The sequence below is a fragment of the Spiroplasma endosymbiont of Virgichneumon dumeticola genome, from assembly GCF_964264745.1.
In the GTDB taxonomy this organism is placed as follows: domain Bacteria; phylum Bacillota_I; class Bacilli_A; order Mycoplasmatales; family VBWQ01; genus Spiroplasma_E.
This window is the reverse complement of sequence record NZ_OZ183478.1, coordinates 173,015-230,685: the sequence shown is the minus strand read 5'-3', so window position 1 is coordinate 230,685 and position 57,671 is coordinate 173,015. Positions and strand designations below refer to the sequence as shown.

Genomic DNA, 57,671 nt, shown 5'->3' with positions numbered 1-57,671 from the left:
AAGAAATTATTGCTGAAGCAGGTGTAAATGGTGCTCCTAAAGATATGCATGGTAGAAAAGGACACAATACTTATGTCAAAGTGCCATTAGGAACACTTGTCAGAGATATTAAAACTCAGAATATTCTTGGTGATATTGTTGAAGACAAGCAAGAAATTATTATTGCTGCTGGTGGTGTTGGTGGTCGTGGTAATGCCCGTTTTGCTTCTGCAACTAACCGTGTTCCAAAAATTTCCGAAAAAGGAACCCTTGGTCAACAATTTGAAATTATTTGCGAATTAAAATTATTAGCTAATGCGGGATTAGTTGGATTACCTAACGCTGGTAAATCAACGCTGTTAGGAGCAATTTCTGCTTCAAAACCTACTGTTGCTGATTATCCCTTCACTACGCTTAATCCTCATCTCGGTGTTGTTAAAGTTAATAAAAACGACAACTTTGTAATGGCTGACTTACCAGGATTAATTGCTGGCGCTAGTTTAGGGAAAGGTTTAGGTTTACAGTTTCTTCGCCACATTGAACGTTGTCAAGTATTAGTTCATATGATTGATATTAGTGATGAAACCCAAGACCATTTTTTAAACTATGAATTAATTATGAATGAACTTGCTACATACAATAAAGATTTAGAAAAAAAACCACAAATCATTATTGCTAATAAAATTGATTTACCAAATTCTCAAACTAACTTAGAAAAACTACAAGTTCAAATTAAGTTACCAATTTTTGCTATTTCTGCTATGAAAAGAACTAATCTAGAGCCACTAATTCAAAACATTTTTGACGCTGTCAAAAAAGAACAAAATTATCAAGATAACCGTGAAGATATTAATGATGAACACATTGTTTATGAATACATTAATAAAGAAGAAACACCAGAAATAATTATTAATCTTAGTGCCACTAACCGTTGAAATATTACTGGTAAAACTATTGAAGCTATTTATCAAAAAAATCCTTTAAACACTTATCAAAACATTTTATTATTTAAAATTAAACTTCAAGACCTTGGTGTTTATGATGAATTGCGAAAACAAGGTATTGAAAAAGACCATCACGTTGTAATTTATGGTTATGAATTTATTTGAGAATAGGATTATAATATTAAACAGAGAGGTGAAAAAATGGTATTAACAGAATATTTAAAAGTAATTATTAAATTTTTACAAATTCAAGTCACAAAAACTAAATCTAAAGGTGTCATTGTTGGCCTAAGTGGAGGTATTGATTCTGCTGTTGTTTCACTTTTAATGAAAGAAGCATTTCCAGATAACCACTTGTGTGTTATTTTACCATGCCAATCAGACCCCATTGATGTTGAATATGCGCAGAAATTAGTTAATACTCACGGTTTAAGAAGTCAAATTGTTGATTTAACACCAACCTTTTATACTTTAAAAACGACTATTAATAGTTCATTAAATTTTGAAAAAACACAATTAGTATTAGGTAATATTAAAGCTAGACTAAGAATGGCAACATTGTATGCACTAGGACAAAATGAAAACTACTTAGTTGTGGGAACTGATAATGCTGATGAATGACATATTGGTTACTTTACTAAATATGGCGATGGTGGTGTTGATTTACTGCCAATTATTCATCTCCTAAAACAAGATGTTATTAATAGTGCTAAATTATTAGGAGTAACACCAGAAATTATTGCTCGAAAACCCACAGCAAGTCTCTTTCCAGGACAAACTGATGAATCAGAAATGCAATTTAAATACGAGCAATTAGATCAATATTTACTTGGTAATAAAATCGCAATTCCTAGTGATGTTATTACTAGAATTGAAATAATGCACAAAAATAGTGAGCACAAACGTATACCATTACCCCAAGCTCCTAAATGAAATCGAAAATAATACAAAGGAATGAAATTATGGCTGGACACTCACAATATGCTAATATTAAACATCGTAAAGATGCCCAAGATAATAAACGTGGTAAAGTATTTCAAAAATTATCACGTGAAATATATGTTGCTGTTAAACTAAGCGGAGAAAAAATTGAAAGTAATCCCCGCTTAAAATTACTTTTAGAAAAAGCACGAAGAATTAATATGCCCAAAGATAATATCAATCGTGCTATTAATAAAGCCACTAACAAAAATGAAACAACCCATTATGATGCTATTACTTATGAAGGATTTGGTCCTAACAATGTAGCCATTATTGTTCACTGTTTAACTGATAATAAAAATCGTACGGCCAGTAACATTCGTAGTTATTTTAATAAAGTGGGTGGTCAGTTCAATGCTGTTCAATATTTATTTCAAACAACAGGAGTTATTGAATTCAATAGTGTTTTAACTACCGATGAAATTTTAGAAATGGTAATTGACTTTGACATTTTTAATATTAAAAAAAATGATGATGTTGTTCTTATTACTTTAAAACCACAACAATTAGCATTAGCAACTAGTACTTTAGAAAAAAATGGCATTAATGAATTTATTACTAATGATATTAGAAATATTCCTAATGATTTTGTTACTATTGAAGATGAACAACAAGTTAAAATATTAATGCATTTATTTGATACGATTGAAGATGACGATGATGTTTTAGATATTGAACATAATTTTCAAAAATAAAAAAAGGTTTTTATTACTTTTAGTTGTAATTATTAGCGAAGACAACTAAGGAGGTAAAAACTAATGGATGAATATATGATTGGTGTTGTTAAAGAAATCTTAACAAATAATATTGTTTTTGAGTGTAATAATCGTGGTTATCTTTTAACAGGGGTTAATTTGCAGACATTACCAGTTAACACTAAAATTAAAATTTATGTTTATTTTTATCAAAAACCAATGTTTGAACAATATTTTGCTTTTTTGTCAAAAGAGATAAAAACATTTTTCATTGATTTGCTTAATGTACGAAGTGTCGGAACTAAAAATGCACTCAAATTATTAAATCAATTACCGATTGCTACTATTAAATTAGCTATTACTAATCAAGATAACAAAGTATTGCAATAATGCAAAGGTATAACCACCAAAATTGCTACTAATGTTATTGCTTATTTTAGTAATCAGCTAACTGTGGTTAGTAATGATGATATTCATTATCAAAAATCAATACTTGTTTTTGATACACTTTTAAAATTAGGTTTTGAAAAAACTAGTATTAATAATTATATTTTACAAAACATTAATTGAGAGTTATCAATTGAAGAAATTATTACGATTGCCATTAGAGATTTAAATAATGGTTACTTTTAATAGTTTTGTTGGTCAAAAAAATGTAATTGAGCGTATTAGTATTTTAATCACAGCTAGCAAAATGCAAAATATTGCTTTAAGTCATATCTTATTAACGGACTTCTCCCCACATGTACTTGTGGAGGAAACAATGAAATTGAATGATTTCAATAATACTTTTCAAACTGAAAAACAATGTCTTGCATATATAGCAAGTTTGAAACAAAGCAAATGTATTAGGTGTTCTAGTTTTAATTTGAATACTTCTAATTTAAGAAAAATGAGATGTTTGAAATGTCATCAAACATTCAGTATTCTCACGGGCACTATATTTTCGAAGTCACAAACACCTTTAATATCTTGGTTTTATCTCATCTTTAGATGAATAAACACCAAACATGGAATTCCATCAACTGATGTTGCAAAAGAATTGGGAGTGACCTTGAAAACAGCTTGAAGAATGGGTCATAAAATCCGAAGTGCCATTGCTAAACAAGAACCTCAATTCATTGTTGAGGGCATAGTGCAAATGGATGAAATGTATCTTTCACATATGGGTTTTAAAAAACAAGGAAGATCCTTGTTGAACAAAACCTTGATTGTTGGTATTTATGAAAAAACAACCAACAATCTGATTGTGAAAGTATTGAAAAACGCAAACAGTAAAAATCTTTTGCAGTTTGCAATAAACCACATTTCTTCAAAGTGTGATGTACATACTGATTCTTGAAAAGGATATCGCGATTTGAAATCGGTTTTAACTAAGCATGAAACAGTTAACCATCAAGATGGCTATGTTTAATTTAAAAATGTGGGGAGAAGTCCGATTAATAATATTAAGCAAATACATAATTATTGTTTAGCCATGAATTTGGAATTAAACGAGAATAATATTTTAAATATCTTATCTTTTTTACAAATTTATCCATTAGGTTTAAATATTACCCAATTAACTTATTTGTCACTCTTTAATAAAACTAATATCAATAAAAGTTTAAGTATTGAAACTATCAGCCAACTTTTAAATGAAGAAGTAAAAAACATTGAAATTCATTATGAACCATTATTAATTCAGCATGGTTTAATTTGTAAAACAACACAAGGTCGTAAAATTACAAAGATAGGTAAAGATTATCTTATTAATAATCAAAAAACATTTAAATAATTATTTTTGTTATTGTTATATAAACAATTGTGTTTTGCTCTTTTTATTGGTATTCTTATATAGTGATTATTAATGTATAATGAATTTTATCTTATACAAAAAAATAAATTAATTTAGGAGTGAAGGAACATATGAACACTTCTTCTAAAGCAAGAAAAACTAAAAACCTTGCCTTTTTTCTAAGAATTTTCAGTTTACTAATTTTTGTTTCAGCGATTACCATATCAGTTATTTTCAGCACTAGTTACATTGAAAATAATAGTAAATTAAGTATTGAATTTGCTGGTGGCTATGAAACACAAGTTCAATATAATGGTAAAGGCACACAAAAAGATGTTGTTAATTTATTAAAAAATCGAGTTGATCCATTAGGAACAAGTAATGTTAATATTGAAAGTATTACTAATGGTAACGGTAAAAATTATAAATTATCTTTAAGTAAAGATGCTGGTGTTTCGGTTTCAGCATTTGTTCATAACGCTGCACGTAGTGGTTATTTTTATCTTATGGACAAAGCAGGCAATGATTTATTAGCAACAAAATATGATGATAAAGCAAAAACATGATCAGCTCGTGATAAAAGATTAAAATTAAGCGATGTTTTTAGCAAGATTATTGTTCAAAATAATCAAGCTTCACATCATCCAGAACTTCATTTTATTGTTAAAGATAAAGAAATTTTAACTGATTTAACAGCTCAAAAAGATTCAACTTTTTATATTTATTCAGATATTGGGCAATTATTAGAATATGTTCGTAATAGTGTTGAAGGTATTAATTTGCTTGCCGGTTTTATAGATAAACTTGATCCAGTAAAAGATGCTAAAGAACGTACTGGTTTAATTTCACTATTAGATTCTAATACACCCGGACTTGGTAATGGCACTAGTGTTTTACAATTAGCAAAGCAAAATAGTCCATTGTTAAGAAATTTACTTGATATTAGTAAAAATGGTGGCTTTGGTGTTGCTTGAAAATATGCTGATATGATTGATAACGCTAATATTCTTTCAGTTGATACTAATGTTGATACTAATACATATGACCCACAAGATCGTTTTGATCCATCAGCTAGTGAAACTAGTAAAAAAATATCACCTATGAATGCATGATTGCCTTATATTCATGATTTAGTACGTCTAGATGACATTTCTAATATTTTAAACCAAGATGTTATTGATTATCGTTATACACCATATTGAGTAGGAGCAATTCAACCAAGTAGTGATTCCTTAATTGCTGCTGGTGATGAAGTTACTGGTCTTAACTTAGAAAGTGCTGAACAGTTTCAAAATGTTCTATCATCAGGATTATCAGAAAATAGTTTTACTTTAATTGGTAATTCACCAGTTGCCCCTTCTTTAGGTGCTGATTCATTAAAAGTTATTATAATCGTTTTAGCATTAGCTGTTATTATTTTAGTGGTGTTAATAATTTTCTATTACCGTTTATTAGGGATTATAGTTTTAATAACGCTTGCTTCATTTTTATTATTTACTATTGTTAGTTTTACTTTCATTAGTGGAATTCTTGCTCCCGAAAGTTTATTGGCTTTAATTATTGGCTTTGCATTATTAGTTGATTCTGTTATTAATTTATTAGAACGTTTTAAAAAAGAACACGCTGAAGGTAAAACTCTAACCACTGCCTTTAAAGCAGCAAATAAAAAAACATTATCATCATCATTAGATAATAGTATTATTATTTTAATTGTTAGTTTAGTTATTTTCTGATTTGGGACAAGAGCCATTAAAGGTTTTGTTATTATGACTTCAATTGCCACTTTTGGGGTTATTGTTTTTGGCATATTATTGTTACGATTAATTTTATGAGGAATGATAAGTAAAAATTGATTAGAAGATAAACCAAAAATTCTAGGAATAAATATTTATCGAAAAAATAATGTTGTTTTAAATGCTAAAGTTAGCGAAGAAGAAATTACTAGTGATAATACTTTAAAAAACGTTACTAATAAAAAATTAAAAAATAAAGATTCTGTACCAACAGATTCAAAATTTAAAAGTTTTATTAATAAATTTAAAATAACTAATTCCAATATTTTTAGTAAATGAAGCAAATGAATACTTTCTGGGTCTACTGTTCTTATCATCGCTTCTGGTGTTACTTATGGTGTTATTGGTGCGAATTTTGCTTCTGGTTTTGATAGTAGAACTGATTTTATTGGACTAGCTACTGTTAGTGGTTCTCCAACAAGTATTGACTATAGCGTTGTTAAAACTGCTGAAGATACTATTAATGAAATTAAACCAGAAATTAAAAAAAGTGTACAATTTGATAAATATTTTAAAAACATTAACTATACATTGTTAGCAGGTGGCATTGGAAATCAATATCAATTTAACGTTAATATTGAAACAAATATAAATATTAATAGTCAGCAAAAAGATGAGTTTATTAATTTTTTAGGACTTATTACTTCTAATTATAAATGAAATAGTAACTCATCAGTCAGTTGATCTAAACCTGACCAAGTTGTATCTAAATCAGGTTCTGACTTATTAATCAATATGGTTGTTGCCATTTCTTTATCATTTGTTATCATCTTGATTTATATTATTATTAGATTCCAATTAACATATGTGTTACCATTAATTTTAGCTATTATCTTCGGTTTAATTATGACACTTGCTATAATTAGTTTAGTTCATATTACTATTTCAACAACAATTGTGGGAATATTATTAGGAGTTATGATGTTAATAGTTATGAGTGTGATGGTTATCTTTGATAACATTCGTGAAATAAAACTTAATAATAATCAAACTAAAGTTTTAACAAAAGAAGAAATTATTGCTATTTCTAATGAAAGTGTGCAAAAATCATTACCAAGAACATTAATAATTAATGGAATTATATTATTATCATCAGTAGTAGTAATGCTCGTTATTCCTAGTTTCTGAATTGTGGCTCTATCAATGTTAGTAGGTTCACTAGTGAGTTTAATTACTTCTTACTTTATTGCTCCGTGAATGTGAAGTTACTTCGAACGATGAAGGGTATCTTGTTATAAAAAACGTTTGAATAAAATTAAAAAACATTTTGTTGGACCAGATGAATATGTTGTTGAAGGTATAAATGAATAGGTGAATTAAATGACAAAAGACCAATTGCAAGATATTATTGTAAATATTCCTGATTTTCCCATTAAGGGGATTCAGTTTAAAGATATTAATCCGATATTAACTAATACAGAAGCATTTCAAATTATAATTGATATTTTTGCCAAGTTTATTAGTGAACAAAAAGCAACTGCTATTGTTGCTCCCGAGGCAAGAGGTTTTATTTTTGGCGCTGGCGTTGCCTATAAATTAGGTATCAAATTGGTATTAGCACGAAAAAAAGGAAAATTACCTGGTAAAACTTATGAAGTAGAATATGATTTAGAATATGGTAGTACGATATTACAAATTCATCAGAACGCCCTTACTAAAAATGATAAAGTAGTAATTATTGATGACCTGATTGCTACGGCAGGAACCATTAACGCTTGTATTGAATTAACTAAAAAAACGCAAGCCCAAGTGGTAGGAATTGCTAGTTTAATTTCATTATCAGAATTTGAAAATAAACATCATTTTAATAATGTTCCACTATTAGAAATACTTAAATTTTAAGAGGAAATTAATGGATAATTTGACTTGTAAAGACTTTAATCAACTGTTAGTGGAAGCTAAAACATTTATTAAAGATGAAAAACAAATTGCAAAAATTACTGTTGCTTATGAATACGCACTTAAAAAACATGAGGGACAATTTCGCAAAAACGGTGACCCCTATGTTTATCATGTATTATCAACAGCATATAATTTAGTTCTCTGACATTTAGATATCGCTTCAATTGAAGCTGGATTTTTACATGATATTTTAGAAGATACACCAACTACATTTGAGGAATTAGTAGAGGATTTTGGACTAGAAGTTGCTGACTTAGTATTAGCAGTAACAAAAGTTAGTCATTTTGCTAAAGAAAAAAGAAAAGAAATTAAAGCTAATTATTTACGTAAATTATATTTAAGTTTAGCCCATGACATTCGTGTTATTATTATTAAAATGGCAGATAGATTACATAATATTAGAACAATTAATTTTTTAAGTAAAGAAAAACAACAAATCATTGCTAAAGAAACATTAGAAGTTTATGCTTCTATTGCCCATCGTTTAGGAATGCGTCAATTACAATCAGAATTAGAAGACCGTTCATTTGCTGTTCTTAATCCTAAAGAATATACAAAGATTGATAATTTAATTAATATTGATCGTGAAAAACGTGAAAATTTAGTTAATACTATTATTCAAGAATTAAGTAAAACTTTATCACAACATAAAAAATTAATTTTTAAAATTTATGGACGTAGTAAAAACTTATATTCTATTTACCGTAAAATGTATTATTTTGGAAAAGATTTTGATGATATTCATGATATTTTAGCCATTAGAGTTATTACTAATACGCTTGATAGTTGTTATGCAATTTTAGGTTATATTCATCAAAGTTTTACTCCTGTCCCAGGAAGATTTAAAGACTATATTGCTACTCCTAAAAATAATATGTATCAATCTTTACATACTTCAGTTGTTTTTGATAATGAAATTTATGAACTACAAATTCGAACTGATAAAATGGAAGATTTTGCCGAAACAGGAGCAGCTTCTCACTGACGATATAAAGATGGTGAAACGAAAAACCCCAAAAAACGACAAGCAGAAATTGATGAAAAATTAAATATTTTCCAAGAAATTTTAAACTTAAATGCCATGAATCAGTTTGTTGATGATAATACCATTGAAGAAGATAATGCAAAATATAGTAATTTAGAAAAAGAAATTAAACAAGACATTTTTAGTGATTTAATTTATGTTTTAACACCCAATGGTAATGTTATAACATTACCATTGGGTGCTACTATTTTAGATTTTGCCTACAAAGTTCATACTGAAATTGGTGATACAACAGTCGGAGCGCGAATTAATGGTACTTATTCATCAATTAATACTGTTTTAAAATCTGGTGATATTGTTGAAATCAAAACTTCAAAAACCGCTCACCCTAATCGTGATTGATTAAGTATTGTTAAAACTAATTTTGCCCAACATAAAATCAAAAAATATTTAAATAAACAAGAAGAATTATTAAATCAAGAAATCAAGCTTAAAGATTTAGAAAATAAAGAAAAAATTAAAAAAGCAAAAGAGAAGATGGAAAACTATATTATTGACAACCATGTTCGCTGAAAAATCGCCAAACGTAGTATCATCATGTCACGAATTAGATCGTTAAAATATAAAACATATGAAGACTTTTGCTTAGATGTTGCTAATGGTGCTTACACCATTGAACAAGCAGTTACTGATATTTTATATACTGATTCATTAACTTTCCAAGAACTAAAAATTAAAAAATACTCAGAAATGAACTTAAACAGCAGCAATGATATCTTAATTGAAAATGCTCCTAACATTAAAACATCATTAGCCCACTGTTGTTTACCAATTCCTGATGAACCAATTGCTGGTTATATTACCAAAGGACAAGGTATTAAAGTACATCGTGTTATTTGTCCTAATGTTAGTTTACCCGAACGAAAAGAACGTGTCATTGAAACAATTTGAAATTTGCTAGTTACTAGCAATAGAACTTATAATTCAAGTATTCTAATTCAATACTTAGATCGTCCAGCACTAATGACTGATATTTTAAATATTTTAGGTTATTTAAAAGCCCAAATTCAAAGTATTGAAGCTAATAATAAATCAATAATTAATCGGACAGGAACATTAAAAATTTTAATTAAAGTTTCTAATATTGAACGATTACAACAAATCATTTCATCAATTAAAAAAATTCCTGATATTATTACAATAAATAGAATAATTATGTAATATTTTAGTATAATATTTTTACGCGTTTAAAAAATGTATTAACAAAACTTTCAGAGACAGTATGGTTGGTGAAAATACTGGTTTATTAATACTAAAGACAATTAAACTGCTTGTTGATTATCATTAACAAACAACTAAAGATTTAAGATAATTGAGAGTATTTTTTGTTTCTACAAAGAGTAAATTAGGATGGCACCGCGTTCACAAAACGTTCCTATAATTTTAGGAATTTTTTATTTTTAAATTAACTTAACTAAGTTATAAAGGAGAGGAAAACAATGACAATCCAAAAACCACGTGGTACACGTGATCTTTATGAACAAGACATAATTGTATATCGCAACATTATTAATATTTTACAAACTTGTGCTGCTAAGTATAATTATCAAGAATTCATTACCCCCACTTTTGAAGATGCTCATTTATTTTTACGAGCAGTCGGTGATACAACCGATATTATCCAAAAAGAAATTTATCAATTTAATGATAAAGGTGATCGAACTTTAGCACTACGTCCAGAAGGAACTGCTGGTTTGGCACGTGCGGTAATTGAAAATAAATTATACAAACCCAAACAAACTTTAAAATATTTTTATTATGGTTCTATGTTTCGTTACGAACGACCACAAAAAGGGCGACAACGTGAATTCAACCAATTTGGAATTGAAACTGTAGGCACTAATCACCCCTTAAGTGATGTTGAAGTAATGATGATGGCTATTAATATGATGAAAGATTTAGAAATTTCTAATTTAAGTTTAAACATTAATTATTTTGGTTCTGATGAAACTAAAAATAAATATCAAACTATTTTAAAAAAACACTTACTAAGTAGGAAATCCCAATTTTGTGAAAACTGTCAAATGCGAACTTTCACAAATCCAATTCGTGTTCTTGATTGCAAAATTTGTCATAAACTATCATTGGATATTCCTAAAATTACTGAAATTTTATCACCAATTGAACAAGTAAATTTTGCTTTAATTACTGAAGCTTTAACAAATCATAATATTAGTTTTAAAGTTGATGAATATTTAGTTCGTGGATTAGATTATTATACTGGTATTATTTTTGAAGTTACAAGCTCTGACCCGCGAATTGGTGAGACTCAAAATACATTAATTGGTGGTGGTCGTTATGATAATCTATTACAACAACTAGGTTCACCATTAGCAATTCCAGCTATTGGATTTGCCATTGGTATTGAACGATTGATGTTATTGTTATCTAATAATAAACAAGTAAATCACAAGCCAATTATGCAATTACAAGTTATTGCTTTAAGTGATAACGCTTTAAATATGATGTCATGATTGTTACAACAACTACGTAATAAAAACTATCAAGTTGATGGTAAATACCATTGTTTTCAAGATAAACATAAATCACAAATTATTAATCGGACAAAAGCATATAACTTATTATTTTTAAAAGATGGAACCACTTCCACAATCTATTCATATGATAAAAAAGTTATGATTCCTATTCAATTCAAAGGTAATAATGATTTATTACAACAAATACTAAACCAATTAAAGGAGCAATAAAATCATGGATAAAACTTTTAGAACCCACACTTGCGGTAATTTATCAATTAAAGACATTAATAAAATAGTTACTATTAGTGGTTGAGCACAATCAATTCGGATTAATAAATTTGGAATTTTTATTGATTTACGTGATATGTATGGTTTAACACAAGTCATCGTTAAAAACGATAATTTTTGCTATGAAATTACTAAAACTTTAAAAACAGAATCAGTAGTAAAAATTATTGGAACAGTAGTAAGTAGAAATAATAAAAATGCTATTTCACCTAATGACATGATTGAAGTAGTAGCAACTGAAGTTGTTAACTTAAGTATGGCTAAAGATTTACCATTCGATATTAAAAATAATGATATTATGGCACGTGAAGAATTACGTTTACAATATCGTTATTTAGATTTACGACGTCCACTAATGAATGCCAAGATAAAATTTAAACATCAAATTATTAATTGTTTACGTACTTTTTTAAACAATAATGATTTCTTAGAAATTGATACACCATGTTTAACTAAAACAACACCCGAAGGTGCTCGTGACTTTTTAGTACCAGCACGAATTCAAAAACAACATTTTTATGCTTTGCCTCAATCACCACAAATTTATAAACAGCTATTAATGATTGCTGGATTTGATAAATACTTCCAAGTTGCTAAATGTTTTCGTGATGAAGATTTTCGGGCTGACCGGCAACCTGAATTTCAACAGTTAGATATTGAAATGGCATTTATTACCAGTAAAGAAGTAATGTTAACAATAGAAAAAATGATAGCTAATCTTTTTAAAACTTTAAAACTAGGAGACATTCCTAATAGTTTTAATAAAGTTAGTTATGAACAAGTTATGGATAAATACGGAAGTGATAAGCCAGATTTACGTTGTACGTGTCAACTATTAAATTTGAACTTAACCAATAGTATTAACAAAAAAAATTTTAAAGGGTTTTTAGTAAAAGATAAAATTAATGAAGTAACAATTAAAAAATTAACGGAAATCAGCACCCAACATGGTGGTAAAACATTAATAATTTATGATTTAACAAAACAAAAAGTATTTCATAATAATAGTAATATTATTTTTAATAATGAAGATTTATCAGCATTAAGTAAGATTAAAAGCAATGATTTTAATACATTAATTTTCGTTTATGAACCAACGAGTATTGCCAATAAAATTATGGGTGCTATTAGAACACATTATATTAATGATGAATTAAAACAAAAACATCATCAAGACTTTTTAACTAATATTAATAATTATGAGTTTGTCTGAGTTGTTAATTGACCAATGTTTGAAGAAGAAAATGGGCAATGACAAGCATGTCATCATCCGTTTACTAGTCCAAAAAATTCCAATGATTTAAAGAATATTAAAAACAATGACTTATCACAATTAAAAGCTGATGCTTATGATTTAGTATTAAATGGTTTTGAGATTGCTGGTGGCAGTATCAGAATTCATGATTATGAATTGCAAAAACAAATATTTGTGTTATTAAAATTAACCAAAGAACAAATTGATAGTAAGTTTGGTTTTTTCTTATCAGCTTTTAATTATGGAACACCACCACATGGCGGAATTGCCTTTGGCATTGATCGATTGGTAATGATTTTAACTAATAGTCAATCAATTCGTGATACAATTGCCTTTCCTAAGAATAATCGCGGTATTTGTTTATTAATGAATAGTCCTAGTGTGATTGATAGTGAACAGTTAGTTGAGTTAAGATTAAGTTTGCAAAAATAATAATTTTACGGACTTCTCCTCACATGTACTTGTGGAGGAAACAATGAAATTTAATGAGTTCAATAATACTTTTCAAACTGAAAAACAATGTCTTGCATATATAGCAAGTTTGAAACAAAGCAAATGTATTAGGTGTTCTAGTTTTAATTTGAATACTTCTAATTTAAGAAAAATGAGATGTTTGAAATGTCATCAAACATTCAGTATTCTCACGGGCACTATATTTTCAAAGTCACAAACACCTTTAATATCTTGGTTTTATCTCATCTTTAGATGAATAAACACCAAACATGGAATTCCATCAACTGATGTTGCAAAAGAATTGGGAGTGACCTTGAAAACAGCTTGAAGAATGGGTCATAAATCCGAAGTGCCATTGCTAAACAAGAACCTCAATTCATTGTTGAGGGCATAGTGCAAATGGATGAAATGTATCTTTCACATATGGGTTTTAAAAAACAAGGAAGATCCTTGTTGCACAAAACCTTGATTGTTGGTATTTATGAAAAAACAACCAACAATCTGATTGTGAAAGTATTGAAAAACGCAAACAGTAAAAATCTTTTGCAGTTTGCAATAAACCACATTTCTTCAAAGTGTGATGTACATACTGATTCTTGAAAAGGATATCGCGATTTGAAATCGGTTTTCACTAAGCATGAAACAGTTAACCATCAAGATGGCTATGTTTCAAAAACTGGTGTAAATACCAACCAAATTGAGTCAGTATGAAAACATATACGAAAAACATTTAAAACACATATCAAAGTTGCAAAACATCATATTCATTTATATGCAAAAGAAGCTGCATATAAATTCAATAACATACCTAGTTTTGAAACTGTAATGCTATGTTTAATTTAAAAATGTGGGGAGAAGTCCGTAGATAGGCTTTTCTCAGCATTTATGTGATAAAATTTAAAAATAGTAAATAAAGGGAGAAAAGCCTAATTTTAATAGTTAAGTATGAGAATGTCAAATAAATAAGAAAAAACAATATCATTTTAATATGTAAAAAGCTATTTAGACTTACTCTGTTAAATAGCTTTATTAATTCTGTTATGTTTTTTGTAATCGGCAAATATTTGCTGGTATAATGGGTCAATTAAAACGGTATTTAAAACCAATTGTTCATAGATTTCATAATGATTATTTCTTTGAACATAATAGGTTTCATAAGCAAATAAATGCATAATCATGTTGCCAATAGTTGGATTAGTTTCTTCAGCATTTTTTCATAATACATCTTTTAATTCAACACCATATTTTTTTAAAAGCATATTCATTGAATATTTAATACGATGAGGTTTGTTAAATATTAATTTTTCAATCTTATTACTAATATTAAGGGCATCAGAGAAAATGTCATCTAAACTGTGAATAAAATTACGAAGATGAATTGGTTCGATATCATCAAAGAATGATTCGTTATCATTTAAAATTTTCTTAATTAATAACATTTTCACATGACTATCATTATGTTCAATATAAATTGGAGTTTTAATAACGTCAGTAAATGTTCTGACAATAGGAAGTAATTCTTGTTTAAATTTATAGCCAAGATGATAATGAACTACAAAGAATAAAAGTAAGAAGTTTTCTGAAATGGTATTTAAATTAACAAAGCTTAATGACGATTGATGTTTAATGAAACTTTTATTAAAAGTTTCATTAAATTGAGTAATTGTATTAATAACTTCTTGAGAAGAAGTTATTAAACAAATATTATTAAAATCAGCAAGTGTAGTTTTTTCGTTATAAATAATATTACCGTTATTAAATTCTCGTAATGCTTTTTTGTAGTAAGGAGTAGTAAAAGCTTCTGCTAATTCTTTTTGTAAATTACTTATTTTATTTTCATCTTGATGTATTACAGAATCTTGATAATTTAAAAATAAAATAATTCAATTGAGACACATCTTTTTTTGTTCAACAGTTAAATTTTTGTCAACGAAACATCGGAATAGAGCACCACCGGTTTCAATAATGCACTCATCAGCAGTTTTGTTAATTAACATTATTTTGGCACCTATCTTTCTAAATATCTAATTTTGGCTTTTTCATTGCATAGTCAATAGTATTTAATCTTATAAAATAAAAATTTAAAGTGTACTAAGGTTAAACAAATAAAATATATTTATTATTCTTACTATAATTATAAATGACTTTTTGCATTTATAGTATAAAATTGCTTTTTAAGTGATTTTTTTAAGAAGTAAAATTAAAAATTCATTATGTTAGTTGTTAAGAAATATTTTTTTTACAACAGATTAAATGATTTTTATTTTTTAAAGTAATTATAATGTTCATCTAGTAGATTAGATTATAGTTAATAACTATTTTATTTTGCTTACACTTTCTTTTGAATGATATAAGAAGCCAATTTTAAAGAAATAGTTGTGAGTAATAGTAACTTTTATAAACTTGTTTAATTATTTTTCTTAGTTTTTAAATACTAACTCTTAAGGTTAAAAGCTAGTTCAATATTTTGTTTAATTTTGGTTGAAAAGTAGCGATGTACTAGTTTTTTCATCACGTTTATATATAGAGTAAATTTAAGTTATTAATTAAATTTTTACTCTCAATTATTAATATAGTAAACATTTTATCTTGTATAACTATTTTTGTTATAAAATGTAAATATTTTGCGAACAAGATATGATAAAAATAAATCTTGTTACATTTATTCTAACACATAATATTTGAAAGTATGGTTTTTCGGAGTTATTATTAGATTAATATAAAGATATATGATATTTAGATTTTAATAATATTATTTTGCTTAATTTTAAAGGCTTTTCTCCCTTTATGTACTATTTTTAAATTTTATCACATAAATGCTGAGAAAAGCCTTATTTAATTATTATAAATAATTGAAATATAGAAATTAATGACCATGACCAAGCAGAAAGTTTATTAATTGGTTGATATTATATAAATAATGAGAATAAATAATGAATAAAATTCAATTAAATGACCCAAATAGATTTAGTAAGAAAATGTTAAAAATATATTACTGAACTTATGATTAAATATAAAGATAAACCTGATTCAATTATAGTTTTACATGAAATATTCTTAATGTTAAATGAACCATCTTTATCTAAAAAAATTAAGGAAGTGAAATAATGCAAAAACAAAAACAAGAAAAAGTATTATTAAAATGTATTGTTAAAGAATGTAATAAAAAAGTATTAATTAAATTACAATCTACAGATTTAGAAAATACTTCTATTCAATTTTTTAAAATGTGTAAAAAACATCAATTAGATTTTAATAATAAAGTAAAAGAAATAAAAGAATATTATGATAATAAAATAAAAAATAAGGAGTAAATAATGACTAAATGAGATTTTGCAAAATGATTAATGGAACAATGATTAGAAGCAAGAAAAAATAATGATAAAGAATATATGCAAGTAATAGAAGATAGTTTTAATGACTTTGATATAACTGATTAAATTATCTATATTTAGTATATAAAATATGATATAATTAATATAAAGATAAGTATTGCTCAATTCTACTTATCTTTTTTATTTTTTTAATTAAGGATTTGATGTACACAGTTTATCACAAACTAAGCATATTTTATATTTATTATTTTTTTCTTTTTTCTTATTGAGATGAATTAAATGATTTATATCTAAAAATAAAGGTTTAACTATTTTATTTTTCAAATCTAAAATAAAAAATAGTTTTCTTTTTTCATAATTATTTATTTTAATTTGAAAAATATTATAACAATCTATAATATTTTGTTGTAATCAATCTTTATCATTATTTTTTTGACTTAAAATGTGTGCAATTTTTTCTCTTTGAATAAATTGAATATCATGAAAATTATTTTCTTCTTTTACTTTATTATCAGTTAATAAATCATCTATAAATTTATTATTTATAGACATTTTAACTATTTTTTTTAAAAAATCAGAAATTATATTTTTATAATCTTTAGAATCGCTTATATATGTAAATTTACATTTTTCATTATTAATATATATGCAATCATAAATAAATAAACTAAAATCTATAAAATATCCCATGTTTTAACAAAGTCTTTCATTTTTTTAAATTCTAATTTATTATGTGATGGTATATCATCTTTTAAACCATTTCTTGCTTTTAAAAATGGTTCCGTATCATGAGACATATTTACCAATTCTTCTGTAGTAAATTTTATTATTTTTTTAATATTATTATCAATAAATTCTTTTTTTGAATCTTTATCAAGATTTTTAATTATTCAAATTTTTTCATTATCATAATATTCAGTAAAATTAAATCCATTTTCTCTTATATAATTAAAAATTTTTGGAATCACAGGACCATAAACTCATGCTTCAAATTCATCATTAAATAACTTTTTACCAGTTTCTTTTAAATATTTTAAATACAAAAAATATAATACTTTTTGTAATTTTACAGAAAACATTATTTTGTATTTTTCAATTAAATATTTAGTTATAGAAAATAATTCATCATTTAATTCTTCTGCTTTAAATTCCATGATTGTTCACCTATCTTTTTACCTTAATATTTACATATTAACATATTTAAAAAATGAATAATATATAATACAAAAATATAACATAAATAGTTACCATTGGGTAACTATTTTAATTAGATTGTGGGGTAATATTATTTTTCTTATTTTTTCTGATATTTTTTTTATCTTTTGCTTTTAAACATATAGGAAGAATTATATAAGCACCTATAAGTACAATACCAATAAAACTTAATAATGCTATTAAAATAATGATACTTCTATCCAAATTTACACTTCCTTTCAATAATATTCAAATTAAATATAACATATCTATAAAATAATTATCTAGAATTTAATATAACTTTTGAAATTGTTAAAGTTATACTTTTTGTACAAATAATTTTTTCTTTACTACTTTTATTAATACCACCAAAATATCCTTCTCCGTTGCCTTGTAGATATATAGGAAATAATTGTATTTGAAAATTTAAATTATTATCTATATTTTTAAAACCTAAATACATTGAACTATTATCTTGTGGAATTTCCAATTCTTCTACTCATCCTCGTGAGTCATGATATTGGTCTCTTTTTACTTTAATACTTACATCCAATAAATTATATAAATTATTTGTATTATTTACTTTTACTCCCACACTTGCTAAACCAGTATAAAGAAAATCATGTATTCTATCAATCATTTTATTATCATTTTTTTTAATTAATTCTTTATTATCAGAACAATAATTTAAGGCTTTTCTCCCTTTATGTACTATTTTAAATTTTATCACATAAATGCTGAGAAAAGCCTATCTACGGACTTCTCCCCACATTTTTAAATTAAACATAGCATTACAGTTTCAAAACTAGGTATGTTATTGAATTTATATGCAGCTTCTTTTGCATATAAATGAATATGATGTTTTGCAACTTTGATATGTGTTTTAAATGTTCTTCGTATATGTTTTCATACTGACTCAATTTGGTTGGTATTTACACCAGTTTTTGAAACATAGCCATCTTGATGGTTAACTGTTTCATGCTTAGTGAAAACCGATTTCAAATCGCGATATCCTTTTCAAGAATCAGTATGTACATCACACTTTGAAGAAATGTGGTTTATTGCAAACTGCAAAAGATTTTTACTGTTTGCGTTTTTCAATACTTTCACAATCAGATTGTTGGTTGTTTTTTCATAAATACCAACCATCAAGGTTTTGTTCAACAAGGATCTTCCTTGTTTTTTAAAACCCATATGTGAAAGATACATTTCATCCATTTGCACTATGCCCTCAACAATGAATTGAGGTTCTTGTTTAGCAATGGCACTTCGGATTTTATGACCCATTCTTCAAGCTGTTTTCAAGGTCACTCCCAATTCTTTTGCAACATCAGTTGATGGAATTCCATGTTTGGTGTTTATTCATCTAAAGATGAGATAAAACCAAGATATTAAAGGTGTTTGTGACTTTGAAAATATAGTACCCGTGAGAATACTGAATGTTTGATGACATTTCAAACATCTCATTTTATTAAATTAGAAGTATTCAAATTAAAACTAGAACACCTAATACATTTGCTTTGTTTCAAACTTGCTATATATGCAAGACATTGTTTTTCAGTTTGAAAAGTATTATTGAACTCATTCAATTTCATTGTTTCCTCCACAAGTACATGTGGGGAGAAGTCCGTAATTTAATTCTTTTAAATTAAAGGGTTTTGTTATAGTTTGTGTCTTATTTGAAAATGTTTGATTAATATCTAAAATAATATTACTTGGTTCAGTTCCATTACTTCACTCTTTTGTTTGATAATCTCAACTAATATATAAGTCAATTGACTTATAATATCTTTGCAAATCATTAAAAGTATTAATTAATAATGTTGGGTCTAATTTAGATTTAATATATAAGTTAATTTCTAATGGTTTGATTTTTGGAAAAACATAATTGTTTCAATTATAAGGTGTATAATCTAATTTACTTCCATTTATAGTAAATACACTTTCCAATGGTAAATCAGAACTATATGTAGGGTTTTCGGGAATAATAATTATTGATTTTGCTATGTTTTGTGGACTTGGTGGTAATATTTCTGCTGGATAACTAAATGTTGTTTCTTCAGTTTCTTTATATTCATCATGATTTAATTTATATAAAGTAGTTCAATTAAAAGCATTATTAGTTAAAGCACCTTTATTTTTATATCTAAATTGTGCAACTGAAAGTTCATTATAATCACCTTGATAAGTAAATGGATTATCACTATAAAATGTATGTCTTTCTTCACCTTGATGTAATGATTGTGTAACAATTGTATCAATAATATAAGCATAATTTGAACCATCACTAACACCATTACTTGTAGGGTTTCATTGACAATCAGTATCTAAGTTAGTTAATGGTGAAGCAATATCTAAAAACTCTGTATCTTCTGCTGAAATATAAACTTTATTATTTTTCTTTTGTGATAAATCAACTGTACTTATTTGTTCTTTTGTTTCGAATTTATGACCTGTTGTAGGGTCTCATGGATAAACACTAACTCTATCACTTAATTTCATAGTCATAGCAGTTGTACTAACATTTGCACATAATAATTTACCAATAGCAAAATCATTTTCATTAGCAAAAGCATTTAATGGAATTAAACCACCATTACCAATAATATTTTCTAAATTATTTGTAAAAAATGCAGACATAAAACCATTAAAATATAACATTTTTTTATATTGTTGATTATTTTGATTAATAATAAAACCAATTGTAATACCTAAACTTAAAACATTTAATAATTTACCAATTAATGGTATATCACTTAAAGCAAATGGTAATCATTGTACACTATCATAAGGCATTTGTATTAAACTACTAAATACTACTGAATTAAAATTTAATATTGCTGACATATATTTTTGACTTATTTTTGAATAATCTACAGTTGGTGAACCAATAATTAAATTAGTATCTGGGTCTTTATATTTAAAATTACTAGACATATCAACATTATAGCTACCAGTTAAATTATTAATATTTCATTCACTATCTCAAAAGAATTTAGCTTCTCCAATTGCAGTACCATTACTATTAGTTGCTTTTGTTTTATCAAATGCTAACATACCTTTAAAATCTTTTGTAACAAATAAATTTGCTTGTAAATTTAAACTAGTTGATAATCATTCTTTTCAATCTTTAAAATAAGATATCCAGTATGTTTAGCGTCCATTAAATTATAAAATGTAGTTTCTGGATGACTATTAGTAGTTATTTTATCATTTATACCAGCAATTAAACCACCAATATTTTTAACTGATGTACTTGAATGGTCATTATTACCGGCAATAAATAATCTTCTTGAAGCAAATACTTTTTGTTCAAATATTTCTTCATTTTCTTGTTGTATTGGTGCTTGACCTTGTATTATTGGTCTACCATAATAATAACAACTTGATAATAATTCTAAACCATAACTTTGTCTATGACTATATCTTACTCCAATATCACGCATTAAAGTACGATTAAACGTTACTTCTCCTTCTTGAATAGTAGGCATAACCACTACCAGGACTTGCATATTGTACATAATCAAGTGTATTTTGACCACTTGCTACTGCTCTATCATTAACTGAACTAAAAGTTAATACTTGCATACTAAATTCACCATTATAAGGACTATAATAATTAGTTACATTTGAAATATATAATAATTGTCTATCTTGATTTTTACCAGTATTACCACAAATATTTTCATTTTTATCATTAAATACACAAAAAAATTGTAAATAATCATCTACTGTAATTTGTTCTTCGAACATAACTAATGTATATTGTCTTGTGGTAGAAATTGTTTTAAATAAACTATTATTAGGTAAACCACCAAAATCTACACCACTAGTATCATCAATTAAATAAGCATTTCAATAATCACCAATTTTATATTGTTTAGTATAATATTGATTTTGACCTGTTGTTTTATGAGTAGTTGGGTCTGTAATACCTTTATTTTTTTGATATATATTAGTACTTTTTTTTCAAATACATACAACTGGAGTATTACCAGAAAGTATTAATTCATATTGACCAAAATCACTAATTTTACTATTTATAGGTTTATAACCAGTTTCAGTTAAAGGTATTGCTCCATTATTAATTATAAATGGAAATATTTTTCAATGACTTAAACGTTTAATTATTGCTTGTTGTCTCTTTAGATGTAGATGTGCGTGTTTCATTAATTGAATTCGTTGATGATTGCTCATTTTCATTATCTCCTAATTCTTTATTTAATTTTTTATTTTCTATAATAATATTTTCTAATTTATTTTCAGCCATAAGTTGGTCAATATTATCATATTCACCAATGGATTCAGTTACTGTCATTGTACCATTATTTAATCTTGAATTAATAATTTGGTCTTGTATAATTTGGTCATTTATTGCTATAGGTATAAATTTAAATGAATAAGGTCTTTCACCAATACCATTTCATAAATTTTCACTAATAAGTAATAAATCAAATATACGATAAAAATAAGCACTATAAAATGCTATTTTAATTTCTGTTGTTTCCATATCAAATTTATTATTAAACATACTTTGTGTTTTATTTGTATAAACATCATTACCATGTTCATCATAATCATATCCAGCACCATTAATATTGCTTTAGCAGTACCATTATAATCTAATCAATATTCACTAAATTTAGGGTCACCTTGAATAATTTGCATACCACCATTACCATTTTTATCATACCATGCACTACCAACATTAACAAACATATCTTTTTTAGGATTTTCTGCAATATTACCATTTTCTTGCATTTCTTTAATTACATCATTAGGTAATGAAGCAAATAAAGTAGTAACATTTAATTCTCTTTCTAATCTTTTTTGTCTAATAACACGATTTAAATCAGATATTAAATCTCATACTGCTGTACAATCTGGATAAGCATTTAAAGTAGTTGTATTACCATATAAATTAATAATTGGTAAATTAGTTATTTCAAAAATAGGAATATAATTAAATGGATTTTTAATTTCATAAGTTTTTAATGGTGTTATATTTGGTTTTAATTTTGTTCTTGTAGAACCTAAAATAATATCTTTATTATTATCTTTATATGTTTCATATTTAACTTTTCCATTTTGTATTGTTACTCATGTTAAAGTAGCACTATCTGCTTGTTCATTAATAAAATAACGGACTTCTCCCCACATGTACTTGTGGAGGGAACAATGAAATTGAATGAGTTCAATAATACTTTTCAAACTGAAAAACAATGTCTTGCATATATAGCAAGTTTGAAACAAAGCAAATGTATTAGGTGTTCTAGTTTTAATTTGAATACTTCTAATTTAAGAAAAATGAGATGTTTGAAATGTCATCAAACATTCAGTATTCTCACGGGCACTATATTTTCAAAGTCACAAACACCTTTAATATCTTGGTTTTATCTCATCTTTAGATTAATAAACACCAAACATGGAATTCCATCAACTGATGTTGCAAAAGAATTGGGAGTGACCTTGAAAACAGCTTGAAGAATGGGTCATAAAATCCGAAGTGCCATTGCTAAACAAGAACCTCAATTCATTGTTGAGGGCATAGTGCAAATGGATGAAATGTATCTTTCACATATGGGTTTAAAAAACAAGGAAGATCCTTGTTGCACAAAACCTTGATTGTTGGTATTTATGAAAAAACAACCAACAATCTGATTGTGAAAGTATTGAAAAACGCAAACAGTAAAAATCTTTTGCAGTTTGCAATAAACCACATTTCTTCAAAGTGTGATGTACATACTGATTCTTGAAAAGGATATCGCGATTTGAAATCGGTTTTCACTAAGCATGAAACAGTTAACCATCAAGATGGCTATGTTTCAAAAACTGGTGTAAATACCAACCAAATTGAGTCAGTATGAAAACATATACGAAGAACATTTAAAACACATATCAAAGTTGCAAAACATCATATTCATTTATATGCAAAAGAAGCTGCATATAAATTCAATAACATACCTAGTTTTGAAACTGTAATGCTATGTTTAATTTAAAAATGTGGGGAGAAGTCCGTAGATAGGCTTTTCTCAGCATTTATGTGATAAAATTTAAAAATAGTACATAAAGGGAGAAAAGCCTAAAATAAAATTCTGCTGCTGGTTCTTGTTCATTATATTTAGCAACTCTACCACAAAAACTATTAGGTAATATTTTAAGAGATTTACTATTATCTTCATTAATTATAATCATAATAAATACTTTACCCATTAGTGAATTTTGTAAACCAAATTTATAAAATTTTTCTAATCATTTATCTTTTAAATTCATATCATTAAGATAATCTAATATTTCTTTTTTACTTGAATTAAATAAAAAACCTTTACCTAATCATAATTTAGTTGATTTTTGAGCAATAATCATTGGTATATCAATATATCATTTTGATTTATCACAACTTAAATATTCCATTGTATTTATCATATTAATCACCACCAAAATTATTTTTATTAATTAATAATTTATTATTAATACCATTAATTAATCATTTCATTTCATGCATTAAAGCATACATATCACTATCTCAAGTATCATCATGTAAATCTAACATTTTTGGTTGATTATTATTAGTATCTATTTTTACTTTAGATAATCATTGCATTAAATTATATTGTCTTTTAGTTTCTGGACATCTTTCTCAATTAAAACTAATAATATTTTTAAGCATACAAATTGTTGTAAAATCAATTCTATCATTTAAATATAAAGTTGATTTATCTACTGCTATAAATTTTAATCATGTTATATTACGTTTTTTAACTCAACTTTTTAAAACATCAATAAATACTAATCCACCATTACCATAATCAACATAACAAGTAAAACCAAATAACATTTCTATATAACGTTTACTTTCATTTAAATAATAATTAATAATATCATTTGCTAAAGTATCAGTATCTTTATATTGCATTGTTACATTACTATGATAAAATTCACTTTCTTTATGTGCTCTTCTACCATTATCATTTTCACCAATAAATCATAAACTAGCACTTGTAGGATGACCACTTGGACTTGTTGCCATACCTATATCTAATCCACCTGATAATCTTTGTACTTGAAAATCTAATTTAGTACCAACTTTATCAAGATATCTTGCAAATATAGCACCAGTAAGAATACTTGTATCAAGATTGTGTTTTAATTGGATCTAATACTTTTAATTCTTCTAAATCATTAATCATATCTAATGTAAGATTATGAGCATTTACTTTTCAATTACTATAATGAAATAATTTAAAAATATTATTATCAAATATTGATTTAATTTGTTCATTTTTTTCTTTCATTATTTCTAAATTAAAAGATACAATTTTATTCATATATTCAATATAATATTGATAAATATTATCTGGATTACAACTTTTTATCGTACTTCTCCCCACATGTACTTGTGGAGGAAACAATGAAATTGAATGAGTTCAATAATACTTTTCAAACTGAAAAACAATGTCTTGCATATATAGCAAGTTTGAAACAAAGCAAATGTGGGGAGAAGTCCGTTAAAAAATTGACAATTGATACACAAACAATCGCTAATCCTTATAATAATGATTATAATTATATGAACTATTATGGACTTACAACTAGAATTGCTTCAAGTGAAATACATGATAACTTTCCTTTAACTTTACCTGAATCACAGAAGTTTATTAATAATTCTACAGATTTTAATAAAGATTGAAAACCGATTGTTACTGCTCGTGAAAATAATTTTGTTAGTCGTTTGAAGGAATGAGAAATTAAAAACAATGTACAAATTAGTGATAATAAAAACGTTTTCGTGTTTTGCGAGTATCAAACAAGAAATTGAAAAATTAATGGTTTGGAAATTAAACCATTAATTTTTCAATATTATATTACTAGTAACGACACAACTAGAGCAAGAAATACTAGTGAAAGTTTAAAAATTCTAGAAAACTTATTTGTTGGTCCTGACGCTTTATTTAAATATAACAAAAATTATATGATTGGTAAAAATTTTTATAATTTTAATATTGAACTTAACCCCGACATTTACGATAACTTTATGAAGAACGATGTAACAATTCAAAAAGTATATGAATACGTGACTCAACAAACAAAAGATTTTCTAACAAAAGATAGTTTTATTAAACCTACTGATAAAGTACAATGAACAGCAAATAATACTGATGATTGATTAAATACATCAATAAAAAAATGCACTAGTAAACGGTTCTTCTTCTCAAAATTTTCGCTTAATCATTAACGGCAATGCGTTTGCAATGTCTTTATATGCAAATGGTTATACTAATTTTACTATTAGTAGATCTAATACTGATGTTTGACCTACTACTTAAGGTGAATCATATTGTTAAATATATAAGGAAGTTTTAATTTAAAACTTCCTTATATATTTTTATTAAATTCGTTTAATAGCACTATTAGCAAAGTCTTCATTAGGATCAAACTTAGTTTCATTATTAACACTTCATAGTTTTTCTTGCTCTGACTTACTACATTTCATAGGAAATTGAACATCAAGAATAATATGCAAATCACCACGTCTCGTACTATTTGGATAAAAGAAACCTTTCCCTTTTAACGTAATCTTATCACCATATTGTAATCCTAAAGGTAATTTTTCTTTAATTAAACCTTCAAACGTTGGTATCATAATAATATTTCCTAAAATAACATCTAAGTATGATACTGGTAATTTTAGATACATATCACTACCTTGACGGTCTAAGAACGGATGACGTTTAATGTTAATACCAATAAACAAATCACCTTGCGCTCCACCATTATGTCCAATTTTACCTTTCCCTTTAATTCTAATTTGTTGACCATCAACAACACTACGGGGAATATCAAATTCTAGTTTTTGGTTTTCAATATAGTAACGGTGGCCTTTACATTTAATACATTTTTGACGAATGATTTGGCCAAGACCTTGACAACTGTTACATACACCTTGTTGACGAAACATTCCTAAAGGGGTTTGTTGGACATATTGGACAGTACCATGGCCTTTACATTTATCACAAGCAACAACATCATTAGGAGTTTTCGCACCTGTTTGTTTACAAGCATCACAAGCAACATCAATGTTAATACTAATCGTCATTTTTTTACCAAAGAAAACATCACGAAAATTAATTTCTACTTTTGTTAAGATATTATCGCCAGCAGTTTTACCATTGTAGCGTTGTTGTGTTCTTCTTCCTCCACCAAACAAATCACCAAATAAATCACCGAAAGCAGAACCAAAATCACCAAAATCACTAAATCCAGAAGTTCCACTACCTGGAGCATCATGACCAAATTGATCATAGGCAGTACGTTTTTGGGGGTCTGATAAAGTTTGGTATGCTTCGCTTATTTCTTTAAAACGTGCTTCGTTTCCACCACCTGGAGCATCAGGATGATGCTCTTTTGCAAGCGTACGAAACGCTTTTTTAATTTGCTCAGCTGAAGCACTACGAGCAACACCAAGCACTTCATAATAATCACGTTTAGTTTTACTTGCCATACTATTCTCCAATCATTAATTTATTTTTGTGTTGCTTCAACATCAATAGTGTCGTCTTTATTACCTTCATGAATTTCAGGATTTTCGCCTTGAGTTTCTTGTTGATTCATGAATTGTTGTGCTGCAGCAAATGCTTGTTTTAATTGTTCTAATTTTTCTTTTAGTTCGTCATATTTTTTATCATCTAATGATTTTTGTAAATCATCACGTAGTTTTTTCAATTCTGCTAATTGTGGGTTTTCTGCATCACCATCTTTTTGAGATTTAGTAGCTTCAACTGTCATTTTGTCAATATCATAAATGTAAGCTTGCGCTTGGTTAGTTAATTCAATTTCTTCTTTATGTTTTAAGTCAGCTTCGTGATTCTTTTCGGCATCTTTAACCATTTTTTCAATTTCATCTTTGCTTAATGTTCCACTATTTGAAATCGTAATTTTTTGTTCTTTATTAGATTTTAAATCTTTGGCACTAACTGAAACAATTCCATTAACATCAATTTCAAAAGTAACTTCAATTTGGGGAACACCTCTTGGCGCTGCATCAATACCACTTAATTGGAAACGACCTAATGAATGGTTATCTTTAGCTAATGGGCGTTCACCTTGTAGCACACTAATGTCAACAGCAGGTTGATTATCTTCGGCAGTTGAAAATACTTGTGATTTTTTAGTCGGAACAGTCGTATTGCGGGGAATTAATGGTGTCATTACTCCTCCTAAAGTTTCAATTCCTAATGATAAAGGTGTAACGTCTAATAATAACACATCAGTTACATCACCTGATAACACACCACCTTGGATGGCAGCCCCTAAGGCTACTACTTCATCAGGGTTAACAGTACGGTTTGGTTCTTTACCAATTTCTGCTTTAATAACATCTTGCACAGCAGGAATTCTTGTTGAACCACCAACTAAAATTACTTCATCAATATCAGCTTTTGTTAATCCAGCTTCTTTTAAAGCATCACGCACAGGAGCAATCGTTCTTTTAACTAGTGCAGCTGTTAATTCATTAAAAGTAGCACGTGTTAATTTTTCATCTAAGTGTAATGGACCTGAAGCATTCATAGAAATAAAAGGTAATGAAATATTAGTTTGCATCACACCTGATAAATCTTTTTTGGCTTTTTCAGCAGCATCTTTTAAACGTTGCATTGCCATTTTGTCTTTTGATAAATCCACACCTGATGATGCTTTGAAATTTTTTACTAAATGTTTTACGATTAAGTCATCAAAGTCATCACCACCAAGTTGTTTATCACCACTAGTTGATAATACTTCAAAAGTTCCATTATCTAAATCTAGAATCGAAACGTCAAATGTTCCACCACCTAAATCAAATACTAAGATTTTGTGTTCTTTATCTTGTTTATCTAAACCATAGGCAATCGCAGCAGCAGTTGGTTCATTAATAATACGAACAACTTCTAGTCCGGCAATCGTTCCAGCATTTTTTGTTGCTTCACGTTCTTCGTTGTTGAAATAAGCAGGAACAGTAATAACTGCTTTCCCAATTTTTTTACCTAATTTTGCTTCAGCAAAAACTTTAATTGCACGTAATACTTCAGCAGATACTTCTTCTGGTTTACGTGTTTTACCAGCAGCTTTAACTGTTTCTTTGGTTCCCATAATTCTTTTTACTGATGATACTGTGTTGTCAGGGTCAGTGATTGCTTGACGTTTAGCAACGTCTCCGACCATGATTTGTCCATCTTTATATGCGACAACTGATGGTGTAGTTCGTGCACCTTCGGCGTTTTCAATAACTTTTGGTTTAGCACCTTCCATCACTGCCACACATGAGTTAGTTGTTCCTAAGTCGATTCCTAGAATAATTTCTTTGTTAGTTTTAGTTGTTGCCATGTTTTATCTCTCCTTTAATTTTTCTTAGTTGCATCTTTAGTTTCAGTTTTAAACACTTTAACTTTAATTGTGCTAATAACACGGTTGTGTAGTTCATAACCTTTAGCAATTACTTCAATGATGGTATTATTTTTCGTATTTTTGAAATTGTTAGTACCATCATCTTTAATAATTTCGACAGCATCATGTTTATGAGAATTAAATTCTTCACCAACTTGTGCTGTAATTTCTTTTAATCCTTCGTGTTCTAATGAGCGAATTAGTTCGTCATAGATGAATTTGAATCCTACCAAGAAGTTTTCAACTTCTTTATTTTCGGTTTTAAAGTTTAGCGCTCGTTGGAAATTTAGTAATGCATGAACTAAATTTTTAATAATTTTTTGGTTAGCATATTTAGTATGATCTTGATTTTGAATTTCTAGTTCTTTAATAGTGTTTAGTTTGGTTGCTAACATTAATTGTTTTTCATTAGCTTTGATTTTGGTAATTTGGTCTTGTAAATCTTTAATCGTTGTTTCAAAATTGATTTTATCGTTTAATGAAACCTCGGCAGAATTTTCTTCTACCATGACTGGAGTTTCGGTTGCTTGTTGTTCAAGATTAGTTTTTTTATCTTTTGCTGACATTTTATCTTCCTTTTCTATTTAAAATTTTTCATTAACGTTTGATTAATCCAGTTAAGGATTTCTGCTAGTTTTTCATATTCTAAACGCTTAGGTCCGACAATGGCGATTTGTCCTTGTTCACCATCATGAACTTTAAAGGTTGTCATAATCATCGCCATGTCATTATTTTCATTCCCTAACTCTTCACCAATTTTAATTTGGACGGTAGTATTATTTAATTGGTCGAAATACATTCATGGTGATTGTGATTCAATAAAGCGAATGATGGTTTTAATTTTGTTAATATCATTAAATTCGGGATTTTCTAACATATATTGTACCCCGTGGGTTGTTGATAATGGACGGGAGAAATTAATTAAAGTGTTAATAAAACCTTGAATAATAAACTCTGATTTTTGAACTTGTTGTTCAAGAATCGGTTTTAATAAATTAACTTTTTCACTAATTTCATTGATTTTTGTTCCTATTAGTCTCGTATTAAAAATATCAATAGCAATTGTTAAATCAGTTAGTGGTGTTTCTTGAATATTAAACATCTTATTTTGGACATGACCATTACTAGTAATACAAATTGCAAGCGCATTATCATTGCTAATAGGTACTAGTTCAATCTTTTTTAACGTATCTTCATGGAGGTTAGGCCCAATGACAACACTAATTAAATTAGTCATTTCGCTGAGAATATTACTCGTTTTATTTAGCACTTCGGTAATTACTAAATTGCGGTTTTCAAATACTTCAGCAATTTTGCGTTTTAATTCTACTAAAGTATGGTCTTCACCACTATTCATTAAGTTATCCACATAGTAACGATAACCTTTCGTGGACGGAATACGACCACTAGAACTATGAGTTTTTTCTAGTAAACCTAATGTTTCTAATTCGACACATTCATTACGAACAGTTGCACTAGAATAATTAACATTATTGTTTTCTAATAGTGTTTTACTACCAACTGGGAGTGCTGTTTTAATATATTGTTCAACAATAATTTTTAAAATTTGGGATTGTCTTTTCGATAACACGTTTCACCACCTTATTTTAGCATTCACTAACAATGAATGCTAAGACTTATATAATTATAACTAAGAACACAATAATAGCAAGTATTAATTGAATTTTAATTTGGAGCTAAGGATAAATTCTTGGTTTTTATCAATGGTAATCAGAAAGCGTTTATGAGGAATTAGTTCCTCTTTAATAATTGCTTGTGCTAATATTGTTTCAATATGATGCTGGATATAGCGTTTAATCGGTCGTGCTCCAAATTCTTCATCATATGCATCTTTTAAGATTTTATCGATGATTTGTGGGTCATAAAATAATTGCAAATTTTTTTCTTGTTTTAACCGTAATAAGAGATTATCTAATTCTTTAGTAATAATTTCTTTGACTACTTGTTTGCTTAAAGGATTGAAAATAATGACTTCATCAATTCTATTAATAAATTCTGGGCGTAATGATTGTTTTAAAATCCGTAAAGCCTGCTCTTGACTATTATCTTTGCCACTAAGTAACTCTTGCGAACCAAGATTAGAAGTCATAATGATAATGGTATTTTTAAAGTCAATTAAGAATCCTTGACTATCAGTAATCCGACCTTCATCTAAAATTTGTAATAAGATGTTTAAAACATCAAGATGAGCTTTTTCCACTTCATCAAATAACACAATACTGTAAGGATTTCTTCTAACTTTTTCTGTTAATTGGCCACCATTTTCAAACCCAATGTAGCCTGGAGGTGAACCTAATAGTTTACTGACAGCATGTTTTTCCATAAACTCGGACATATCAATGCGAACCATATTTTTTTCACTATCAAATAGGGTATCAGCTAATGTTCTTGCCACTTCGGTTTTACCAACACCAGTTGTTCCTAAGAAAATAAATGAACCAATCGGACGGTTAGGGTCTTTAATGCCAGATCGGGCACGAATTAAGGCATCACTTACTAATTTCAAAGCATTACTTTGTCCTTTAACTCTCGTATTAAGAATGTAAGGCAAGTTTAATAATTTATCTTTTTCACTCTCTAATAATCGCGCAACAGGAATACCAGTTCACTTAGCAACGACCATGGCAATATCATCATTAGTTACATCTTCACGTAATAAAGGATTATCTTTTTTAATGGCATCATTATCTTTTAAATCCTTTTCCAGATTAGGAATAATGCTATATTGTAACTCACCAGCTTTGGCAAAATTACCTGCTAGTTGGTAAATTTCTAATTGTGATTTAGCATTTTCTAACTGATTTTTTAAACTTGTAATGTGGTCTAATGCTGCTTTTTCGGTACTTCATTTACTTTCTAATTGTGTTAGTGTTATTTTTTTTGTATCTAATTCTTTGTTAACTGCTTGTAATCGAGTTTGGGAATTATCATCTTTTTCTTTGGTTAAAGCAGCTTTTTCGATTTCTAGTTGTAAAACTTTTCTTCGCAATTCATCTAAAGCACTAGGTACAGAAGCAATTTCAGTTTTAATACTAGCACAAGCTTCGTCAATTAAGTCAATAGCTTTATCAGGAAGGTAGCGATTGTTAATGTATTTATTAGATAAGAAAACAGCTTCACGTAAAGCGCTATCATGAATTTTAACACCATGATAGGCTTCGTAACGTTCTTTTAAACCACGTAAGATTGCAATCGTATCTTCTGTTGATGGTTCTTTAATTATCACTTTGCGGAAGCGGCGTTCTAAAGCAGCATCTTTTTCAATGTATTGACGGTATTCATCTAAGGTAGTAGCACCAATACAACGTAATTCACCACGGGCTAACATTGGTTTTAATAAATTAGAGGCATCGATAGCACCTTGGGTACGTCCAGCACCAACAATTAAATGTAGTTCGTCAATGAAAAGAATGATTTGTCCATCAGAGTTTTTAACTTTGTTAATAACTGCTTTTAGTCGTTCTTCGAATTCACCTTGGAATTTAGCACCAGCAATTAAGGCACCCATATCTAGTTCATAAATGATTTTATCTTTTAAGTTACTAGGGACATCACCACGAACTATGCGTTGTGCAAGTCCTTCAATAATAGCAGTTTTACCAATTCCTGGTAAACCAATTAGCACTGGGTTGTTTTTCGTTTTACGAGAGAGGATTTCTTCTACTTTGCGAATGTCGTCATCGCGACCGATAATTGGATCCATTTTTCCGATTTTAGCTTGGGCAATAAGGTTACGAGCAAATTTATCTAAAATTTTGGGGTCGTTGTTATAATTAGGGATTTCATTTAGTTGCATGATATCACTCCTTAACTTATCACTACTGTTAGTTGATTGCTAATTAAATAATATGATAACAAAAAAAATTAGCAATTACAAGTAGTAACTGCTAATTTTTTGTTTTAATCATTTATAAATTAGAATAGTTTTAATAAGAGAAATATTCAATAAATTCTAAAAGTTTTTTACTTTACTTTAAAAATTTTATTTAATACTTGGTTCATTTAGAAGTGCTTGGAGTTTGAGTTTCTTCTTTTCTTTTTTCTTGCTCTTCATGTTCAGCTTTATTTGCAGCATCACGTATCTTTTTATATTTAATTCCTTGAGCAAGTTCTATATTAATTGCTGTCAACTCTTTTTGTAACTGTTTTTTTCATCGTCATTCATTATTAATGATGCCTCCTTGAAATTAAATTTTCATTTTTTTAAATGGTGATTTTTTTCTAAGATCTGACTGAATTTTATCATTTTCTGTTAGTTCTTGTTGTAATTTGCTTATATCTTTTAGTATCTCTCCTTGTTCAAATTTTTCTCATGCTTGGGAGTGTAACAAACTTCCGGAATTAATTATTCAATATTGTCTGATTATCATTTAGACGAGAAATAATTAAGAATTTTTATGTAATTGTAATTTAATAATACTCCTAATAATAAATAATTGCAATTAAAATGCATATTATAATTATTTTCAATAGTTTAGTATATGCAAGTCCATAACAAAAATGCTTACTAAACAGACATTTAATAAGTTTTTAAGATTTAATTTAAAAATAGATTATGGTTTTAAATTAATTTCTTGACATTTAAAGATAATCATTTTCTTATATGTTTCAATACTATACGTGCGATTACCAAGCATTGACTTTAAAATATGTCAAACATTACTTTCAGCAAAACAACCAATATTTTCTTTACAAGATTGATTAGTAATACCTTCTTTATTATTAAGAAAGTATTTTTTCTTTAGTTTTTTATGTTTTAAAGTTTTAAGATAATCAAGTAATTTATCATATTCACCATTTTCAATGTATTTGCGACAAGTATTATATTCTTGATAATACTTACATTTATTACCAGCAATAATGCCAAGATATAATACTTTAATTAAATGAAATTTATCTAAAATAAATTTAGCATTAAGATGTTCAGCAGTTTTTTTAATTCACCCAGCACTATCACCACAAACAATTACTTGTGCTTGGTCAAAATTTTCAAAAAATCGCTTCCCTTGTTCTAAAATAAAGTCAGCAGTTTTGCTAGCACCAAGCACAGTTTTATTTGGTCTAATGATAACGTTTGCTCTTTTATTAACTAATGTATGATTAATATTATCTGTATAAATACTACTAAGCGCATGGAATATTGCTTAATTTTACGCTTATATTCTCAAAATTTTCGATGACCATCATCAATACTAATATAAATAGGTTGGTTTGGTTCTAGTTTAATTTTACTAATATTTTGCATGACAACTACATATTTCTTAAATATGCGACAAATAGTCATACGATTAACATTTGCTAGTAACATTGTATGACAGATATCTTTGTATCTTTTTCCATCAGCAAAATAAGCAAAGGCATTTTGTTCAATATCTTCTCCAATTCTCTTATATTTAGGTAGTTCTAGTTTTTCATCAACAAGACAAATATATACTCATTGGTTTAGTTCTGTGTTATAATATTTGTAAATACGTCGTTTGTAAATTACTACACCATATATTGTGTTTCTTTTTCTTTTTTCAAAGTCAACAATAATATATTTGCTTTTATCTCTTGTTTTAAATAATTTTAGGTCTAGTTTTTCTCATCTTTTTTTAATATATTCTAAAGTTAACTGATTAATTTTTTGGTATTCTTCTCGATAATTTCAAGACATTATATGTCTCCGTTCTATTTAATGTTTGATACATTAATATTTTAACGGACTTCTCCCCACATGTACTTGTGGAGGAAACAATGTCTTGCATATATAGCAAGTTTGAAACAAAGCAAATGTATTAGGTGTTCTAGTTTTAATTTGAATACTTCTAATTTAAGAAAAATGAGATGTTTGAAATGTCATCAAACATTCAGTATTCTCACGGGCACTATATTTTCAAAGTCACAAACACCTTTAATATCTTGGTTTTATCTCATCTTTAGATGAATAAACACCAAACATGGAATTCCATCAACTGATGTTGCAAAAGAATTGGGAGTGACCTTGAAAACAGCTTGAAGAATGGGTCATAAAATCCGAAGTGCCATTGCTAAACAAGAACCTCAATTCATTGTTGAGGGCATAGTGCAAATGGATGAAATGTATCTTTCACATATGGGTTTTAAAAAACAAGGAAGATCCTTGTTGAACAAAACCTTGATTGTTGGTATTTATGAAAAAACAACCAACAATCTGATTGTGAAAGTATTGAAAAACGCAAACAGTAAAAATCTTTTGCAGTTTGCAATAAACCACATTTCTTCAAAGTGTGATGTACATACTGATTCTTGAAAAGGATATCGCGATTTGAAATCGGTTTTCACTAAGCATGAAACAGTTAACCATCAAGATGGCTATGTTTCAAAAACTGGTGTAAATACCAACCAAATTGAGTCAGTATGAAAACATATACGAAGAACATTTAAAACACATATCAAAGTTGCAAAACATCATATTCATTTATATGCAAAAGAAGCTGCATATAAATTCAATAACATACCTAGTTTTGAAACTGTAATGCTATGTTTAATTTAAAAATGTGGGGAGAAGTCCGTAGATAGGCTTTTCTCAGCATTTATGTGATAAAATTTAAAAATAGTACTAAAGGGAGAAAAGCCTATTTTAATTTATAGTAAAGGTTAGGTGATCAAATATGAAACTTATTAGTAGTTATGCACAATTAAATAAAAAATATGACCTTAATTTTAGTGATAATAATTATGGATTTAGTTGGGATGTTTTTAAAGAGTTTGTTGGTGAACAATGAGCAGAATTTTTCACTACTAATTGTTTTTATCGTTTTGTACCAACAGCACGTTTAACAAGAAAAACATGAAATTGCTTAGCATTTGATTTATTTGTGTGCTGTAATTTTAATGATAGTTCTGTTCAAGAAGTAAGACGTTATGAAAATACTCATAATGAAACAACTATTGGTTCTTTAATGGATGTTTGTCAATATTTAGAAGATAAGTATGATATTCACTTAGGACCTAATAATCCCCATGGTATTAAATGAAAAATTACTAAGGATGGTGGTTGTATTATCTTTCCTAATAATCAACAAATAGATTTTATTGGTTATGCTAATGGTAATAAGATTTTTGGAAAATCAGTTAGTGGTTCTAGTTATTTATGTTCTAGAACTGATGAAATTATTATGGCCGAAGAAAAAGAAACTTTAAGTGAAAAACAATTAACACAACGTTATGAGCGTTTAAAATTATCAATGTTTCGTAGTAATCGTATTAAAGTATCTAATGAACCAATTCAAGACTGAAGTTGAACATTTACTGATAGAAATATATTTAGTCCAACTTATGGTAAAAAAATTACTCGTTATTTTTATAAAAATCACTTTATTGCTTTTACTTGTAACCCCTATGATAAATACCACCCCTTTTATTTGCTCTACTGTACCCCCTATTTGCCGTTAAATAAGCAAGTGATAGATACCCTTAAAAAATTGGTAAGGTCTACTATGAAGATACTGAATACTCTGGTGGACTTGGATTATTTATTTTAAGATTTACTTTATTGCCATTTTGAAAAAAATTAGAACCAGTAACACAAAAATTAATTTGCGAATTAGAAAAGAAAAATCCTGATGAATTTAATACTGTTTATTATGGATTTGAATATTTAGATAGTGATGCAACTGTTTTTCCATTTCTAAAAGCAATAAAATATTGACAACCATATAATTTACAAGAATTCTATAATAAAGAAAAAGATACTTATAAATTTGATTTTTATAGTGTTGGTGTTGATTGAGCAACAGGTAGTAAAGACCATAGCGTACTTATGGTAACTGGATTTAAAGAATATAATAATAGTGGTTATTATGACCCTTATATTATTTGTGAATTAATAGTTACTCCCAATGATTTTATCAACGAAAATGAAAAGATTAATGCTTATGTTGATGAAATTTGCGGATTACTTGATAATTTTGAAAATTTTGACCAAGCAATTTATTATTATGACGATAAAGCAAAAACCGCTATCGATTGAATAAGTCAAAAATTAGCCGATGAACATAATATCTTAATTATGAGTCAAGTTGCTATTAAGCATGCTTCAAGTCTTAATCAAGAAGCAGGATTAACTGACCGTTGTGTATGAATGCGTAATGTTATGAGTTTTGGTAATTTTTATGCTAATCAAAATGATTTATTAAAAACAACGCAATGTTTAGAAGAATTACGCTATGACCAAATCAAAACTAACATTCCTGATAAAACTATGTATCAAGACCCTTATGATGTGTTATTTTATGCACTATATCCCTATAAAAATATAATTAGGGGTAAAAATAATGCTTCTACTAAAATAAGTGTTTTTTCTTATGCCATATAACCAACGAAAATAATACTAGTAATAGGATAGGTATCACAAAATTAACGCCTTGTATTTGGCGTTATTTGCACGTTTAAAGCATATTTGCAAAATTTATTAAAATTCAGTACAATTTAATAGTAAAATTAAGAAAAAAGGAGTAATTTATTATGCATGAACAAAATTTAGAATTACATTATGCTAAAAATATAGCAAAACAAAGAAAATGACAAAGAAATATATTTATTGGTATATCTGCATGTTTAACAATAGCACTTATTATTTCAATAACAGCATTAGGTCTTGCATGTAAAGATGGAAGACAAAAATTAAGTTTTTACTTAAAACCAGACCATACAGCAGTCTGGGGGGGCAATTATATGAGAACATCGTTATGAACATAATATAATTTCATTATATTTTGCAAATAAAAAAGGCGATAAAACAGATATAAGATGAGATGGTGCATATCCTAATGGATACTTTAATAATTAAATTTCAATATTAATATATGATAATGTTTCATCATTAGTATCAAATAATGCAATATTATCAATATTTATAGTTTTGCTTTCTGTTTCTAACAGAATATCATAATTACCATTACCAAAAATTCCTGAAATCTCTAATTTATGTAAATTAGAGATTTCTTTTTCAATACTGAATTTCACTTGATTAGCAAAAATATTATTTTGAATAAAATTAAATCAATCTCAATTTGAAAAGTATTGTTTTTCACTATTAAAACATTTTAATAATTCTAAAACATTATTAATAATTCCTTTAATCATATATTTTCCATATTCACCATTATTTAAACTCATATCTTGTGGTAATAATGAAGGTATATTATTGCTTTCTAATTCATTTGTTAAAGATAATCAATTGTATTGGTTATTACTTAGTTTAAATCATTCATTTTGACTAATATTTTTATTTTTAACTTTAATATTATTAGGGTCTGTAAAATCAAAATATTCAGATTTTAAAACAACATAAACATTATCAAAATTTCATCTATCATGATTTGAACTTCTTGTTGGTTTAGATTTTAATTCAAAATAATAAGGTAATAATAATTTATAATCATCATCTAAACCTTTATTAATTGATAAATAAGAAAGTATATAATTTGATAACATCATAACTACTTGTTTAAAAATTTTCACTTTTGGATTATTAATAAAATCAGGATTATCTAATTTTCATTGTTCAAAAAGATTAGTAATAACATCATGTGGTTTTTGATTTTCAAATTCATTTCTTAAATTAGTAATATCTGGCATTTGTTTAACATCTGGATTTGCATCATATTTAGGGTCATAACCTTTAAAGTTTGCTTGATAATTATAAGTATAACCTAACATATCCATTAATAATTTTCCTAGTGTTGTAATTGGTTTTACTTTATCATAAGTTAACACTACACTATCTACACTTGTTAATTTTCAAGTTCCACTTTTAACTTCACCAACATAACTATAATATTTTTTTTCGCTTAAATCGTATTGTTGTATGTTATCATTTCAATAACCTGATAAGTAACTACTATTATCATCTTTACTAATTAAAATATTATCAAAGTTTTTATTAATATCATATCCCGTTTCTTTAAAGTAACTAGTAGCTACTGCTTTAACTTCTTTTAATTCAATTTTTTTAACATGTTTAAATTCTTGTGATGGTTGATTAGGTAAAATTTCACCAATATCTAAATAATCTAAAATTGAATTTTGATTCATGAAATTTTTAGCAATATCTCATGATAAAACTTGGTCACTAAATCATTGTTGTAAAATATTAACTTTTGGTTGTGTTTGGATTGGTAAAGCATATAACGGAAATAATTGGTTATCATCAGCAATTAATAAATTTGGTGATACTTTTAATCCATTAATTTCACCATTTACTTTTATATTACCAAATAACATTGTTTTAGGAAATTTTAAGGTTATACTCTTAACCTTAGTATCTTTATCTAATGGTTTTTGTAATTTAATAATAATAGGATAACCATCTCTTGTTTTAAAATCTTTAATTTTTATTATAGTAATGCTTTTGGTACTTCTTGTTTTTGGATTTTGATAAGGTTGTGAATAACTATTAATAATATATAAGTTATCAATATTACTTTCAGTTAAAGTTTCATTTATACTAACAGCATATAACTTAAATTGATTTAATAAATCTATTTCTTGAAAGATTAAATTTTTAATATCAGTCATACTATATTCAATGGCATTATCATTAATATTAGTGCTTGCTCTTTGATTTAGTTGCATATTAAAGTCTGATGTTTCAACAGCATTAGTATTTAATACTTTCTCAATATCAATAAAACCAATCTTAATAGTATTAGGTGAGAATTTTAAAGTATTATTCTCATTATTTTTGAATAAACGTTCAATTTCATAAATATAGATTGTTCTTTTTTTAAATTTATCGTATATTCTATTAATATCAGGGTCACTAGTATTGCCCATAAGGTTTGAAAAATCATTTGGTATATTATCTATTAAATAATCATTTTCTGCTTGATTGAGTTTAGTTTGCTTTTGTGGAAACTTAGTTTGTGGTTTGTTGTTGTTGTCCATTGTAATTTTCTCCTACTAATTGATTATTTACTGGATTAAATAAATTTAATTTAACAGTTAAATTTTCAATTGCTTGTTCATCATTAATTTCAAATGTTTTACTATCTAATAAATCTTTATCAATACGTACTAATAATTGAATAAATTTAAGAGTATCAATATTAAATTGTCATAGTTTTTGTTCAATATAATTAACTGTTGAAATATTTACAGCTGTACTTTCAGGAACTGATTGTTGTGCTGATTTCTTTTGACTTGGTATATGCAAACCACAACGCTTAGATATTTCATTAATTAATCAATCATAAACATCGCTTAATGTTTTACCTTTAAAATTACCTTGAATAATAGTTACTAAACCATTAGGAGCATCATTAGGACTTTTATCAGTAAATAAATAGTTTTTAGCAATTAATTTTCTTATCGCATCATCAATTAATTGTTGATTATTACCATAAATATTATTAAAAACAAATTTAGGTGAGTTTAAAATGACATCTAAAATGATTTGTTCAAAGAAAATATCTAATGCTTTAATTTTATCCATTACTTTATTACAGTCAGGTTCTTCATTAGCACGATTACGCATAATTGCTATTGGTATATAATTAATGTTTAATACTTGTTCTTGTTCTAAATTAGGATTGTTATTAAATGTTTTATAATCTAATACAAATTGTTTTTTATTATCACTAATACTATAAATTGCACGATTAATAGTTACTTGTTCATTATTTAAAGTATAAATTTCAAATAATCTTACTGTTTGAGCATTTTTTTGATAATTCTCATAAAAAATAGTACATTGAATTAATTTACCAGTAATATCATAATTTCTTTGTTGTATATCTACTAATTGAAAATATAGATTATCGTTCGCAATATAAATTAAATATCCACTAATTCCTAATTTACTTAATTTAAAAATAGAATTTCAATTTTTACGATAATATTCTTGATTAATTAAATATTGTTTAATTTTATCGTTATTAATTTCTAATGGTGCATTATATAAATTAGCATTATTTTCTGCTACAAAATCAGTAAAATGAGTTTCATGATTAAAACTATTAAATCCAAAAAAATCTAATATAGAAGCATGTATTGTTTTTTCTTTACTTAAACTAAATAACTTTGTATTATCATTTTCAGTTAGTTTTTCTTTTCTTTTAAATATTTTCATAATAATTTACCTTTCTATAATACTTTATTAACTATTAATATAACTTTATAAATAATAAACAACATTAACCCAACAAATGAACAACTAATCAAAATACCTAATATACTTAAAATTATTTTTAATATTTTAAACATAATATTATTCCTGTAATTCTTCTAATTTTAAAATATTACCTTTATAAATACTAGTTGCAGTAACTATTCTAATTATATTATCCATAACTTCTAATCTTAATAATTCAATTTTTAAACCTGAATTTAGATTTCAATTTCTTACACAACTATCTAATATATATACACAATCATATTTATTTGATAATAATTTATTAAATTCTTTACTTATAGAATAAGCAATAGGTTGCGTATCTCCATCCCATATATAAGTAACTCTATATTTTTTCCCGGAAAAAAATTTATAATTAATTTGGTTTTTTGTTATCCTTGTTCCTACTTCTTTTCATTGTGGAACACTTGGGTTAGGAGGATTTGGTGTTGTATTATCTTTTAATTCAATATCTCAACAATTGTCTTCTATTTCATTAGTTTCTAAACTTTTTGAATTAATTTTAATTGGTTTATCTATATTAATTATACTTGGTGAAGTAATATCTAATGTATTACTAGTGATTTTATAAGTATTTTCTTTTATTTCTTCTTCTAATGAATATATTTTACCTTCATCATCATTAAATCTATCCATTGCAATAGCATTTGAAATAACTACTAAATCAACATAAGCTTCAGTAATTCTTTTTCCAGAAATACCTTTAAAAAAACTAGCTAATACAGCACCTTCACCTTGTCATAAAAATTGCATATATATAATTGGACTTTTTTCTACATTTTTTCAACAATAACCAACTCTATATAAAGTATTTACTTTAAAATCATAATTAATTTTAATGTTACTTTCTTTTGTACCAACATTTTTTCATTTAATAACATTTAAAGATTTTATTTTTTCATCAACATATTTTTTATTTGGAATATCATTATCATCTGTTACTGAAGGACCACTTTTATTTTTATAAATTAATGTTCTATTTCCAACATTTATAACATCATTAACTAATCTTGTTGTATTATCTTTATCATTTTTATTATTAAAAATTTTATCTTGTAAATTCTCTATTTTATCTTGTTTTTTATCTAATAATTTATTTGTTTCTTCTTTTTTATAATAATCAGTTAAATCAGTTTTACCACCAGTAGCACTAATTTTATTATCTTTAATAGTTATATTAGTACCAGCTGTTAATTTATCTTGTTTTAAAACTAAAACACCTTGTACATTAGTTACTTCAGTCTTAATTTGACTAATATGTAAATCTTGTGTATCATTAACATTTTTAACTTCATTAATAGCACTAACAATAGTTTTATTTTTTGTTTGTAAATTTTCGTCACTAATATTTTGTTTTTTATCTAATAGTTCATTAGTTTCTTGTTTATTATAATAATTATCATTATTATTAGTTTCTGCTATAAGTTCAGTAGGTTTTCCTATGCCTTGATATTTATATATTTTATCAATATTGGCGCCATAATTATTACTATTACTATTGAAATAAATTATGTTTGTCTTAAGATTTAGCAATAATGTTATAATAACATTATCTTTTAAGATTAATTTATCTAATATGACATCTGTTGGTGAGATATTTTGATTTTTAACGAATTGAAATTTTGAAGTTTTTTTAACAAGATATAAATCATCATAATTCTGAAATCCATAATCTCAAAAAACTATAAATCATTTGTTAATATCATCATTAGGAATTGGAATTTGCTCATCGATACGTTTCCATAAAGGACTTGTTTCGATATTAAATCAATTATTTTTAATATTTTCAATTTCTGTATTTGCTAACTTAATATTATTTTCATTACTAGTAATCCGTTTTTGTTGTTTAGCAGAAAAATCAGCAGTTGGAGCATGAGTAAAATCACCCTCTTGTGGATTATTTTGTAATGCTTCAGGTGGTAATGTACCAATTTCACTTGGTCAATTTAAAATCATTGTTTCAGTTTCAGGGTCATATTCAGTTGCTACATAACTTTTATTTACAAGTTTAGTAACTGCACCACGAAATACTTCATGTTCTTTTTCACTTACAACATCATCATATAATTTTATTTGTTTAGTTAATATAAAATCATGATTATCTTTATCACCACTAATTCTTTGTTCTTTTTCATTTTCAATTAATTCATCTATTTGATTTCTTGTATAAAATGCTTCTAAATCAATTTTATCAACATCAATTTCTTGTTCATCATAACTCATTAGTAACTCTTTTAATTGTGTTAATTGAGCTAGTATTTTCATTCTACTTGGTGCTAAATCTCAAACATTAATTGTTGGAATACTACTTGCACTAAACTGTGTACCATTATTAAATTGAATATTAGCATCAACATTAAATTCAATTGGAGCACGATTAAATAATCAATGTTCTATCATTACATAAACCATATCTCTTAATGTTTCTTGAATTAATTTATCTTTAAACTATCAAAAGGAAATTTATATAAAATAAAATTAAGATAAGCATTAATATCATTTTGTGCGCGAATAGCAAATGTAGTAAATCATTCATTAGCATTTGGTCATGTATTTACATATTGTTGTGGAGTGTCATTAATTGGTCCAGTTAATGGATATCACTTATTATAATTTCCTAGACTAATATCAGTTCAAAGTTCTTTTATCATATTATCATTCCTTAAAAAATGCTTTTTTATAATGTTTAGTACGTTTTTTAGTTTTTCTATGTGCGATATGTATAATTTCTTTTTGTAATTTCTTCTTACATTTTTCAACCACTTGACTATAAGCAAATTTTTCTAAATGATGTAATAACCCAGTACCAAACAAAGTATGAACGCTAAATTTTAAACTGACACTTTTGAAAGATTTATTAATATTTTCAACCGGATTATTAATAACGTTAATAACTTTATGATAAGTTCTTATTGTTCTTAATATTTCACGATGTAGCTTAAAAGCATCTCTTATAATTTGTTGAACAACTGGTGGCGCAAATGCTATTGTTTTCAATCATTTATTAGTATTAACTCCATAACCAATATATCAACCACTATTTCAGCGATATCAATGAAAAGGATGTACTTGTGTAACGAAAGTTTCTGCTTTAATAATAGTATCAATAACAACAAATGGCTTATATTTATGATTACGGTGATAAATAGTAATAGCACATTTATCTAGTGATAATGGTTGAATTTTACATCCCATAAATACTGGTGAATTTAAAGGTATTAATTGTGCATGTTTAATTGCTTTTTTCTCAGCACTAGTAAATAAATCACTTGCTTTTTCTTTTAATTTATTAATTTTTGCTATTGCTTTTTCTTCTAACTTTTCAAATCTTTCTTGTATTTTATAGATTTTCTCTCGTAATTTTTCAAAATATGGTGTATCTTTTCAAAATTTATTTAATCCTGTTCTTAAATAAAATCTAATGTCAAAATATTTAAAAGTTTTATTAGTTTTTAAAACAAATTTATGAATATTACTATTTTTAAAATTAAATTTTATTGCATTAGCACGTATTTGTTCTAAAGTTAAAATCAACGTTTTACCCTTATTTTGTATTTGTAAAGTATGAACTAAATTTAATCATTCATGTTGGTTCATATTTAATACTTCTTTAAATTCAGTATTATATTGTTTTAAAAAGTTATTTACTCTATCTATATCTTTGATTTTAAATTTTGGAGTTAATTGTGGACTTAACTTTATTAATGTATTTTGTAATAACAAGTAATCTTTTAACTCTTGTTCTTCTAATTTTTTAAAAGGCTTTTCTCCCTTTATGTACTATTTTTAAATTTTATCACATAAATGCTGAGAAAAGCCATATTTAATTGCTTGCTCTTTGAGTTCTGTTGCCTTATCGATTATTACCTTAGTAGCAAATTGAGAAATTATATTAGTATCATCACTTGCCAATTTGTTTGCTAAATCATTTGCAATTTCATATTGCATTGTATCTAATAAATTTTGACGATTTTCTCCTAGTAAATCAACAGCAGAAATTGTTTCACCTGCAACATATAATTTTTCAATAAATTTTTGAATTTTATCAGTTTCTGCATAACTAACATCAAGTCTTGTACTTTTATCAATTCATGGAAGTACTTTAATTTTTGGGTCTTTTGGTAATTTAATAATAAACTCAATTGTAGTAGAATTAATCATTTCGATTGGAAAAAAACTTGCTCATGGACTATTTGATTGTTTAAAAAATTCAATGAATTCAGGAGCTTCTACTAATTTTTCTGTATTATTTAAGTTTGTTTGAATATTTACTGCCATTTTAACTTTCCTTTTCTATAAATAATTTTTCTTTTTATAATCCAATAATGGATTAATTTTTGTTGGTATTTGATTATTAATAATTGTTTGTTGATTACCGCCAGTATTCATTGGTGTTCTTAATACTGGCTGTTCTTTAATGAATTGTTTTATAGTATTTTCTATTTCTTCACTTTTAGTATCTTTTGTTTTAAACTTTAAATAATCATGAAATTCTTTTTTAATTTTATATTTATTAAAAATATTAATCATTTGTTGTTCTTTAAGTTCTTGATTAATTTTATTTAACTTATTTTCTGCTTCATTAATTTTTTGATTAATTTCATTATCAGGTTGATTTTGTTCAGTATTATTTTCAGTTAAAAATTCATTTTTTACATTAGTTTCATTTTCAATCATGTTTAATCCTCCTTAATTAAAATTTAACATTTTGCTTTCATCTAAATTAAATGGAATTGCTAAAATTTGATAATGAATAATTTCACGATTAGGATAGCCGATTTTAGTAACTACTTCTTTAAAACCTAAATGAAATAATGTTGCTAATTCTAATGTTTCAAATGATTTATATTTCATATCATCACTTTGGTTAGTTTTATACATTAACAAATAAATTTGTTTCATGTTAGTTGTCATGCCAATTTCATTATTTTCCATAGTTATTTCACTTCCTTGTTTTGTCCTTTTTGCATAATTTTTTCTAGTTTTATTTGTTGTTTATTTAACTTATTTTCATGTTTTTTCATTTTATTATAAGAACGTACATGTTTTGGAGTTGTAATATATTTTTTTAAAATTACAATAATTTCTCTACAAATTAATGTTCCTACAGATGTTCCTATGATAATTAGTTCATGGATAAATTCTTTCATTTTATGTTTTCCTTTCTGTTATAAACGCATGTGATTATAATCTCAATTTAATGAATGATTATCAGCATTGTTTAATGGTACTTCACTCATATTATCACTACCATATTGACTAGTTGTTTCACTATTAATGGTAAATCTATTATCAATATCATTATTAATTAATCTTGCTGTTTCATTAGTAAATGATGTTTCTTGCATTTCTCTATCATGATTTGTTTCTATCGGTAATAAACTATGTGTAATTTCACTTGCACCAGCAATAATAGTAGGAATAGCACTTGCATTATCAAAACCATTATTAATACCAATAGCAACACCAATTGATATTAAACATCCACCATTTGCCATATTTGCTACTTTACGAATAGTTTCAAATTTATTAGGTATTAACTCTGTAATTCTTGCTATAAGATTTGAAATACCATAAGCATTTAATGAAATATAAGTATCTCAATCCATTAAATTATTAAGATTATTATTTTCATTCACCATTAATGGTCATGGTGGTGTTTCTGTGGTAGTAGTTGGAATTGGAGTTGGATTAATATTATTTTCTATTCATTTAGTATAATTTGCTAACCCAGTTGTTCCTAAACCTAATAATATTTTTTTAGAACTATTAATTAGTTTAGTTTTAGAAGAAGGTCTTTGATTTAAATTTCATATATCTAAACCTAATTTTTTACCAAATAATAAACTATTAATTGAACCTAATATTGGATTACCTATTAATTGTCCATAATAAGCACTAGTTCCAATCATTGCTGAAATTGGACTTATACCTGTTCTAATTAATTTAGTTAAAGTATAATTATTTGTTTCCATATTTATTCTCCTTTTATAAATTTAAATTTCATATTTCTCATTATTTACTCCTTATTTTCTCTTCTTTTATTTTTTTCAATTTTTAACTATACATTTTAATTTAGTTTTCATTTTCTTTTTTCCTTTAGTCTAATTTTTCTCAATTTTTAGAGTTTCTACATTCACAATGTATATAGTCATTTTCACATTCATTACATCAATATACTGTCATTTTATTTCACTTCCTTATTCAAATAATATCAACCAATTAATAAACTTTCTGCTTGGTCATGGTCATTAATTTCAATATTTCAATTATTTTGTTTAATTAATCAATTTGCTATTTCTAATGATAATTCTTTATCTCAAGCACGTGGACCAATTCCTATTCAATCAAACTTAATAATATCTTCATTAATACTTTTACTTCATCAACTTTTTCATTCACTTGGACTTATTAACATATCTTTTGTTAATAATTTATTAAATTGTCCAGCTATAAATCCCCTTAAATGATCTAATGTTTCTTTACCACGACCCATTTTTGGATTAAATATACCACGTTCAATTACTAAATATAAACTATAATCTGTTTTATCATCAATTAAACCTAAATTATTAGTTTGACATTGTAGAAAAACTATATTAATAAAATCAGTAAAATAATGATAATCTTTTTTAGAAAAATTAAGACTAGTTATTAATATTGGTTTTTTATTTTCTCATAATGTAAACCCAGTATTTTTCATACTTGGATTAATTGAAAGTAAATAATTAGTCATATTTTTAACCTCCCATTCCTATTTTTCTGTATTATTTAAGTTTGTTTTTTAATTCAAACTTTGACTCATCCTTGATAGACTTCATTATCACCAACTATTAAAGCAACATTATCTTCGGGGTCAGAAATAACTATATGTTTTGATTTAACATTAGGATATTTCATCAGGATAATTGCTCTAATATCATTATGTGTATGAAGTGCCTGCGGAGATGGTGATAATATTTCAATCTCATCTTTATTTCCAAATAAAGTAGGTAGTATAATCATATTTATTCCTTTCATTTTTTAAATCATTTAACATTAATGGAACAAAATGCACGATTTTTTGGAATATTTAAAGTATTAAAGATTTGTCCAGTTACCATAATTTCATCATTTTTGTTTAATAAAATACATCGTTTATAAAATTTGGGATTATTAAAAATTAAGGTAACATAGTTTAATCCATTTCATTGAGCACGAACAGTATAATATAATTCTTTATTAACTTTCTCATGATATTTTGCTTCTATACTGTTACTAAGTTTTACTGTTAATTTAATGTAATTCACTTTATCTTTCATTTTTTTAGTTCCTTAAATAATATTGAATGTGCTTATAAGCATCTTGTTCATGTTTTGTAAATTTTATATTTCCATTATAATTTTCTATTTTATTTTTGTTTTTTGGTTCACTTTCTTGATAATCTCAATTCATTACATCTTGAATTAATACCATTAAAGCACCAATAATTTTCGGTGTTGCTAGGGGATTAGTTAATAATTGTTTTGAATTTAAAAAGAAATTTTCTACAATAACTAAGATTTTTTTATTTTCAAAATGTTGTTTAATTATTAAAAAGTATTCTTTAAATAGATTTTTACTTTCTAGAACAGTTTTTGTTTTAAATGTTTCATTAAAAATAATATTATTAGTTTCGCTTGAATATATAACAATTCCATTATTACCAATTCCTGCGGGGTCAATTCCGATAATTAAGTCATATTGCATTAATCAAATTAACCTCTAAGAATTGTTTTAATAATTTCTAAATAACAATTACCTCAACAGTATTTACATTCTTCAATAAATTCTTTATGTCCACAAACTAAATTATCTTTTTGTAAAATATCAATATGTTTAATTAATCCTATTTTATATTCAATAATTTTATTTTCCATTATTTATTATCATTTCATTAAAATTCAATTCTATAACACTAATATTATTAATTTTTGCTAGGAAAATTGGCCGAGAAAATTTTTTTAAATTTACCACCAACACCTACCAAACAACCGCTCACTGGGGGTGGCGGTATTGGTGTTGGTGAAATTAAGAACTAATACAGTACGTCCCCCAACGTCCCCCAAAACGGGTCTATATACACTAGTTGCCAATCCGCTCCCACCCCAAGGATTACCATTATTCATGGTTAGTATATTTTATTAGGTATCACTCCACTTTTTATTTTTACATGCAAGTCCACATGCTAGCCACTATTTTGAACAACTGTGTTATGGTTCACTATTTTATGTCCCTAGCACGTGTTGATAATAGTACTAAAGACGGTTATAAAATTTGCAAATCTTACAATTACAAAAAAAGACGATACTTATTTCTCGTCTTTTTTTGTAATTGTATTTTAATAAAAAAGGAATTGAGTCTTTTAAAGATAAATTATTGATAATAGAATAATGACTACGGAAGTTTGTTACGCCCCCGATAAATTTTATAATTCATCATAAGTATTTCTTATATTTTTTTTCTTCTACGCTTTCTTGTTCTAAAATCGTTGGTTTTAATTTTTCTTGTTCTGTATTAATGTTTTCTATAAAATCTGATAATGGAGTTTTAATAAGAGTTACATTATTAGTTTCTTCTGTTTTAATTCATTGTTCTTTATTTTCAACCATTTGTAAAAATTCATCGTAACTCAAACGGCTAATTTGCTGTACTACATTATCTTTTTCTACACCAGTACTAGTAATAACTGTTTTATATTGAGAATATCTTATATCTTCTAAATCATTTATTTACGAGAATACTTTAATATTAAAGAATCGTTAAAATTAGGAAAAACTTCACCATTATGTAAATTTTCTTCTTGTTTTATTAATTTTTCAATAAATTCTTCTGAATTAATTTTTATTTCTTCTTCTGATATAGTGTTGGTTTCAGACAAGTTCATTTTTTACCTCCTTGAAATTATATATTAACAAATATTAAAAATTTTATAATATATAACTATTGAGGGACAATCCTCTCTTATTAGAAACATATTTTATTGTTTTTAGTTCATTATTTGCCATTTTTCAAATTTATATTTAGGATGTTCAGTATGTTATATTTAGGCTTGATTAACAACTTTACTAGTAGTTTGAGGACTACTAATATTAGCTTCTTCAATATTAGATTTATCCCTTATTAAATCAATATCAAAACTTTCTTTTATACTACTGTTTAAATCTGATTCTGTTAGTTTTAATTGATTATCTAAAAGATTAATACCCTTACTAGTTTTTAGACATTCTTTAATGCGTACTTTTTCAGATTCAAAATTAGGATGTTCAGTGATGTTTTCCATATTTCATTCTTTAAATATTTCTACTCGGAAAATCTTTTTAACTACTCATTTTAAAAATGACTTAAATATTCCATTTTTTGATTGATATTGATGCAAGAATAGTTTTTTTACAATTAAATCACTATTTTGTAAAATTGTTGTTTGAGGGCTTGAAATAGTATGTTTTTTTAACTGTACATTCTCTTTTGTTAATTTATTATACTCTTCTTTTAGATTACCAAGTTCTGTTGTTAAGTATTTATTAAACTCTTCTAATTCAACAATCTTAGGTTTAATATTTTCATTATTTTCTACAATTTCTGATTCTAAACTAGAAAATTTATGTTTAACTTCTTCTAGTTCTTGTTGTGTATTTTCTAATTTAATTTTAAGTGATTTATTTTCTTGTATTACTTCACTAAACTCATTGCTTATTTCATCATTATCCTTAGTAATTTCTTCTTTTTCTGTTGTTAAACTTTTTATTGTGTTTTGTAATTCCTTATTCTCTCTAGTAACCTCTTTTAATTGTGATGTAATACTTTCAATTTCTTGAGTTTTAGTATCTAATTGTTCTTGTAATTCTTTATTTCCATTTTCAATTTCTTTCTGTTGTTTTATAGAAATATTTATTTTATTTTGTAAATCTTTATTTTTATCAGTTAATTCCTTAAAATAACTATCATAGTAAATTGCTGAGTCTCCACTTTCTTTAATAACACTTTTTAAATCTTTATTCTGTTTTTCCAACTGTTCCTTTTCATCTGAAACTACTTTTAAATTACTTTTAAATTCTTCAACTTCATCAATTAATCTTTTCATTTCGGTTTCTACTTCATCAAAGATGTTTCTATCTAAAATTAAGTTTACATTATTAGTTAACTCAGTCACTTGAGTTTTACTTTCTAATAACTCAGTTTCTAAACTTTTGATTTGTTCTTGTAATTTTTCAGTTTCTTTCTTTCCTAAATTAATATCACTATTTGTGCTTAGAATACTAACATCTAAATCTTGACCATGAGCCATTATTAGTCATTTCCTTTCAAAAAAAGTCTTACAACAAATACTAGTACTTGCCAAAGACTTTTGAATCATTTATTTTATTTTTTTACACATTATAATTTCTAAATTTTTACAATATGTATTAGATACAAATATACCACATTTTTAAAAAAATGTTATAATAATTAATGAATAATTAAAAATTATTTTTAATTACAAGGACATTAGTACTATGAAACAAAAACTATCTCTATTGCTAACTACTAGCAATCTTTTAGGTGCTTCATTTTAACTACTAATACTAAAATTAACGGCTTCCACATAACCGTTAAAACTTCAAATATTAATTTAGTAAATAGTATTAACCATTGAAACAATGATTCAAACTATTTAAATGAAAATATTGTGTCTAATCCCTTAAATATAAACTTTGATAGTTACGACCAAATTATTAATAATGATTGAAATCTTGCAACTAATGATAATAATATAATTAATAAACAAGGTTATTTACAAACCCAACAACGTATTACCAATAATATTAGTAATTTTAAAAATGGTGCTGGTTTTACAAATACTAACCTTACTACGTTTGGTCATACTTTCAATAGTAAAAATCAAAGTATTATTATTCCTTATCATGAAACTATCAATGAAAGTATTAATCAAGGATTATTTGAAGTTATTAATGAAAAAAGTAAACTTAATACATTAATGGAAGTACCATATATTTTAACTCCAAGTACTACTTTTCAAAATAATGATATTAGTATGCGCGCTAAGATATTTCCAATTGGTCCTGTAAATAATGGTGAAGATACTATTAGTAACCAATTATTTGTTTTTTATGTCCATGCTCCTTTTCTTAAAAATAATAAAGGGCTAAATATTACCGTTGCTGGTCAACCTAGTATTGCTATTAAAACTAATGCTAGTAATACTTTTAGTTACGCGATTTTAAATCAACAATACAATGCCAACAATACACCAACTAACTATGATATTAAATGAAAAGATAATGATAATATTACTATCTTACAAGAAGAAAAAGTTAAAGTTATAAGTAGCACCCCAACTGTTAATATTGGTAATAACAATGAATATATTAATAATTCTTCATTAATTCATCAATATTTTGTTAAAAATAATAGTAGTGATATTACTGTTAAAGCCCTTAGTCAAATTAAAAACCAAGTTTCAATTTCCTTTAATGAAAATGAACATTGAACATATCAAGCAGTAAATGATGATTTAACACCAGTAGCAGCAACTAATACTCTTAACAATAATAGTACTTTAAAACCACGTGATGACGCCTACCATACTATTTATTTACTACAACGTACTACTAGTGATAATAAAATTGATCCTGAATCACAACAGTATTTAAATGTTTATACAATTAACCCACTATTATTAACAATCAATGGTTACTCTGACTTTGCTACTAGTAATTTAGGTCACGCATTTGCCCAATATTTACGATAAGCAACTAATGTTGATGAAACAATTAATAAGTTAAATGCTGGGCAACTACGCTACTGATTATTATTTTATGCTCATGATTTAACTAATCATCTTTATGTTAATATTAATAATCATGATGATAAAATTTTACAAAAATGTAAAAAACAAGTATTACAAACTGAGAATAACCCTTGGTTTTAAAACAGCAACCTTTAACTTTAATAACAATTATTAATAATTGAAATGTTATCATTATTGGTGGAATAATCTTATTAGTGATTATGACTGTTCCAGTCATTGTGTTAATTATTAGAAGAAATAAAATTAAATAAAATTTCGGACTTCTCCTCACATGTACTTGTGGAGGAAACAATGAAATTTAATGAGTTCAATAATACTTTTCAAACTGAAAAACAATGTCTTGCATATATAGCAAGTTTGAAACAAAGCAAATGTATTAGGTGTTCTAGTTTTAATTTGAATACTTCTAATTTAAGAAAAATGATATGTTTGAAATGTCATCAAACATTCAGTATTCTCACGGGCACTATATTTTCAAAGTCACAAACACCTTTAATATCTTGGTTTTATCTCATCTTTAGATGAATAAACACCAAACATGGAATTCCATCAACTGATGTTGCAAAAGAATTGGGAGTGACCTTGAAAACAGCTTGAAGAATGGGTCATAAATCCGAAGTGCCATTGCTCAACAAGAACCTCAATTCATTGTTGAGGGCATAGTGCAAATGGATGAAATGTATCTTTCACATATGGGTTTAAAAAACAAGGAAGATCCTTGTTGAACAAAACCTTGATTGTTGGTATTTATGAAAAAACAACCAACAATCTGATTGTGAAAGTATTGAAAAACGCAAACAGTAAAAATCTTTTGCAGTTTGCAATAAACCACATTTCTTCAAAGTGTGATGTACATACTGATTCTTGAAAAGGATATCGCGATTTGAAATCGGTTTTCACTAAGCATGAAACAGTTAACCATCAAGATGGCTATGTTTCAAAAACTGGTGTAAATACCAACCAAATTGAGTCAGTATGAAAACATATACGAAGAACATTTAAAACACATATCAAAGTTGCAAAACATCATATTCATTTATATGCAAAAGAAGCTGCATATAAATTCAATAACATACCTAGTTTTGAAACTGTAATGCTATGTTTAATTTAAAAATGTGGGGAGAAGTCCGTAGATAGGCTTTTCTCAGCATTTATGTGATAAAATTTAAAAATAGTACATAAAGGGAGAAAAGCCATTTTTAATTAATGCTTAACTCTTAGAAATTCAGTCTAAAGTTTCATTTATGACAAATTTTCTTTTTTCTTTTCTAGTTCTTACTGTTTCTTCCTTACCTTTTCATTTTCTTCTTTTTGACAACTTTGTGCTAAGTTTTCAGTATTATTCTTATTTCCATTGTTATAATAACTAGAAGATTGTGTATGTTCAAATGCTGTTCTACAAAATTAAAGTAAAATATAATAAGTTTTTAGTGATTGGATTAAACAATTATTTTAGTATTTAATAAATATTTGCTACAATTAATAAGCATTTCATTATTTATCAAGGAGAAATCGATGAAAACCAAAAAACGGATTATTGTTGGCATGAGCGGTGGCGTTGATTCATCAGTTACAGCCGCATTATTATTAGAACAAGGCCATGACGTAGTTGGTCTTTTCATGCGTAATTGAGATTCACTGTTAAATAATGATTTAGAAGGCAATAATAACCAAGATATTTGTCCACAAGAACAAGATTACTTAGATGCTTTAGCAGTTTGTAAAAAACTAAATATTCCTTTAGAACGAATTGATTTCATTAAAGAATACTGAGATGATGTCTTTACTTATTTTTTAGATGAATTTAAAAAGAGTCGAACACCTAATCCTGATATTTTATGTAATAAGTATATTAAATTCAATGCCTTTTTAAAGTATGCTCGTAACCAATTGCAAGCTGATTACATTGCGATGGGTCATTATGCCCTTATTATTTATCATAAAGAAACTAAACAATACCAACTATTAAAAGGAACTGATGATAGTAAAGACCAAAGTTATTTTTTATGCCAACTAAATCAAGACCAACTACAATATAGTATGTTTCCCTTAGGTAATAAAAGTAAAGTTGAAGTACGAAAATTAGCACTTACTTATGACTTACCAACTGCTAAGAAAAAAGATTCAACAGGAATTTGTTTTATTGGTAATCGTAATTTCCAAACCTTTCTTGCTAATTATTTACCTGCGAAAACAGGAGATATTGTTGATATTAACACTAAAAAAACCATTGGTAGTCACCATGGTGTTTACTATTATACTATTGGTCAACGACGAGGTATTAACTTGTCAGGCATGAAAATGCCATATTTTGTAGTAGCAAAAGATGTTGCTAATAATATTCTTTATGTAGCAAATGATAATGAAACTAAGTGATTAATGGCTAATAGTTGTACTGTTAGTGACATTAATTGAATTAGTAAAAATAAGATTAGTAAAAACATAAACTGTTTTGCTAAATTTCGTTATCGTCAACCTGATGTTGCTGTAACTATTAATGTTGTTAATGATAATGAATTTAAAGTTACCTTCTCACAACCAATGCGTGCCGTAACTCCTGGTCAATCAGCTGTCTTTTATGACGGTGATATTTGTCTTGGTGGTGGTGTTATTAATGAAGTGTTTCGTTAGTAACATTTTTTATTTAATTTAATATTCGTGGTTTAGTGATATCCAAAGTTTTGCCAATACTGCTACTACTATTGATAGTACTATCTGTTAGGTTATTAATAAGAGGTTTTAAACGTTTATCAAATAAAGTAATTAATATTGCGCTAATATTATTAAAGAATCTCTTTAGAAATGCTAGTTGTTCTGGTGTTAATTCTAAGCTTTGATTGGACAATAGATTAACAATTTTGATAATATTTAAGTCATTTTCAAAATACATGGTAAAGTCTTCGCATTGAAAGCTTTTCATAAGTATAAAGAAAAAGTCGGTGGCGTTAGTTTCTAGTTGGTCTAAGGGTATGGTTTTAAAGATTCTGGGTTGCAGAGCATCACCAGAGTTTGTTATTTTGTATAATGCTTTTAAATCATTATCAATTTTATAGTTTTCAACTTTACAATCTTTTAGTTTGTTAGGTTTTTGATAATTATTATTTATATAATCATTTGGTTGTTTTGGTTTCATGTTATAGTACCACCTTTTAAGAATAGGATTAAAATTCATTATGTTAATTTACTAACTAATTTTACAATTATTTTAGAAAAAAAGAAAGAAAATTATTTTTATTCAAAGTTAGGATGTTTTTGGTATTAAGAAAATAGAAAATGATACAGTTTAACTGTATCATTTAGTAGTTATTATATTTTAATAAGCGGACTTCTCCCCACATGTACTTGTGGAGGAAACAATGAAATTGAATGAGTTCAATAATACTTTTCAAACTGAAAAACAATGTCTTGCATATATAGCAAGTTTGAAACAAAGCAAATGTATTAGGTGTTCTAGTTTTAATTTGAATACTTCTAATTTAAGAAAAATGGGATGTTTGAAATGTCATCAAACATTCGGTATTCTCACGGGCACTATATTTTCAAAGTCACAAACACCTTTAATATCTTGGTTTTATCTCATCTTTAGATGAATAAACACCAAACATGGAATTCCATCAACTGATGTTGCAAAAGAATTGGGAGTGACCTTGAAAACAGCTTGAAGAATGGGTCATAAAATCCGAAGTGCCGTTGCTCAACAAGAACCTCAATTCATTGTTGAGGGCATAGTGCAAATGGATGAAATGTATCTTTCACATATGGGCTTTAAAAAACAAGGAAGATCCTTGTTGAACAAAACCTTGATTGTTGGTTGTTTTTTCATAAATACCAACAATCTGATTGTGAAAGTATTGAAAAACGCAAACAGTAAAAATCTTTTGCAGTTTGCAATAAACCACATTTCTTCAAAGTGTGATGTACATACTGATTCTTGAAAAGGATATCGCGATTTGAAATCGGTTTTCACTAAGCATGAAACAGTTAACCATCAAGATGGCTATGTTTCAAAAACTGGTGTAAATACCAACCAAATTGAGTCAGTATGAAAATATATACGAAGAACATTTAAAACACATATCAAAGTTGCAAAACATCATATTCATTTATATGCAAAAGAA

71 protein-coding genes (2 of these 71 running past the window's edge) are annotated in these 57,671 nt (G+C 26.4%); 27 read left to right on the top strand and 44 right to left on the bottom strand.

Annotated features, from left to right (window positions below; translation table 4 throughout):
* The 4 genes from obgE to ACFEL4_RS01475 all read left to right on the top strand — a co-directional run.
* Nucleotides 1-1,094, top strand: partial view of a GTPase ObgE gene (gene obgE, locus ACFEL4_RS01490; protein ID WP_375317817.1) — the 3' portion only. The gene continues 187 nt to the left of window position 1, outside the view; the window shows 1,094 of its 1,281 coding nt (coding positions 188-1,281); the start codon falls outside the window, past its left edge; the stop codon is at nucleotides 1,092-1,094.
* Between the two features lie 30 nt (nucleotides 1,095-1,124).
* Nucleotides 1,125-1,868: an NAD(+) synthase gene (nadE, locus tag ACFEL4_RS01485; protein ID WP_375317816.1), complete on the top strand. Its 744-nt coding sequence runs from the start codon at nucleotides 1,125-1,127 to the stop codon at nucleotides 1,866-1,868.
* Between the two features lie 17 nt (nucleotides 1,869-1,885).
* Complete coding sequence (locus ACFEL4_RS01480) at nucleotides 1,886-2,599, top strand: YebC/PmpR family DNA-binding transcriptional regulator (RefSeq protein ID WP_375317815.1); 714 nt, start codon at nucleotides 1,886-1,888, stop codon at nucleotides 2,597-2,599.
* A 63-nt stretch (nucleotides 2,600-2,662) separates the two neighbouring features.
* On the top strand, nucleotides 2,663-2,989 hold the full coding sequence (locus ACFEL4_RS01475; protein ID WP_375317814.1) for a hypothetical protein: 327 nt from the start codon (nucleotides 2,663-2,665) through the stop codon (nucleotides 2,987-2,989).
* 222 nt (nucleotides 2,990-3,211) lie between these two features.
* On the opposite strand, the gene ACFEL4_RS01470 is transcribed toward ACFEL4_RS01475, so the two are convergent.
* The gene (locus ACFEL4_RS01470; protein ID WP_375317813.1) at nucleotides 3,212-3,382 is read right to left on the bottom strand and encodes a hypothetical protein; all 171 of its coding nucleotides are present in this window, start codon (nucleotides 3,380-3,382) and stop codon (nucleotides 3,212-3,214) included.
* On the opposite strand from ACFEL4_RS01470, the gene ACFEL4_RS01465 reads away from it, so the two are divergent.
* The 9 genes from ACFEL4_RS01465 to ACFEL4_RS01425 all read left to right on the top strand — a co-directional run bounded on the left by ACFEL4_RS01465 (nucleotide 3,363) and on the right by ACFEL4_RS01425 (nucleotide 14,435).
* On the top strand, nucleotides 3,363-4,013 hold the full coding sequence (locus ACFEL4_RS01465; RefSeq protein WP_375317812.1) for an IS1595 family transposase: 651 nt from the start codon (nucleotides 3,363-3,365) through the stop codon (nucleotides 4,011-4,013). The genes ACFEL4_RS01470 and ACFEL4_RS01465 overlap by 20 nt on opposite strands.
* A gap of 63 nt (nucleotides 4,014-4,076) precedes the next feature.
* On the top strand, nucleotides 4,077-4,376 hold the full coding sequence (locus ACFEL4_RS01460; RefSeq protein WP_375317811.1) for a Holliday junction DNA helicase RuvB C-terminal domain-containing protein: 300 nt from the start codon (nucleotides 4,077-4,079) through the stop codon (nucleotides 4,374-4,376).
* 131 nt (nucleotides 4,377-4,507) lie between these two features.
* The gene (gene secDF, locus ACFEL4_RS01455; RefSeq protein ID WP_375317810.1) at nucleotides 4,508-7,480 is read left to right on the top strand and encodes a protein translocase subunit SecDF; all 2,973 of its coding nucleotides are present in this window, start codon (nucleotides 4,508-4,510) and stop codon (nucleotides 7,478-7,480) included.
* A 9-nt stretch (nucleotides 7,481-7,489) separates the two neighbouring features.
* Nucleotides 7,490-8,011, top strand: coding sequence for an adenine phosphoribosyltransferase (locus ACFEL4_RS01450; RefSeq protein ID WP_375317809.1), 522 nt, complete (start codon nucleotides 7,490-7,492; stop codon nucleotides 8,009-8,011).
* 10 nt (nucleotides 8,012-8,021) lie between these two features.
* The gene (locus ACFEL4_RS01445; RefSeq protein WP_375317808.1) at nucleotides 8,022-10,277 is read left to right on the top strand and encodes a RelA/SpoT family protein; all 2,256 of its coding nucleotides are present in this window, start codon (nucleotides 8,022-8,024) and stop codon (nucleotides 10,275-10,277) included.
* A gap of 278 nt (nucleotides 10,278-10,555) precedes the next feature.
* The gene (gene hisS / locus ACFEL4_RS01440; RefSeq protein WP_375317807.1) at nucleotides 10,556-11,824 is read left to right on the top strand and encodes a histidine--tRNA ligase; all 1,269 of its coding nucleotides are present in this window, start codon (nucleotides 10,556-10,558) and stop codon (nucleotides 11,822-11,824) included.
* Between the two features lie 4 nt (nucleotides 11,825-11,828).
* Nucleotides 11,829-13,571 carry an aspartate--tRNA ligase gene (gene aspS, locus ACFEL4_RS01435; protein ID WP_375317806.1) on the top strand — a complete coding sequence of 581 codons (1,743 nt, stop codon included), beginning with the start codon at nucleotides 11,829-11,831 and terminating at the stop codon, nucleotides 13,569-13,571.
* Nucleotides 13,572-13,614: 43 nt separating this feature from the next.
* Nucleotides 13,615-13,986: a hypothetical protein gene (locus tag ACFEL4_RS01430; protein WP_375317805.1), complete on the top strand. Its 372-nt coding sequence runs from the start codon at nucleotides 13,615-13,617 to the stop codon at nucleotides 13,984-13,986.
* A gap of 5 nt (nucleotides 13,987-13,991) precedes the next feature.
* Nucleotides 13,992-14,435, top strand: coding sequence for an IS1595 family transposase (locus ACFEL4_RS01425; protein ID WP_375318347.1), 444 nt, complete (start codon nucleotides 13,992-13,994; stop codon nucleotides 14,433-14,435).
* Between the two features lie 173 nt (nucleotides 14,436-14,608).
* Here the strand turns inward: ACFEL4_RS01425 and ACFEL4_RS01420 are convergent, their stop codons facing one another.
* A complete protein-coding gene (locus ACFEL4_RS01420; RefSeq protein ID WP_375317804.1) occupies nucleotides 14,609-15,589 on the bottom strand; it encodes a hypothetical protein in 981 nt (326 codons plus the stop codon).
* 1,110 nt (nucleotides 15,590-16,699) lie between these two features.
* On the opposite strand from ACFEL4_RS01420, the gene ACFEL4_RS01415 reads away from it, so the two are divergent.
* Together ACFEL4_RS01415 and ACFEL4_RS01410 are read left to right on the top strand one after the other, a co-directional pair.
* Entirely contained in the window at nucleotides 16,700-16,906 is a 207-nt protein-coding gene (locus tag ACFEL4_RS01415; protein ID WP_375317803.1) for a hypothetical protein, read from the top strand.
* A gap of 3 nt (nucleotides 16,907-16,909) precedes the next feature.
* Nucleotides 16,910-17,032 (top strand): hypothetical protein, encoded by a 123-nt coding sequence (locus ACFEL4_RS01410; RefSeq protein ID WP_375317802.1) that lies wholly within the window; start codon nucleotides 16,910-16,912, stop codon nucleotides 17,030-17,032.
* Nucleotides 17,033-17,119: 87 nt separating this feature from the next.
* Here the strand turns inward: ACFEL4_RS01410 and ACFEL4_RS01405 are convergent, their stop codons facing one another.
* The 11 genes from ACFEL4_RS01405 to ACFEL4_RS01355 form a co-directional block, all read right to left on the bottom strand.
* The gene (locus tag ACFEL4_RS01405; RefSeq protein WP_375317801.1) at nucleotides 17,120-17,479 is read right to left on the bottom strand and encodes a hypothetical protein; all 360 of its coding nucleotides are present in this window, start codon (nucleotides 17,477-17,479) and stop codon (nucleotides 17,120-17,122) included.
* Nucleotides 17,480-17,601: 122 nt separating this feature from the next.
* Nucleotides 17,602-18,081, bottom strand: coding sequence for a Panacea domain-containing protein (locus tag ACFEL4_RS01400; RefSeq protein ID WP_375317800.1), 480 nt, complete (start codon nucleotides 18,079-18,081; stop codon nucleotides 17,602-17,604).
* Between the two features lie 109 nt (nucleotides 18,082-18,190).
* Complete coding sequence (locus tag ACFEL4_RS01395; protein WP_375317799.1) at nucleotides 18,191-18,346, bottom strand: hypothetical protein; 156 nt, start codon at nucleotides 18,344-18,346, stop codon at nucleotides 18,191-18,193.
* A 55-nt stretch (nucleotides 18,347-18,401) separates the two neighbouring features.
* The gene (locus ACFEL4_RS01390; RefSeq protein WP_375317798.1) at nucleotides 18,402-18,761 is read right to left on the bottom strand and encodes a hypothetical protein; all 360 of its coding nucleotides are present in this window, start codon (nucleotides 18,759-18,761) and stop codon (nucleotides 18,402-18,404) included.
* A gap of 134 nt (nucleotides 18,762-18,895) precedes the next feature.
* The gene (locus ACFEL4_RS01385) at nucleotides 18,896-19,588 is read right to left on the bottom strand and encodes an IS1595 family transposase (RefSeq protein ID WP_375317797.1); all 693 of its coding nucleotides are present in this window, start codon (nucleotides 19,586-19,588) and stop codon (nucleotides 18,896-18,898) included.
* Nucleotides 19,513-19,716 carry a hypothetical protein gene (locus ACFEL4_RS01380; RefSeq protein WP_375317796.1) on the bottom strand — a complete coding sequence of 68 codons (204 nt, stop codon included), beginning with the start codon at nucleotides 19,714-19,716 and terminating at the stop codon, nucleotides 19,513-19,515. The genes ACFEL4_RS01385 and ACFEL4_RS01380 overlap by 76 nt, the downstream gene beginning before the upstream one ends.
* A complete protein-coding gene (locus tag ACFEL4_RS01375; RefSeq protein WP_375317795.1) occupies nucleotides 19,694-21,178 on the bottom strand; it encodes a hypothetical protein in 1,485 nt (494 codons plus the stop codon). The genes ACFEL4_RS01380 and ACFEL4_RS01375 overlap by 23 nt, the downstream gene beginning before the upstream one ends.
* Nucleotides 21,179-21,219: 41 nt before the next feature.
* Nucleotides 21,220-21,612, bottom strand: coding sequence for a hypothetical protein (locus tag ACFEL4_RS01370; RefSeq protein WP_375317794.1), 393 nt, complete (start codon nucleotides 21,610-21,612; stop codon nucleotides 21,220-21,222).
* The gene (locus ACFEL4_RS01365; protein WP_375317793.1) at nucleotides 21,578-22,291 is read right to left on the bottom strand and encodes a hypothetical protein; all 714 of its coding nucleotides are present in this window, start codon (nucleotides 22,289-22,291) and stop codon (nucleotides 21,578-21,580) included. The genes ACFEL4_RS01370 and ACFEL4_RS01365 overlap by 35 nt, the downstream gene beginning before the upstream one ends.
* A complete protein-coding gene (locus ACFEL4_RS01360) occupies nucleotides 22,245-22,652 on the bottom strand; it encodes a hypothetical protein (protein ID WP_375317792.1) in 408 nt (135 codons plus the stop codon). Before ACFEL4_RS01360 ends, ACFEL4_RS01365 begins: the two co-directional genes overlap by 47 nt.
* Nucleotides 22,607-23,281, bottom strand: coding sequence for a hypothetical protein (locus tag ACFEL4_RS01355; protein ID WP_375317791.1), 675 nt, complete (start codon nucleotides 23,279-23,281; stop codon nucleotides 22,607-22,609). Before ACFEL4_RS01355 ends, ACFEL4_RS01360 begins: the two co-directional genes overlap by 46 nt.
* Before the next feature lie 18 nt (nucleotides 23,282-23,299).
* Here ACFEL4_RS01355 and ACFEL4_RS01350 point away from each other — a divergent pair, with 18 nt between their 5' ends.
* Together ACFEL4_RS01350 and ACFEL4_RS01345 are read left to right on the top strand one after the other, a co-directional pair.
* Entirely contained in the window at nucleotides 23,300-23,836 is a 537-nt protein-coding gene (locus ACFEL4_RS01350) for a hypothetical protein (protein WP_375317790.1), read from the top strand.
* The gene (locus tag ACFEL4_RS01345) at nucleotides 23,731-24,120 is read left to right on the top strand and encodes an IS1595 family transposase (protein ID WP_375317056.1); all 390 of its coding nucleotides are present in this window, start codon (nucleotides 23,731-23,733) and stop codon (nucleotides 24,118-24,120) included. Before ACFEL4_RS01350 ends, ACFEL4_RS01345 begins: the two co-directional genes overlap by 106 nt.
* Nucleotides 24,121-24,160: 40 nt before the next feature.
* Here ACFEL4_RS01345 and ACFEL4_RS01340 read toward each other — a convergent pair whose 3' ends face one another.
* The 3 genes from ACFEL4_RS01340 to ACFEL4_RS01330 are packed head-to-tail and all read right to left on the bottom strand — an operon-like array spanning nucleotide 24,161 to nucleotide 25,533.
* Nucleotides 24,161-24,547 (bottom strand): hypothetical protein, encoded by a 387-nt coding sequence (locus ACFEL4_RS01340; protein WP_375317789.1) that lies wholly within the window; start codon nucleotides 24,545-24,547, stop codon nucleotides 24,161-24,163.
* A gap of 1 nt (nucleotide 24,548) precedes the next feature.
* Nucleotides 24,549-25,151: a hypothetical protein gene (locus tag ACFEL4_RS01335; RefSeq protein ID WP_375317788.1), complete on the bottom strand. Its 603-nt coding sequence runs from the start codon at nucleotides 25,149-25,151 to the stop codon at nucleotides 24,549-24,551.
* A gap of 58 nt (nucleotides 25,152-25,209) precedes the next feature.
* Nucleotides 25,210-25,533 carry a hypothetical protein gene (locus ACFEL4_RS01330; RefSeq protein WP_375317787.1) on the bottom strand — a complete coding sequence of 108 codons (324 nt, stop codon included), beginning with the start codon at nucleotides 25,531-25,533 and terminating at the stop codon, nucleotides 25,210-25,212.
* Here ACFEL4_RS01330 and ACFEL4_RS01325 point away from each other — a divergent pair.
* On the top strand, nucleotides 25,533-26,357 hold the full coding sequence (locus ACFEL4_RS01325) for a hypothetical protein (protein ID WP_375317786.1): 825 nt from the start codon (nucleotides 25,533-25,535) through the stop codon (nucleotides 26,355-26,357). The genes ACFEL4_RS01330 and ACFEL4_RS01325 overlap by 1 nt on opposite strands.
* Before the next feature lie 153 nt (nucleotides 26,358-26,510).
* Here ACFEL4_RS01325 and ACFEL4_RS01320 read toward each other — a convergent pair whose 3' ends face one another.
* From ACFEL4_RS01320 to ACFEL4_RS01280, 9 genes are all read right to left on the bottom strand, one after another.
* The gene (locus ACFEL4_RS01320; RefSeq protein WP_375317785.1) at nucleotides 26,511-27,623 is read right to left on the bottom strand and encodes a DnaJ C-terminal domain-containing protein; all 1,113 of its coding nucleotides are present in this window, start codon (nucleotides 27,621-27,623) and stop codon (nucleotides 26,511-26,513) included.
* A 20-nt stretch (nucleotides 27,624-27,643) separates the two neighbouring features.
* Entirely contained in the window at nucleotides 27,644-29,485 is a 1,842-nt protein-coding gene (dnaK, locus tag ACFEL4_RS01315) for a molecular chaperone DnaK (protein WP_375317784.1), read from the bottom strand.
* 14 nt (nucleotides 29,486-29,499) lie between these two features.
* Nucleotides 29,500-30,111 carry a nucleotide exchange factor GrpE gene (gene grpE, locus ACFEL4_RS01310; RefSeq protein ID WP_375317783.1) on the bottom strand — a complete coding sequence of 204 codons (612 nt, stop codon included), beginning with the start codon at nucleotides 30,109-30,111 and terminating at the stop codon, nucleotides 29,500-29,502.
* Nucleotides 30,112-30,125: 14 nt separating this feature from the next.
* Nucleotides 30,126-31,136: a heat-inducible transcriptional repressor HrcA gene (gene hrcA / locus ACFEL4_RS01305; RefSeq protein ID WP_375317782.1), complete on the bottom strand. Its 1,011-nt coding sequence runs from the start codon at nucleotides 31,134-31,136 to the stop codon at nucleotides 30,126-30,128.
* A gap of 84 nt (nucleotides 31,137-31,220) precedes the next feature.
* Nucleotides 31,221-33,362 carry an ATP-dependent Clp protease ATP-binding subunit gene (locus ACFEL4_RS01300; RefSeq protein ID WP_375317781.1) on the bottom strand — a complete coding sequence of 714 codons (2,142 nt, stop codon included), beginning with the start codon at nucleotides 33,360-33,362 and terminating at the stop codon, nucleotides 31,221-31,223.
* Nucleotides 33,363-33,552: 190 nt separating this feature from the next.
* Nucleotides 33,553-33,696, bottom strand: a complete 144-nt coding sequence (locus tag ACFEL4_RS01295; protein ID WP_375317780.1) for a hypothetical protein — start codon at nucleotides 33,694-33,696, stop codon at nucleotides 33,553-33,555.
* Nucleotides 33,697-34,119: 423 nt separating this feature from the next.
* On the bottom strand, nucleotides 34,120-34,614 hold the full coding sequence (locus ACFEL4_RS01290; protein ID WP_375317779.1) for a UPF0236 family transposase-like protein: 495 nt from the start codon (nucleotides 34,612-34,614) through the stop codon (nucleotides 34,120-34,122).
* 41 nt (nucleotides 34,615-34,655) lie between these two features.
* Complete coding sequence (locus ACFEL4_RS01285) at nucleotides 34,656-35,222, bottom strand: UPF0236 family transposase-like protein (protein ID WP_375317778.1); 567 nt, start codon at nucleotides 35,220-35,222, stop codon at nucleotides 34,656-34,658.
* Complete coding sequence (locus tag ACFEL4_RS01280) at nucleotides 35,185-35,313, bottom strand: hypothetical protein (RefSeq protein ID WP_375317777.1); 129 nt, start codon at nucleotides 35,311-35,313, stop codon at nucleotides 35,185-35,187. The genes ACFEL4_RS01285 and ACFEL4_RS01280 overlap by 38 nt, the downstream gene beginning before the upstream one ends.
* Between ACFEL4_RS01280 and ACFEL4_RS01275 the strand changes: the two genes are divergently transcribed.
* The 4 genes from ACFEL4_RS01275 (at nucleotide 35,289) to ACFEL4_RS01260 (ending at nucleotide 38,287) form a co-directional block, all read left to right on the top strand.
* The gene (locus ACFEL4_RS01275) at nucleotides 35,289-36,080 is read left to right on the top strand and encodes an IS1595 family transposase (RefSeq protein WP_375317776.1); all 792 of its coding nucleotides are present in this window, start codon (nucleotides 35,289-35,291) and stop codon (nucleotides 36,078-36,080) included. The genes ACFEL4_RS01280 and ACFEL4_RS01275 overlap by 25 nt on opposite strands.
* Before the next feature lie 118 nt (nucleotides 36,081-36,198).
* Nucleotides 36,199-37,071, top strand: coding sequence for a hypothetical protein (locus ACFEL4_RS01270; RefSeq protein WP_375317775.1), 873 nt, complete (start codon nucleotides 36,199-36,201; stop codon nucleotides 37,069-37,071).
* An 11-nt stretch (nucleotides 37,072-37,082) separates the two neighbouring features.
* Nucleotides 37,083-37,904: a hypothetical protein gene (locus ACFEL4_RS01265; RefSeq protein ID WP_375317774.1), complete on the top strand. Its 822-nt coding sequence runs from the start codon at nucleotides 37,083-37,085 to the stop codon at nucleotides 37,902-37,904.
* A 149-nt stretch (nucleotides 37,905-38,053) separates the two neighbouring features.
* Nucleotides 38,054-38,287 (top strand): hypothetical protein, encoded by a 234-nt coding sequence (locus ACFEL4_RS01260; protein ID WP_375317773.1) that lies wholly within the window; start codon nucleotides 38,054-38,056, stop codon nucleotides 38,285-38,287.
* Between the two features lie 87 nt (nucleotides 38,288-38,374).
* Here ACFEL4_RS01260 and ACFEL4_RS01255 read toward each other — a convergent pair whose 3' ends face one another.
* The 18 genes from ACFEL4_RS01255 to ACFEL4_RS01170 all read right to left on the bottom strand — a co-directional run bounded on the left by ACFEL4_RS01255 (nucleotide 38,375) and on the right by ACFEL4_RS01170 (nucleotide 52,029).
* The gene (locus ACFEL4_RS01255; protein WP_375317772.1) at nucleotides 38,375-40,477 is read right to left on the bottom strand and encodes a hypothetical protein; all 2,103 of its coding nucleotides are present in this window, start codon (nucleotides 40,475-40,477) and stop codon (nucleotides 38,375-38,377) included.
* On the bottom strand, nucleotides 40,449-41,660 hold the full coding sequence (locus ACFEL4_RS01250; RefSeq protein WP_375317771.1) for a hypothetical protein: 1,212 nt from the start codon (nucleotides 41,658-41,660) through the stop codon (nucleotides 40,449-40,451). Before ACFEL4_RS01250 ends, ACFEL4_RS01255 begins: the two co-directional genes overlap by 29 nt.
* Nucleotides 41,661-41,798: 138 nt before the next feature.
* Nucleotides 41,799-44,123, bottom strand: a complete 2,325-nt coding sequence (locus ACFEL4_RS01245) for a hypothetical protein (RefSeq protein ID WP_375317770.1) — start codon at nucleotides 44,121-44,123, stop codon at nucleotides 41,799-41,801.
* A gap of 32 nt (nucleotides 44,124-44,155) precedes the next feature.
* The gene (locus ACFEL4_RS01240; RefSeq protein ID WP_375317769.1) at nucleotides 44,156-44,374 is read right to left on the bottom strand and encodes a hypothetical protein; all 219 of its coding nucleotides are present in this window, start codon (nucleotides 44,372-44,374) and stop codon (nucleotides 44,156-44,158) included.
* 1 nt (nucleotide 44,375) lies between these two features.
* Entirely contained in the window at nucleotides 44,376-45,446 is a 1,071-nt protein-coding gene (locus tag ACFEL4_RS01235; protein WP_375317768.1) for a hypothetical protein, read from the bottom strand.
* Nucleotides 45,447-45,509: 63 nt separating this feature from the next.
* On the bottom strand, nucleotides 45,510-46,001 hold the full coding sequence (locus tag ACFEL4_RS01230; protein WP_375317767.1) for a hypothetical protein: 492 nt from the start codon (nucleotides 45,999-46,001) through the stop codon (nucleotides 45,510-45,512).
* Nucleotides 46,002-46,016: 15 nt separating this feature from the next.
* Nucleotides 46,017-46,400, bottom strand: coding sequence for a hypothetical protein (locus ACFEL4_RS01225; protein WP_375317766.1), 384 nt, complete (start codon nucleotides 46,398-46,400; stop codon nucleotides 46,017-46,019).
* Between the two features lie 12 nt (nucleotides 46,401-46,412).
* A complete protein-coding gene (locus ACFEL4_RS01220) occupies nucleotides 46,413-46,658 on the bottom strand; it encodes a hypothetical protein (protein ID WP_375317076.1) in 246 nt (81 codons plus the stop codon).
* A 2-nt stretch (nucleotides 46,659-46,660) separates the two neighbouring features.
* Nucleotides 46,661-46,873 carry a hypothetical protein gene (locus ACFEL4_RS01215; protein WP_375317077.1) on the bottom strand — a complete coding sequence of 71 codons (213 nt, stop codon included), beginning with the start codon at nucleotides 46,871-46,873 and terminating at the stop codon, nucleotides 46,661-46,663.
* An 18-nt stretch (nucleotides 46,874-46,891) separates the two neighbouring features.
* Nucleotides 46,892-47,698: a hypothetical protein gene (locus ACFEL4_RS01210; protein ID WP_375317765.1), complete on the bottom strand. Its 807-nt coding sequence runs from the start codon at nucleotides 47,696-47,698 to the stop codon at nucleotides 46,892-46,894.
* Between the two features lie 212 nt (nucleotides 47,699-47,910).
* A complete protein-coding gene (locus ACFEL4_RS01205) occupies nucleotides 47,911-48,459 on the bottom strand; it encodes a hypothetical protein (protein WP_375317764.1) in 549 nt (182 codons plus the stop codon).
* Nucleotides 48,460-48,494: 35 nt separating this feature from the next.
* A complete protein-coding gene (locus tag ACFEL4_RS01200) occupies nucleotides 48,495-48,728 on the bottom strand; it encodes a hypothetical protein (RefSeq protein ID WP_375317763.1) in 234 nt (77 codons plus the stop codon).
* A gap of 2 nt (nucleotides 48,729-48,730) precedes the next feature.
* Nucleotides 48,731-49,024, bottom strand: coding sequence for a hypothetical protein (locus ACFEL4_RS01195; protein WP_375317083.1), 294 nt, complete (start codon nucleotides 49,022-49,024; stop codon nucleotides 48,731-48,733).
* A 4-nt stretch (nucleotides 49,025-49,028) separates the two neighbouring features.
* Nucleotides 49,029-49,451 (bottom strand): hypothetical protein, encoded by a 423-nt coding sequence (locus ACFEL4_RS01190; protein WP_375317084.1) that lies wholly within the window; start codon nucleotides 49,449-49,451, stop codon nucleotides 49,029-49,031.
* A gap of 8 nt (nucleotides 49,452-49,459) precedes the next feature.
* Complete coding sequence (locus ACFEL4_RS01185) at nucleotides 49,460-49,621, bottom strand: hypothetical protein (protein WP_375317762.1); 162 nt, start codon at nucleotides 49,619-49,621, stop codon at nucleotides 49,460-49,462.
* A 378-nt stretch (nucleotides 49,622-49,999) separates the two neighbouring features.
* The gene (locus ACFEL4_RS01180; protein WP_375317761.1) at nucleotides 50,000-50,377 is read right to left on the bottom strand and encodes a hypothetical protein; all 378 of its coding nucleotides are present in this window, start codon (nucleotides 50,375-50,377) and stop codon (nucleotides 50,000-50,002) included.
* 92 nt (nucleotides 50,378-50,469) lie between these two features.
* On the bottom strand, nucleotides 50,470-50,628 hold the full coding sequence (locus ACFEL4_RS01175) for a hypothetical protein (RefSeq protein ID WP_375317760.1): 159 nt from the start codon (nucleotides 50,626-50,628) through the stop codon (nucleotides 50,470-50,472).
* 159 nt (nucleotides 50,629-50,787) lie between these two features.
* Nucleotides 50,788-52,029 carry a hypothetical protein gene (locus ACFEL4_RS01170; protein WP_375317759.1) on the bottom strand — a complete coding sequence of 414 codons (1,242 nt, stop codon included), beginning with the start codon at nucleotides 52,027-52,029 and terminating at the stop codon, nucleotides 50,788-50,790.
* Between the two features lie 381 nt (nucleotides 52,030-52,410).
* On the opposite strand from ACFEL4_RS01170, the gene ACFEL4_RS01165 reads away from it, so the two are divergent.
* The 4 genes from ACFEL4_RS01165 to mnmA all read left to right on the top strand — a co-directional run bounded on the left by ACFEL4_RS01165 (nucleotide 52,411) and on the right by mnmA (nucleotide 56,184).
* Nucleotides 52,411-53,493, top strand: a complete 1,083-nt coding sequence (locus tag ACFEL4_RS01165; protein WP_375317758.1) for a hypothetical protein — start codon at nucleotides 52,411-52,413, stop codon at nucleotides 53,491-53,493.
* A 351-nt stretch (nucleotides 53,494-53,844) separates the two neighbouring features.
* Nucleotides 53,845-54,216, top strand: a complete 372-nt coding sequence (locus ACFEL4_RS01160) for a hypothetical protein (protein WP_375317757.1) — start codon at nucleotides 53,845-53,847, stop codon at nucleotides 54,214-54,216.
* Between the two features lie 58 nt (nucleotides 54,217-54,274).
* Nucleotides 54,275-54,664, top strand: a complete 390-nt coding sequence (locus ACFEL4_RS01155; protein WP_375316929.1) for an IS1595 family transposase — start codon at nucleotides 54,275-54,277, stop codon at nucleotides 54,662-54,664.
* A gap of 404 nt (nucleotides 54,665-55,068) precedes the next feature.
* The gene (gene mnmA / locus ACFEL4_RS01150; RefSeq protein WP_375317756.1) at nucleotides 55,069-56,184 is read left to right on the top strand and encodes a tRNA 2-thiouridine(34) synthase MnmA; all 1,116 of its coding nucleotides are present in this window, start codon (nucleotides 55,069-55,071) and stop codon (nucleotides 56,182-56,184) included.
* 13 nt (nucleotides 56,185-56,197) lie between these two features.
* Here the strand turns inward: mnmA and ACFEL4_RS01145 are convergent, their stop codons facing one another.
* The gene (locus tag ACFEL4_RS01145; RefSeq protein WP_375317755.1) at nucleotides 56,198-56,686 is read right to left on the bottom strand and encodes a hypothetical protein; all 489 of its coding nucleotides are present in this window, start codon (nucleotides 56,684-56,686) and stop codon (nucleotides 56,198-56,200) included.
* A 223-nt stretch (nucleotides 56,687-56,909) separates the two neighbouring features.
* Between ACFEL4_RS01145 and ACFEL4_RS01140 the strand changes: the two genes are divergently transcribed.
* Nucleotides 56,910-57,671 carry the 5' portion of an IS1595 family transposase gene (locus ACFEL4_RS01140; RefSeq protein ID WP_375317754.1) on the top strand. 60 nt of this gene lie beyond the right edge of the window, so the window shows 762 of its 822 coding nt (coding positions 1-762); its start codon is at nucleotides 56,910-56,912; the stop codon falls past the right edge of the window.